Annotated in this window: 55 protein-coding genes (1 of these 55 cut by a window edge); 26 read left to right on the top strand and 29 right to left on the bottom strand. The window is 66.0% G+C overall.

Going from position 1 to position 55,927, the window contains the following annotated elements; genetic code table 11:
- From NA2_RS18565 to NA2_RS18550, 4 genes are all read right to left on the bottom strand, one after another.
- Positions 1–1,168, bottom strand: the start of a protein-coding gene (locus NA2_RS18565; protein WP_008598698.1) for a hypothetical protein. 1,796 nt of this gene lie to the left of the window's left edge; the window shows 1,168 of its 2,964 coding nt (coding positions 1–1,168); the start codon lies at positions 1,166–1,168; its stop codon lies beyond the left edge, outside the window.
- A gap of 51 nt (positions 1,169–1,219) precedes the next feature.
- Positions 1,220–2,083 carry a glycosyltransferase family 2 protein gene (locus NA2_RS18560; protein WP_008598697.1) on the bottom strand — a complete coding sequence of 288 codons (864 nt, stop codon included), beginning with the start codon at positions 2,081–2,083 and terminating at the stop codon, positions 1,220–1,222.
- Positions 2,084–2,145: 62 nt separating this feature from the next.
- Entirely contained in the window at positions 2,146–2,934 is a 789-nt protein-coding gene (locus tag NA2_RS18555; RefSeq protein ID WP_008598696.1) for an ABC transporter ATP-binding protein, read from the bottom strand.
- A gap of 2 nt (positions 2,935–2,936) precedes the next feature.
- The gene (locus tag NA2_RS18550; RefSeq protein WP_008598695.1) at positions 2,937–3,722 is read right to left on the bottom strand and encodes an ABC transporter permease; all 786 of its coding nucleotides are present in this window, start codon (positions 3,720–3,722) and stop codon (positions 2,937–2,939) included.
- Between the two features lie 259 nt (positions 3,723–3,981).
- Here NA2_RS18550 and NA2_RS18545 point away from each other — a divergent pair, with 259 nt between their 5' ends.
- From NA2_RS18545 to NA2_RS18510, 8 genes are all read left to right on the top strand, one after another.
- A complete protein-coding gene (locus NA2_RS18545; protein WP_008598694.1) occupies positions 3,982–5,211 on the top strand; it encodes a glycosyltransferase in 1,230 nt (409 codons plus the stop codon).
- A 365-nt stretch (positions 5,212–5,576) separates the two neighbouring features.
- Positions 5,577–6,593 carry an ABC transporter substrate-binding protein gene (locus NA2_RS18540; protein ID WP_157188308.1) on the top strand — a complete coding sequence of 339 codons (1,017 nt, stop codon included), beginning with the start codon at positions 5,577–5,579 and terminating at the stop codon, positions 6,591–6,593.
- On the top strand, positions 6,590–7,396 hold the full coding sequence (locus NA2_RS18535; protein ID WP_008598692.1) for an ABC transporter ATP-binding protein: 807 nt from the start codon (positions 6,590–6,592) through the stop codon (positions 7,394–7,396). Before NA2_RS18540 ends, NA2_RS18535 begins: the two co-directional genes overlap by 4 nt.
- A gap of 1 nt (position 7,397) precedes the next feature.
- Positions 7,398–8,213 (top strand): ABC transporter permease, encoded by an 816-nt coding sequence (locus NA2_RS18530; protein WP_008598691.1) that lies wholly within the window; start codon positions 7,398–7,400, stop codon positions 8,211–8,213.
- A gap of 17 nt (positions 8,214–8,230) precedes the next feature.
- On the top strand, positions 8,231–8,950 hold the full coding sequence (locus NA2_RS18525; RefSeq protein ID WP_008598689.1) for a GntR family transcriptional regulator: 720 nt from the start codon (positions 8,231–8,233) through the stop codon (positions 8,948–8,950).
- On the top strand, positions 8,947–9,861 hold the full coding sequence (locus tag NA2_RS18520) for an Ldh family oxidoreductase (protein WP_008598687.1): 915 nt from the start codon (positions 8,947–8,949) through the stop codon (positions 9,859–9,861). The genes NA2_RS18525 and NA2_RS18520 overlap by 4 nt, the downstream gene beginning before the upstream one ends.
- A 129-nt stretch (positions 9,862–9,990) precedes the next feature.
- Positions 9,991–11,301, top strand: a complete 1,311-nt coding sequence (locus tag NA2_RS18515; RefSeq protein WP_244423677.1) for an acyl-CoA thioesterase/BAAT N-terminal domain-containing protein — start codon at positions 9,991–9,993, stop codon at positions 11,299–11,301.
- Between the two features lie 34 nt (positions 11,302–11,335).
- Positions 11,336–12,226, top strand: coding sequence for a DUF1684 domain-containing protein (locus tag NA2_RS18510; RefSeq protein WP_040678577.1), 891 nt, complete (start codon positions 11,336–11,338; stop codon positions 12,224–12,226).
- A 60-nt stretch (positions 12,227–12,286) separates the two neighbouring features.
- On the opposite strand, the gene NA2_RS18505 is transcribed toward NA2_RS18510, so the two are convergent.
- Positions 12,287–13,024, bottom strand: a complete 738-nt coding sequence (locus NA2_RS18505; protein WP_008598682.1) for a response regulator — start codon at positions 13,022–13,024, stop codon at positions 12,287–12,289.
- Between the two features lie 360 nt (positions 13,025–13,384).
- On the opposite strand from NA2_RS18505, the gene fmdA reads away from it, so the two are divergent.
- From fmdA to NA2_RS18490, 3 genes are all read left to right on the top strand, one after another.
- Positions 13,385–14,611, top strand: a complete 1,227-nt coding sequence (gene fmdA, locus NA2_RS18500; RefSeq protein WP_008598681.1) for a formamidase — start codon at positions 13,385–13,387, stop codon at positions 14,609–14,611.
- An 83-nt stretch (positions 14,612–14,694) separates the two neighbouring features.
- Entirely contained in the window at positions 14,695–15,207 is a 513-nt protein-coding gene (locus NA2_RS18495) for an AmiS/UreI family transporter (RefSeq protein WP_008598679.1), read from the top strand.
- Positions 15,208–15,265: 58 nt separating this feature from the next.
- Positions 15,266–15,565 (top strand): FmdB family zinc ribbon protein, encoded by a 300-nt coding sequence (locus tag NA2_RS18490; RefSeq protein WP_008598677.1) that lies wholly within the window; start codon positions 15,266–15,268, stop codon positions 15,563–15,565.
- A 115-nt stretch (positions 15,566–15,680) separates the two neighbouring features.
- On the opposite strand, the gene NA2_RS18485 is transcribed toward NA2_RS18490, so the two are convergent.
- From NA2_RS18485 to NA2_RS18460, 6 genes are all read right to left on the bottom strand, one after another.
- Complete coding sequence (locus NA2_RS18485; protein ID WP_008598676.1) at positions 15,681–16,919, bottom strand: Gfo/Idh/MocA family protein; 1,239 nt, start codon at positions 16,917–16,919, stop codon at positions 15,681–15,683.
- Between the two features lie 21 nt (positions 16,920–16,940).
- Positions 16,941–17,957, bottom strand: coding sequence for a LacI family DNA-binding transcriptional regulator (locus NA2_RS18480; RefSeq protein WP_008598675.1), 1,017 nt, complete (start codon positions 17,955–17,957; stop codon positions 16,941–16,943).
- Positions 17,954–18,910: an ABC transporter permease gene (locus tag NA2_RS18475; protein ID WP_008598673.1), complete on the bottom strand. Its 957-nt coding sequence runs from the start codon at positions 18,908–18,910 to the stop codon at positions 17,954–17,956. The genes NA2_RS18480 and NA2_RS18475 overlap by 4 nt, the downstream gene beginning before the upstream one ends.
- Entirely contained in the window at positions 18,907–19,896 is a 990-nt protein-coding gene (locus tag NA2_RS18470) for an ABC transporter permease (RefSeq protein ID WP_008598671.1), read from the bottom strand. Before NA2_RS18470 ends, NA2_RS18475 begins: the two co-directional genes overlap by 4 nt.
- Complete coding sequence (locus tag NA2_RS18465; RefSeq protein WP_008598670.1) at positions 19,896–21,398, bottom strand: sugar ABC transporter ATP-binding protein; 1,503 nt, start codon at positions 21,396–21,398, stop codon at positions 19,896–19,898. Before NA2_RS18465 ends, NA2_RS18470 begins: the two co-directional genes overlap by 1 nt.
- A gap of 161 nt (positions 21,399–21,559) precedes the next feature.
- On the bottom strand, positions 21,560–22,582 hold the full coding sequence (locus tag NA2_RS18460; protein ID WP_040678564.1) for an ABC transporter substrate-binding protein: 1,023 nt from the start codon (positions 22,580–22,582) through the stop codon (positions 21,560–21,562).
- Between the two features lie 391 nt (positions 22,583–22,973).
- On the opposite strand from NA2_RS18460, the gene NA2_RS18455 reads away from it, so the two are divergent.
- Positions 22,974–24,068, top strand: coding sequence for a YeeE/YedE thiosulfate transporter family protein (locus NA2_RS18455; protein WP_008598667.1), 1,095 nt, complete (start codon positions 22,974–22,976; stop codon positions 24,066–24,068).
- A gap of 4 nt (positions 24,069–24,072) precedes the next feature.
- Here NA2_RS18455 and NA2_RS18450 read toward each other — a convergent pair whose 3' ends face one another.
- From NA2_RS18450 to NA2_RS18410, 9 genes are all read right to left on the bottom strand, one after another.
- Positions 24,073–25,197 (bottom strand): c-type cytochrome, encoded by a 1,125-nt coding sequence (locus tag NA2_RS18450; RefSeq protein WP_040678562.1) that lies wholly within the window; start codon positions 25,195–25,197, stop codon positions 24,073–24,075.
- Positions 25,181–26,443 (bottom strand): sulfite dehydrogenase, encoded by a 1,263-nt coding sequence (soxC, locus tag NA2_RS18445; protein ID WP_008598665.1) that lies wholly within the window; start codon positions 26,441–26,443, stop codon positions 25,181–25,183. The genes NA2_RS18450 and soxC overlap by 17 nt, the downstream gene beginning before the upstream one ends.
- 258 nt (positions 26,444–26,701) lie before the next feature.
- A complete protein-coding gene (gene soxB, locus NA2_RS18440; RefSeq protein WP_008598664.1) occupies positions 26,702–28,393 on the bottom strand; it encodes a thiosulfohydrolase SoxB in 1,692 nt (563 codons plus the stop codon).
- Between the two features lie 96 nt (positions 28,394–28,489).
- Positions 28,490–29,311, bottom strand: a complete 822-nt coding sequence (gene soxA, locus NA2_RS18435) for a sulfur oxidation c-type cytochrome SoxA (protein WP_008598663.1) — start codon at positions 29,309–29,311, stop codon at positions 28,490–28,492.
- A 108-nt stretch (positions 29,312–29,419) separates the two neighbouring features.
- On the bottom strand, positions 29,420–29,746 hold the full coding sequence (gene soxZ, locus NA2_RS18430) for a thiosulfate oxidation carrier complex protein SoxZ (protein WP_008598662.1): 327 nt from the start codon (positions 29,744–29,746) through the stop codon (positions 29,420–29,422).
- Between the two features lie 18 nt (positions 29,747–29,764).
- On the bottom strand, positions 29,765–30,220 hold the full coding sequence (gene soxY / locus NA2_RS18425) for a thiosulfate oxidation carrier protein SoxY (RefSeq protein ID WP_008598660.1): 456 nt from the start codon (positions 30,218–30,220) through the stop codon (positions 29,765–29,767).
- Between the two features lie 15 nt (positions 30,221–30,235).
- Positions 30,236–30,694: a sulfur oxidation c-type cytochrome SoxX gene (gene soxX, locus NA2_RS18420; RefSeq protein ID WP_008598659.1), complete on the bottom strand. Its 459-nt coding sequence runs from the start codon at positions 30,692–30,694 to the stop codon at positions 30,236–30,238.
- A 137-nt stretch (positions 30,695–30,831) separates the two neighbouring features.
- Positions 30,832–31,419 (bottom strand): thioredoxin family protein, encoded by a 588-nt coding sequence (locus NA2_RS18415; protein ID WP_008598658.1) that lies wholly within the window; start codon positions 31,417–31,419, stop codon positions 30,832–30,834.
- Between the two features lie 11 nt (positions 31,420–31,430).
- Positions 31,431–32,165, bottom strand: coding sequence for a cytochrome c biogenesis CcdA family protein (locus NA2_RS18410; protein WP_008598657.1), 735 nt, complete (start codon positions 32,163–32,165; stop codon positions 31,431–31,433).
- Positions 32,166–32,263: 98 nt separating this feature from the next.
- On the opposite strand from NA2_RS18410, the gene NA2_RS18405 reads away from it, so the two are divergent.
- The 3 genes from NA2_RS18405 (at position 32,264) to NA2_RS18395 (ending at position 34,201) form a co-directional block, all read left to right on the top strand.
- Positions 32,264–32,626 (top strand): thioredoxin domain-containing protein, encoded by a 363-nt coding sequence (locus NA2_RS18405; protein WP_008598655.1) that lies wholly within the window; start codon positions 32,264–32,266, stop codon positions 32,624–32,626.
- Positions 32,623–32,988, top strand: coding sequence for an ArsR/SmtB family transcription factor (locus tag NA2_RS18400; protein ID WP_008598653.1), 366 nt, complete (start codon positions 32,623–32,625; stop codon positions 32,986–32,988). The genes NA2_RS18405 and NA2_RS18400 overlap by 4 nt, the downstream gene beginning before the upstream one ends.
- Before the next feature lie 118 nt (positions 32,989–33,106).
- Positions 33,107–34,201, top strand: a complete 1,095-nt coding sequence (locus tag NA2_RS18395) for a YeeE/YedE family protein (protein ID WP_008598651.1) — start codon at positions 33,107–33,109, stop codon at positions 34,199–34,201.
- 2 nt (positions 34,202–34,203) lie between these two features.
- Here the strand turns inward: NA2_RS18395 and NA2_RS18390 are convergent, their stop codons facing one another.
- The gene (locus tag NA2_RS18390; protein WP_008598650.1) at positions 34,204–35,112 is read right to left on the bottom strand and encodes an MBL fold metallo-hydrolase; all 909 of its coding nucleotides are present in this window, start codon (positions 35,110–35,112) and stop codon (positions 34,204–34,206) included.
- 222 nt (positions 35,113–35,334) lie between these two features.
- On the opposite strand from NA2_RS18390, the gene NA2_RS18385 reads away from it, so the two are divergent.
- Entirely contained in the window at positions 35,335–35,787 is a 453-nt protein-coding gene (locus tag NA2_RS18385) for a DUF302 domain-containing protein (protein WP_008598649.1), read from the top strand.
- Between the two features lie 157 nt (positions 35,788–35,944).
- Entirely contained in the window at positions 35,945–36,268 is a 324-nt protein-coding gene (locus tag NA2_RS18380) for a hypothetical protein (RefSeq protein WP_040678556.1), read from the top strand.
- A gap of 37 nt (positions 36,269–36,305) precedes the next feature.
- Here the strand turns inward: NA2_RS18380 and NA2_RS18375 are convergent, their stop codons facing one another.
- The 7 genes from NA2_RS18375 to NA2_RS18345 form a co-directional block, all read right to left on the bottom strand.
- Positions 36,306–36,524: a hypothetical protein gene (locus NA2_RS18375; RefSeq protein ID WP_008598646.1), complete on the bottom strand. Its 219-nt coding sequence runs from the start codon at positions 36,522–36,524 to the stop codon at positions 36,306–36,308.
- A 117-nt stretch (positions 36,525–36,641) separates the two neighbouring features.
- Positions 36,642–38,360 (bottom strand): ABC transporter ATP-binding protein, encoded by a 1,719-nt coding sequence (locus NA2_RS18370; protein ID WP_008598645.1) that lies wholly within the window; start codon positions 38,358–38,360, stop codon positions 36,642–36,644.
- The gene (locus tag NA2_RS18365) at positions 38,357–39,229 is read right to left on the bottom strand and encodes a metallophosphoesterase family protein (RefSeq protein ID WP_008598642.1); all 873 of its coding nucleotides are present in this window, start codon (positions 39,227–39,229) and stop codon (positions 38,357–38,359) included. Before NA2_RS18365 ends, NA2_RS18370 begins: the two co-directional genes overlap by 4 nt.
- A 75-nt stretch (positions 39,230–39,304) precedes the next feature.
- Positions 39,305–40,858: an ABC transporter substrate-binding protein gene (locus tag NA2_RS18360; RefSeq protein WP_008598640.1), complete on the bottom strand. Its 1,554-nt coding sequence runs from the start codon at positions 40,856–40,858 to the stop codon at positions 39,305–39,307.
- A 69-nt stretch (positions 40,859–40,927) separates the two neighbouring features.
- Positions 40,928–41,827: an ABC transporter permease gene (locus NA2_RS18355; RefSeq protein ID WP_008598639.1), complete on the bottom strand. Its 900-nt coding sequence runs from the start codon at positions 41,825–41,827 to the stop codon at positions 40,928–40,930.
- A gap of 3 nt (positions 41,828–41,830) precedes the next feature.
- A complete protein-coding gene (locus NA2_RS18350) occupies positions 41,831–42,757 on the bottom strand; it encodes an ABC transporter permease (protein WP_008598637.1) in 927 nt (308 codons plus the stop codon).
- Positions 42,751–43,512 carry an HAD-IIA family hydrolase gene (locus NA2_RS18345; RefSeq protein WP_008598635.1) on the bottom strand — a complete coding sequence of 254 codons (762 nt, stop codon included), beginning with the start codon at positions 43,510–43,512 and terminating at the stop codon, positions 42,751–42,753. The genes NA2_RS18350 and NA2_RS18345 overlap by 7 nt, the downstream gene beginning before the upstream one ends.
- A 197-nt stretch (positions 43,513–43,709) precedes the next feature.
- On the opposite strand from NA2_RS18345, the gene NA2_RS18340 reads away from it, so the two are divergent.
- The 8 genes from NA2_RS18340 (at position 43,710) to NA2_RS18305 (ending at position 52,836) form a co-directional block, all read left to right on the top strand.
- Positions 43,710–44,597 (top strand): LysR substrate-binding domain-containing protein, encoded by an 888-nt coding sequence (locus NA2_RS18340; RefSeq protein ID WP_008598633.1) that lies wholly within the window; start codon positions 43,710–43,712, stop codon positions 44,595–44,597.
- A 147-nt stretch (positions 44,598–44,744) separates the two neighbouring features.
- Positions 44,745–45,533 carry a GGDEF domain-containing protein gene (locus tag NA2_RS18335; protein ID WP_040678552.1) on the top strand — a complete coding sequence of 263 codons (789 nt, stop codon included), beginning with the start codon at positions 44,745–44,747 and terminating at the stop codon, positions 45,531–45,533.
- Positions 45,534–45,721: 188 nt separating this feature from the next.
- Complete coding sequence (locus tag NA2_RS18330; RefSeq protein ID WP_157188306.1) at positions 45,722–46,216, top strand: hypothetical protein; 495 nt, start codon at positions 45,722–45,724, stop codon at positions 46,214–46,216.
- A 9-nt stretch (positions 46,217–46,225) separates the two neighbouring features.
- Positions 46,226–46,852: a L,D-transpeptidase gene (locus tag NA2_RS18325; RefSeq protein ID WP_008598630.1), complete on the top strand. Its 627-nt coding sequence runs from the start codon at positions 46,226–46,228 to the stop codon at positions 46,850–46,852.
- 371 nt (positions 46,853–47,223) lie between these two features.
- Positions 47,224–48,675: a TolC family outer membrane protein gene (locus NA2_RS18320; RefSeq protein WP_008598629.1), complete on the top strand. Its 1,452-nt coding sequence runs from the start codon at positions 47,224–47,226 to the stop codon at positions 48,673–48,675.
- A gap of 32 nt (positions 48,676–48,707) precedes the next feature.
- Positions 48,708–50,882 carry a type I secretion system permease/ATPase gene (locus NA2_RS18315; RefSeq protein WP_008598628.1) on the top strand — a complete coding sequence of 725 codons (2,175 nt, stop codon included), beginning with the start codon at positions 48,708–48,710 and terminating at the stop codon, positions 50,880–50,882.
- A gap of 63 nt (positions 50,883–50,945) precedes the next feature.
- The gene (locus NA2_RS18310; RefSeq protein ID WP_008598627.1) at positions 50,946–52,223 is read left to right on the top strand and encodes an HlyD family type I secretion periplasmic adaptor subunit; all 1,278 of its coding nucleotides are present in this window, start codon (positions 50,946–50,948) and stop codon (positions 52,221–52,223) included.
- A 1-nt stretch (position 52,224) separates the two neighbouring features.
- Positions 52,225–52,836, top strand: coding sequence for a ribbon-helix-helix domain-containing protein (locus NA2_RS18305; protein ID WP_008598626.1), 612 nt, complete (start codon positions 52,225–52,227; stop codon positions 52,834–52,836).
- Positions 52,837–52,862: 26 nt separating this feature from the next.
- On the opposite strand, the gene NA2_RS18300 is transcribed toward NA2_RS18305, so the two are convergent.
- Positions 52,863–53,807: a transglutaminase-like cysteine peptidase gene (locus NA2_RS18300; RefSeq protein ID WP_081582728.1), complete on the bottom strand. Its 945-nt coding sequence runs from the start codon at positions 53,805–53,807 to the stop codon at positions 52,863–52,865.
- Positions 53,808–54,180: 373 nt separating this feature from the next.
- On the opposite strand from NA2_RS18300, the gene NA2_RS18295 reads away from it, so the two are divergent.
- A partial coding sequence (locus NA2_RS18295; protein ID WP_008598621.1) for an Ig-like domain-containing protein occupies positions 54,181–55,927 on the top strand: 1,747 nt, incomplete at its 3' end.

Here is a 55,927-nt window from a genome sequence, read left to right as displayed (position 1 = left end):
ACGGACGCCAGAACGCCTCGGCCAGCATCCGCCGGTCAACCTCGATCGTGACACCATCCTTCACGAACCCGTAATAGTCCCGGTCGACCGGGTCGAAGTCGAAATTCTGGTAGACCGGGATGCCACGATGCAAAAGCTCCATGGCCACGGAAGAATTGCCCACGAGCGCCACATGATCCCAATCGGGGATCGTATCGATCAGGGTGGTGTAGGCCGTGTCGATCTGGTCCTTGAGCGGTCGTCGCGCGCCGGGATGCTGCTTGATCAGGATTCTCTCGATCGCCGGGTTGGCATGCAGGATGTCGATCGTTTGCCGCAACTCGTCGGCGCGCACCGTCGATGTGGGATAGATGACGACAGATGCTCGATCGCCGCGGGATCGCGCAAGCCGCTGCCGGGCGAATGCGTCGCCATGACGAGAGATGACATATGTTTCACCCTCCACCGGACCGATCTGCCGGTAGACGTCAAGCGATTGCGCGTTGCGCAGCACGCTATGGTCGAAATCCAGCGGCGGAAAATGCTGCGAGACTTCCGCGTGCTGCAGGTAGATGCGTGGAACGTCCATCCCCTTCATGATCATCGAAAGGGCGACGCGAACAGGCGAGTGATCGTTCGCCTGCACGAGAGCCGCCGGCGCGACTGCCTTCTTGTCGGTGAAAGCGATCAGGAAGCCGAGAAAGGAGCGGCTGTAGAGGATTTGCTGGCGAACGAGACTTGCCGTGATCGCAGTATGGGATCTGTAGAACGAACGGATATCGTCGATCACGGCATCGAGCGCCGCCTGCTGCGGAGCTGAAAGGGACGTGCAGGAATAGCGGTGGCAGAACGAATAGTTCTGGCTTGCGAGCTTGGGAACGATACCACCGAGCAGGGTGTCGAAGAAGGCGAATTCCTGTAGGTTGTTTCTCGATCGGCCTTCGCACACGAAGCCCTCGAAGCGCGGCCGTATGATGTTGATTGGCAGCGTTCCTACCCGCGAACCGGCCATCTGGATCGCGTGCCGGCGCCGTTCCGCAATGCCGAGTGTGTCGTCGAAGAGCGCGAGCTCGCTGTCCGACAGCTTTTCGCCCATGAGGGCGTCGTAGTTCGGATTGCCGTCGATGATCCTGGCGACCCGCTGTAGCCCTTCGCGGTGAAACCGGAGCATACGTGCATTATCGATCATTACTCGGTTTTCCTGCACATTCGGTGGCTCTCCGGTCGCGGCGTCATGCGATCAACGCCTCTCGGGCGCGCCGCCGAACAGCAGGCGGCAAAGCTCGTGCACCTCGACGAGCCATATCCGCAGCAGCACGCCGATTGCGATGAACCTGTACTTCAACGAGTGTCGGTCGGCGCGCAGAAAATGCCAGGCGCCGCGGACGGGTGGCAGAAGGGTGGCGAGCATCCACTGACGCTTGCGTGCGGGCGCGCCGGCCATCACCTGCCCTCCCTTGACGCGTCGGGCCTTGGTCGTGATTTCCGCCCAGCTCGCCCGTGCCGGATGGTCGACTCGAGCCTCCGGTACATAGAGGATCGGGTGGCCCTTGCTACCCGCCCGCCGGCAGAAGTCCGCATCGCCACCCGAGAAGCGGCTCTCGTCGAAGCCGTTCAGCTCGTCGAACACCGCCCTGGACACCGCGAGATTTGCGGTTGCCGCATAGCCGCGTCCGACATAGCGGGACTGCGGAATGCCTTTGACGATGTCGTATATCTCGCAGGGGCCGGGACGCTGCGATACCGGAACGATCTCGACCGATCCCGCCAGAAGGGTCTCGCCGGCGGTTCCTTGTTCCGCCGCGTCGGCCAGCGCCCGCAGCCATTGGGGCGAGGGCATGCAGTCGGCGTCCGTGAAGGCCAAAAAGGCGCCTTTTGCCTCGCGGACGCCATGATTGCGCGCCGCATAGGAGCCGGGCTTCGGGCAGTGCAGAATGTGCGTTCGAGGAGGCATGTCCTTCGGCACGATCACATCGCTCGACCCGTTGTCGACGAGGAGCGTCTCGAACCGATCCTGCGGGAACTCCTGGCGTTCCAGGCATGCAAGCAGCTTCGGCACGAGAAGCCAATGCTGATAGACCGGAACGATCACGGAGAAACGCATGGATCTTCAACTCTTTCCGGTGTGTGGCCAGCGGCGTGCGGAGGCGGACGCCGTTTCGCCGTTCAGTTCGGTTTCGCCGCCGCATCGTTCGATGGTTTGACAGTCTTTCGCTGCTTCATCCATTCCTGATACTCGGGGTAAACGTCGCCCACCTTCCCTTGAACGCGAATCTCACCTTGGTCGAGCCAGACGATCGTTTCCACCCATTCTTCGAGAACGCGTCGCGAATGGCTGGCGAGCAATAGGATCTTCGCCCTTTCTATAAGCTGGGCCTGAAGGCCACCGATCGCCGCACTGAGCGAAGGGTCCGCGGCATTCACCCACTCGTCCATGACAAGAATCTCGCCGCGCACAAGCCGCAGCAAACTCATCACCAGCCGCGAGCGCATGCCTGCGGAATAGGCTTGAATCGGCAGCTCGAAATATCCGCCGAGGCCGGAGAGTTGCTTCACGTCTTCCACATGGCGGGCGATCGACCGCTGCGGTATCCTCATATAGAGGCATTTCAGCTCGGTGTTCTGACGCCCCGTGAGGCTGGCCTTCATTCCCGAGCCCAGGGCGAACTGCGGGCTCACGCGCCCTTCGATCGTTATCCGGCCCGCATGCGCCGCGAGGGCGCCGGCGCAGAGCTTGAGGAGGGTTGATTTGCCCGAACCGTTGATGCCGATCAGTCCGACGCGGTCGCCGTCTTTGAGCGACAGCGAGATGTTGCGCAGCGCTGCGATCTCCAGATAGCGCTGGCCGATGAGGATCTGGGCGCCGACGGCGCCGCGCTCAATGCTTTTCGACACATCGCCCTGCTTGCGCAGAAAATAGCTGACGCTGACGTTCTCGATCTCGATCTTTGCCATTGCTATTTCAGGTTCCTTACGAAGCCTTGCGAATGGTGGTAGGCCAGATAGCCCGCCAGGCACACGACGATCGAGACCGCCGCGACCACCAGCCATGTCGTCGGGTTGAACGCTTCGATGCCGAAGACCTGGCGCGGAAGCGAGAGATAGTAGGCGGCCGGATTATACTTCATCAGGAAAGCACGTGGTCCGCTGGTGACATCGGCCGCACTCCAGAAAACGGGTGATGCGAAGAACATGAAGCGCGTTCCGACCGTGAACGTCATTTTGAAATCCGGGAAGAAAATCGTCACCATGTTGACGAGATAAGCGGTGCCCAGGGAGGTGATGATACTCACGATCATGAAGGGTGCGAACAGGGCGAGGCTGAGTCCGAGGTAAGCCGGCCGCAGGATGAGGATTAACAGAACGAGCGGAGCGAGGTTGATGAAATAGATGAACAGCCTGTCCACGAGAAGCTTGCCAAACAGGCCGGCCATGGAAAGGTTGTTGTGAACCGCGAATTCGAGCCGCCCCTGAATGACGTCCGTGCTTCCGGTGATCGAGGAGGCGATGAAGCCCCAGAAGACGTAACCCGCCAGAACGTAGAGGAAGAAGTCAGCCAGCGGCACGGTTTCGGAATGTCTGAAGATCAGGGCCAGCATGGACGTGAAGATGAGGCTGGACAGCGGCACCCACAGGATCCCCAGATAGGTGCCCTTGTGGTCGGATTTCGCCTCGAGATAGCTGATGTGGAAGAGGCGGACGACGCCGGAAAGAAAGGGCCGGATGCGTTTCCAGATTGCCATGGGGTCCGTTAGCTTGCTCTATGCTTCTTCATCGAGAGGCTTACCGGTTACAGGATGCCACCGCAACCTCTCTCGGGGGTCGCCGAACCAGGCAATCCCTGTCCCCAGGCACCGCATATCAGCGCCTGTCCGGGGCAGAAAGAACACGGCAACGGATGGCATCGACAAAGCGGATGATGGAACCAGAATATCGACCTTCAAGGAGGAATGGGTCATCGGCGAGGGGTGAGGGCCCGCGCCGCCGATGAGGATATGGATCGTGCGGGATCTGGAGCCGCTGCCGACGGACCCGGGAAGCCCGCGCCTCCTGCGGGCCGGCATGCTGTCGGCGACGCTGGCTGCGGCGGGTCACGAAACCACCTGGTTTACCTCGACCTTCAACCATTACTCGCGGCGCCAGCGCAGTGCCGGCCGTCTCGAGCCGGGCGATCATCTGGCGATCGAGGTTCTCCCCGCGCCGGGCTACAGGCGCAACATCGGCCTGCGCCGCCTGCTGCACAACCGCAGATTCGCGCGGGAATTCCTGCGCGCCGCGGAAAGAGCCGCGCGCCTGCCGGATGTCATCGTCGCCGACCTGCCGACCACGGACGCGGCCAGCGCCGCCATCGGTTTTGGGCGAAGGGCAGAAATTCCGACGATCCTGTCGATCCGCGACCTCTGGCCGGATTTCTTCGCCGACTTCATGCCGCCGCTTCTCCGGCCTTTCGTCCGCCTCGGCGTGATGCCTCTCGACCGGCAGGCGAGGTTTGCCTGCGGACATGCGGATTCGCTGATCGGCATCTCGGAAGAGTATCTGAACTGGGGGCAGGCGAAGGGTGCGCGCAGGCGGACGGAGCTGGACCGCGTGTTTCCGCTGGGCTTCCTGCGTCCGCCGGATGCGTCCGCGGCGGAGACGGCCGGCGTACTCGAAAGGTTGGGCGTCGGGCAGGGGCAGCGTATCGTCTCCTTCGTCGGTTCCTGGGGCGCCACCTACGATCTGGAACTCGTGCTTGAGACGGCGCGCCGCCTGACCGACCGCCGGGACATTGTCTTCGTGCTCGCCGGAAACGCCTCCGAGCGCCCCGAACTGAAGCGCGCCTTCGAAGCGCTGCCCAATACCGTTTTGCCCGGCTGGCTCGGCCCGGACGAGGTCGCAGCACTCCTCGGCGCATCCGATGTCGGCCTTTTGCCCTATGCGAAGAACGCGCCGCAGGGCCTGCCCAACAAGGTCTATGAATACATGGCCTACGGCACCTATCAGGTGGCGACGCTGACCGGCGAGGCCGAAAACCTCTATGCCGAAACGGCGGCGGGACGCAGCATCGCCGACGCCACGCCCGCCTCGCTCGCCGCCGCGATCGGCGATGTGCTGGCCGCCCCGGAGATCGCCGCGGCGCGGACGCGGCGGCGGGAAATCTTCGACACGCGTTTCGACGCCAGGAAGGTCTATGCAGGGATGACCGACCACATTGTCGAGGTCGCTGCCACGCGCGCTGCGCGTCGCGGTTAGAGCGTTCTGCAGTCAGGTGGCATCACCTGACGCCCGCATGATCGCGAAAAAACAATGAAGCAGATCTCATTTTCCGGGACCCGTCCTCTGTGACCGGGCGGAACGAACCTGCTGCGAAACATGCTGCCACTGGCGGAGCATTCCGGAATGCATCGTCTGCGGGGAATGCATCGCGCGCCGGAAGGCTGCCGCGCAGGAACGTATTCCTTTAGAAGTATCAGATTGCATCACTGATACATCAGTTGTAAGCTCGCTGTCGCTTAGGCAATCGGCTTGCCCCCGGCGCGGTGATCGCTTCCGGGCAATGACAGGATCGTCCGATACCGGCCCGGGGAGGCCGAACGGGCACAGGAGGAGTCTCGTGCATGTCTTCAATCAGTCGTCGTGATCTCCTGGCAGCCGCTGCTGCCGCCGCTATGACGCTCTCCGCCGCCGTGCCGGTCTGGGCACAGGAAAAGCCGCAGATCGAGTTTCTGTACTCGCCGTTTGCCGACTATGCGCCGTTCTTCCTCGCCGAGGAACTGGGCTATTTCGAGGAGTTCGGCCTGGATGTGACGCTTTCGCCGAAGAGCGGTACGGCCGAGACGATCCAGATGCTGGCCTCCGGCAATGTCGTTTCGGGCGCGGCCACATGGGGCGCCGGCCTGTTCAATTCCATCAACAGCGGCGCGACCGTGACCATCGTCGCCACGCTGGCCAAGATGCCGGACAGCGTGCCCTCGCCGTCGCCGTTCATGGTGTCGGAACAGGCCTGGCAGGATGGCATTCGCGAGGTCAAGGACCTCAAGGGCAAGCGTGTCGGCATTCCCGGCCCGGGCGGCTTCGGCCTCTACTCCGTCGCCAAGGCGCTGGAAAAGGGCGGCCTGACGGTCGATGATGTCGAGGCGATCTACCTGCCGCCGCCGGCCACCGCCGCAGCCTTCGCCAATGGCGGGCTCGAGGCGGGCTGGAGCATCGAGCCCTTCGCGCTGCAGCTCGAGAAGCAGGGGCTGGGCCGTCGTCTGGTCGAAGATCATACCTTCGGCACAGAACTGGGCTTCATCGCCTTCAACAACGAGTTTGTGACGGAGAACGAGGACGCCGTCGTCAACTTCATGGCGGCCTTCCTGAAGGCGGCGCGCCAGCTCGACAATGGCGGCTGGGAGGATGACAGCATCCTGGAGATCGTGTCGAAATACACGGGCACGGAGAAGGAGACGCTGAAGGGCATCGCCTACACGATCCGTTCGGAGGACGGCTCCATCGATCTGGCTTCGGTCCGCGAGCAGGAGGAGTTCTTCCGGGCGCGCGGCGCGCTCGAATATGACGGACCGGTCGACATCGATTCCGTCTATCGGACGGACCTCCTGGAAAAGGCCAACGCACTCCTCGCGAAGCAATGAACATGGCCGTCTCGCAGACCGGCCGCAATCCGGTTGCGGCTAACGCCGCAGCCGCGATCGAGGTCCGGCATCTCGTCAAGGCGTTCTACGACGCTTCCGGCGACCGCATCACGCTCGCGGCGACCGATGTCAACTTCACCGTCAAGCGGGGCGAGTTCGTCTGCATCGTCGGGCCTTCGGGCTGCGGCAAGACGACGGTGCTGCGCATCCTGGCCGGCCTGGAGCAGAAGCTGAGCGGCGAGGTGCGCATCGACAGCACCACGCCGCCGGCCATGGTCTTTCAGGAGGCATCGGTCCTTCCCTGGCTGACGGTGGCGCAGAACGTCGCCTTTCCGCTGAGCCTCAGGGGCGTTTCCGCTGAGAAGCAGCGCGGCCGCGTGAACGAGCTCCTCGAGCTGACCGGCCTGACCGAGTTCGCGAGCGCCTATCCGCACCAGCTGTCCGGCGGCATGAAGCAGCGCGTTTCCGTCGCGCGGTCGCTGGTCGACGACCGCGACGTGCTTCTGATGGACGAACCCTTCGGGGCGCTGGACGAGCAGACACGGCTGACGCTGCAGCAGGAACTGCTCGGCATCTGGGAGCGCACCGGCAAGACCGTCGTGTTCATCACCCACAGCGTCGATGAGGCGCTGACGCTGGCGGACCGGGTTCTGGTGATGTCGCCGCGTCCCGGCACCATCGTCGCCGATCTGGCGGTTCCCTTCGAGCGTCCGCGCGACGTGGTGGAAATGCGCCGCGACAAGCGCTTCTGGGACCTGACCTACGAGGTTTGGCGCCTGCTGGCCGCGTCACCGGAGCATTGAGATGACCAACGCCCATCCATCCCTCTCGCCGGAAGATATCGAGCGCCTGAAAGCGCCGGCGCGCCGCGCCAGCATCTACCGCATCTTCTCCTATTTCAGTCCGCTGCTGCTGCTTCTCCTGTGGGAACTGTCGGCGCAGGCGGCGCTGATCGACCGCCGCTTCTTCCCCCCGCCGAGCGCCATCGCCGGCACGGCCTGGGACATGATCGTCAGCCTGGAGCTTTTCGACCACATCGGGGCGACGCTGCGCCGCGTTGGCGTCGGCTACGCGATGGGCGCGATCCCCGGCGTTCTGCTTGGCCTTCTCCTTGGGCTTTCCGCGCCGCTCAGGCGCGTGCTGGGGCCGATCTTCGCCGCGCTCTACCCGGTGCCGAAAATCGCCATCCTGCCGCTCATCCTTCTGATTTTCGGCGTCGGCGACGCATCGAAATTCGTGGTCATCGCGATCGGCGTCTTCTTCCTGATGTTCTACAACACGCTTGGCGGCGTGATGCAGATCCCGCAGATCTATCTCGACGTCGCGCGCAATGCCGGGGCGACGCGGTTCCAGACCTTCCGCCGCATCGCGCTGCCGTCGGCGCTGCCGAGCATCTTCACCGGGCTGAAGCTCGCCGCCGGCTCGTCCTTCATCATCATCGCCGCGGCCGAGTTCCTTGGCGCGCGCAGCGGCGTCGGCTTCTTCATCTGGGCGTCGTGGCAGACCTTCGCGGTCTCGCGCATGTTCGTCGGCATCGTGGTGATCTCGGCCATGGGCTATCTCACCATTCTGGCGATCGAGGCGCTGGAGCGGCGTTTCGTGCCCTGGTCGAAGCACTGAGGTGCCGGGAAGAGCTCATGACAGCCGAGACCGAGCCGAACGCTACAGCCCCTGGATCCGTGTCCGAGCGCATCTACCACGCGCTCCGGCAGGAGATCATGCGCTGCGAGATCGCGCCGGGCGCGACGCTCGACGCCGCGTCCATCGCGCGCCAGCATGCGGTCTCGAAGACCCCGGTGCGCGACGCCATGCAGAAGCTCGCCGCTGATGGCCTCGTGACGATATTGCCGCGCAGCGGCTACCGCGTCGCCGACATCACCTTCCAGGCGGTGCATGAGATCCTCGACCTGCGGGCCGCCATCGGGCCGCATGCCGCCCGGCAGGCGGCGCGCTACGCCACGCCGGCCGATATCGCCGCGCTGCGCGAGATCGTGACGGAGTATTCTCGGCCGCTCGATGTCGGCGCCATGCAGCAGGTCGCGCGCCGCTTTCACCTGGCGATCGCCCATTGCAGCCGCAACAAGCGCGTCGTCGCCCTTTCGGAAAACCTGTTCGACGAACTGGAGCGCCTTCTGCGTTTCGCGATCGATTTCTCGGTCAAGACCGGCGAGCACTCCGCCGAGCACACGGCCCTCGTCGATGCGATCGAGGCCGGCGACGGCGAGCGGGCCGCGGCGATCGAGACCGCGCATATCAAGGGCAGCCGGGAATTCCTGATCGAGCGTCTGATGACGCTCGGCTATCTTTCGGAAAGCGGCATCCAGTTCGGCAATGCCATGCAGCGTGCAGGCGAATGATTGCGGTCTCCGATGCGACAGGCCGGCTGGCAGCGGCCCTCGGTGACGGTCCGGCGGCAAGGCTCGCTGCGGCGGCGCTGATCGAGGCCGATGCGCTCGGCCAGCCGCGCTTCGGCATCGCCATGCTTGACGAATGGACCGCCGATGCGGCCCCGGCGCTGGCCACCGGAGGCGGGCAGGCCATGAGCTGGCTCGACTGCTCGTCGCGTTTCGCGCCGCTGGCCGTCGCCGGCGCGACACTCGACCTGACCGCTGCCGCGCGGCGGTTCGGCATCGCGGCGGTCTTCCTGCGCGGGATCAGGGGTTTCGGGCGGCTCGCGCCCTTCGTCCGCCACATCGCCGATGCGGGCCTGATCGGCATTGCCGGCGCCGAGGGGCCGCCCTTCGTGGCGGCGCATGGCGGGAGAGGCCCGGTGATCGGAACCAACCCGCTCGCGCTCGCGATGGGGGAGGGGCCGGCGCGTGTGGTCATCGACGTGGCCAGCAGCGCGGCCACCATGGCCGATATCCGCAACGCCCGCGCCGCCGGGACGGCACTGCCGGAAGGCATCGCCCTCGACGCGGCGGGCCGGCCGACGACCGTCGCCGCCGAGGTGGCGGCGCTCCTGCCGCGCGGCGGCCAGGTCGGGTCGCTGCTCGGGCTGATGGTGGAACTGATGGCCGGCGTCGCCGGCGGCGGGCGAGGCGATCCGCGGGGGCGGGGCGTCTTCATGCTGGCGCTCGACCCGGCAGGAGCCGGGGCGGAGATCGACTGGAAGGCGCGGCTCGCCGGCCTGAAGAACGACTGGACGGAAGGCGGCGGTCACTGGCCGAAGGGCGGCGGCGTGTCGCCGGAGACCGTTCTCGACGACGCCTTCGGGCAACGGCTCGAGGCGGCGCTCGCCCGGATCAATGGCCGGGACGCACGATGATGCGGCCTCTCGCGCAGGCCGACGCCCCATGAACATGTTTGACGACGCAGGACGACGCCGCAGCGACCCGGCCGACCGCCTGCCCGAATGGTGACAGAAATGATGACACAGCCCGCTTTCCCCTTTGCCTTGACGGTCGAACCGGCCGACGGCCTGATCGACGAACCGCGCCGGATCGCCATTTCCGGCCTGTCGCCCGACCAGCTTGTCGCGATCTCCGCCCACACGCTGCGGGCGGGCGGCGTGACCTGGATGAGCCAGGCGACCTTCATGGCCGACGCGGACGGGGTGATCGACCTGACAAGGGATGCACCCGTCGGCGGCGACTATGCGGAAGTCTCGGCCATGGGTCTGCTGTGGAGCCAGCAGCCGGTGGACAGCACCAGCAACGATCTCTTCGCCGACACCGTCATGCAGCCCCTCGAGACGACGCTGACGGCCGAAACCGCCGATGGCGTCCGGTTCGAGGCGGAGCTGCGCCAGCATTTCGCCGGCCCGGGCGTTGAGCGGCGGGAGATTCGCGAGGAAGGCCTCGTCGGCACGCTGTTCACGCCGGCGGGCGCGGGGCCGCATCCCGTCGTCGTGGTGCTCAACGGCTCGGGCGGCGGCATCAACGAGCCGCGCGCGGCGCTTCTCGCCTCGCGCGGCTACCAGGCCTTCGCCCTCGCCTACTTCAAGGCGCCCGGCCTCTCGCCGTTCATCACCGAGACCCCGCTTGAATATCTGGAAACCGGTCTGCGCTGGGCGCATCGCGAACTCGCGCCGAGAGACGGTTTCGTCGCGGTCAGCGGCCAGTCGCGCGGCGGCGAGCTTGCATTGCTCCTCGGCGCCACATTCCCCGATCTCGTCTCCGCCGTCATCGCATTCGTGCCGGGCGCCATGGTCCACGGCGCGCAGGGTGCGGGCGATCCGGCGCGCGGCGGATGGAAGGGCACCACCTGGACGCGCGGCGGCGTTCCGCTGCCGCATCTGTGGCAGGACAACAACGCGGTGCACTGGCATCCATGGGCCGGCGAGGCGCCGCCCACGCGGCACCACTCCGTGTTTTTCGAGGGGCTTAAGGACACCGTGCTGGTGGAGCGCGCCCGCATTCCCGTGGAGACCATCGCCGGGCCTGTCCTGCTGATCTCCGGCCGCGACGACCGGGCGTGGCCGTCCAGCCTTTACTCGCGCATGGTGGTCTCGACGCTGCGCGAGCACGGGCACCCGCATCTCGTCCGCCATCTCGATTTCGACGATGCCGGCCACGCCATCAACCTGCCGATCGTGCCGTCGACGCAACTGAGCCGCCTGCACCCGGTTTCCAGGGTTCCCTACACCAATGGCGGCACGCCGTCCGGCAATGCGCGGGGCAATGACGGCTCCTGGGCCGGGATGCTCGCCTTCCTCGACGAGATCACCGGGACCGCAGGCGCCGCGCGTCCCGGCTTCAACCCGTAGACAGATGTTCCAGTCGTTCGAAAGGAAAAGAAACATGCCCACAAGAGAACATAACGAAGGTGCGTGGCGCGAATGGCGCTACGCTCATGTCGCAAAAATGTTCCGCCCGTATGGCTGGACCGCGCTGGTTGCCCAGTACTGGCTCGAGGCGAGCGACCGGGATGTCCGTTTCGACCTGCTTCCGGGCACCTGGTCGGTCGAGGACGGGAAGGTGATGTACACGCCGCCGGCCTCGGGACCGAACCTTTCGGTGAACGGGGAATATCCCGCCGGGCCGGTGGAGATCGTCCCGGGCCGCAACCAGACCTATGGCCATGGCGACAGCGAGCCGGTCTATTTCGGCGTGATGGAGGTCGAGACGCTGCTGCGCACGACCCATGAGGGCAAGCCGATCTACGGCGTTCGCGTGCGCGACCCGCGCGAGGCGACGCGCGCCGAGGACGCCGGTGTCACCGCTTTCAACTACGATCCGGCATGGCGCATCCCCGGCTTCTACACGCCGAGCGAACTGACCGCGTTCGAAGCGGATACGGTCGAGGTGGGCGTGCGCGAATCGACGCCGCGCATCGGCACCTTCACCTTCGAGCACGCCGGCAAGAGCTACAGCCTCGTGCTGATCGGCAAGGAAACGCCGAACGGCATCCAGCCCGTGGCGCATATCCGCGACCGCACCAGCGGGCCCGTCACCTATGGCGCCGGACGCGTCGTCGAGCTGCACTTCACCGACGACACGATGAGCCGCATCGACTGGATCGATTTCAACTACGCGGTGGCGCTGCCCTGCGCCTTCACCAATTTCGTCACCTGCCCGGTGGCGCCGGCCGAGAACCAGCTCGATTTCGAGGTGCTGGCGGGTGAGAAGCGCCCCGTGCAGGACATCGCGCGGACGATGACCTACCAGGCCGAGGCGCGCCGCGCTTCCTGAGCGGCGATCCGGCGCTGTGGCGGCATGGCCATGCCATCGGCCATGCCGGCGGGTGCGGCCTCAGTCGCCGCGCTGCGGCGCGAACATGTAGCCGACGCCGCGGATCGTCTTGATGAACTGCGCGTCGCGCACATCGTCGCGCAGCTTGCGGCGGATCTTGCCGATCAGCACGTCGATGCTCCGGTCATAGGGCGTCCAGTTGCGGTTGGCGACGATGTCGAGGATCTGCTCGCGTGACAGGATCCGCCCGCGCCGCTCCACCAGCGCCGCGAGAAGCTGGAATTCCTGGCTGGTCAGCCTGACCCGGTCTCCCTTCGGCGAGGAGAGCTGGTAGCGCGTCGGGTCGAGTTCCCAGCCGGCGAAGCAGATCACCGGCGACGGCGCCGTCGCTGCCTGCTCGGGCAGGGTGATCCGTTTGGCGAAGCGCCGCAGCACCGTGCGGATGCGGGCGAGCAGTTCGCGCGGCTCGAAAGGCTTGGTGACGTAGTCGTCCGCCCCCATTTCGAGGCACACCACCTTGTCGATGGTCGTGTTCTTGCCGGAAAGCATGATCAGCGGCAGGTCGTATTGCGCCCGCAGGCCGCGCGCCAGCGAGACGCCGTCCTCGCCCGCCGGGAACGTCAGGTCGAGGATGACCATGTCGAAGCTGTCGTCGGCCAGCGCGCGGCGCATGGCGCGGCCATCATGCGCCGCGACGATCCCGTATCCTTCGCTCTCGAGGAATTTCTCCAGAAAGCGACAAAGCCGCCGATCATCGTCGACGACAAGAATCCGGGATTTTGCATCGGGCAGCGACATGAATGCTACGATAGTCGCAAATCGGCCTGCCGGTCGAGCCGGGAAGGCGGTGAAACGTCGCAGACCGCCACGCTTGCGGCCGGCGCGGCGACGGCTGGAAACAGGCGCTCTGCCCTGTCTTTTTTCAAACAGTTGAAATTTAAAGGAAATTGTAGCGGATGCCGCGCGCCCGGGTGGCGGCGGGCGGCTACGCTCGCTTACAAAAAATTACAAAACGCGCCCGTTTCGGATTCATTCGGGTTACAGGCCCCTCCTAACGTCTTCCTGCACGGCTCCATCTGCCGCATCGCGCGGCCGATGGTGAACAGGAGGGGCTCGTCATGCAGGACCTCCGATTGCCGGCCAATGAGGAGGAGACCCATGCCGAAAACCGTATTTTCCGTCGATCTCAAAAAGGCCCCGGAAGACCAGGCGATCAAGACGCACAATCGCTGGCACCCGGACATCCCGATGGTCGAAACCTTCAAGCGCGGGGAAGTGATCCGCGTCGAATGCTACGACTGGACCGGCGGGCAGATCGGCAACAATGACAGCGCCAACGACGTGCGCGACGTCGACCTGACCCGCGTGCACTATCTGAGCGGCCCGTTCGGCTTCGAGGGCGCCGAACCGGGCGACCTGCTGGTGGTCGACATTCTCGACCTCGGCGCCCTGCCCGATTCCGAATGGGGCTTCAACGGCCTATTCGCCAAGGAGAACGGCGGCGGCTTCCTCACCGAGCATTATCCCAACGCCACGAAATCCTGCTGGGATTTCCAGGGCATCTACACCACGTCGCGGCATATTCCGGGCGTCCGCTATCCGGGCATCATCCACCCGGGCCTGATCGGCTGCCTGCCGGACCACAAGCTGCTCGCCGAGGCCAATCGCCGCGAGGCAGAACTGGTCTCGACCGATCCCGACCGCGTTCCGCCCCTGGCGGCGCTGCCCTATTCGGACACGGCGCTGATGGGCCAGATGAAGGGCGACGCCGCACGCAAGGCGGCCGAGGAAGCCTGGCGCACCGTGCCGCCGCGCGAGCATGGCGGCAATTGCGACATCAAGAACCTGTCGCGCGGCTCGAAGGTTTATTTCCCCGTCTACGTGAAGGGCGGCGGGCTTTCGATGGGCGACATCCACTTCTCGCAGGGCGACGGCGAGATCACCTTCTGCGGCGCCATCGAGATGGCCGGCTGGATCGACATCAGCGTCGATGTCATCAAGGGCGGCATGGCGAAATACGGGGTCATCAACCCGATCTTCAAGCCGAGCCCGATCGACCCGCATTTCGACGACTACCTGATCTTCGAGGGCATCTCGGTCGACGAGCACAGCGGCGAGCAGTATTACCTCGACGCCCATGTGGCCTACCGCCGGGCCTGCCTCAACGCCATCGAGTACCTGAAGAAGTTCGGTTACACCGGCGAGCAGGCCTACAGCATCCTGGGCACGGCGCCGGTGGAGGGGCGCATCGCCGGCATTGTCGACATTCCCAATGTCTGCGCCACGCTCGCCATCCCGACGGGCATTTTCGACTTCGACATCAATCCCAACTCCACCGGGCCGACCAAGCAGGTCTCCGGGGTGGACGTCGCCCGAACGACCTGAACGGGAAGGAACGACAGTCCATAAACAAGCGGGACGGCCGGGGAGGGGTTTCCGGCCAGTCCCGCCCTTCGGGAGGAAATTTCATGCTGCTCGGAATGTCTTTGCTCTATGTCGGAGCGGTGCTGTTTCTCAACGGCCTCTGGCTTCTGGGAAAGATCGACGACCGGGAGATCGTCGTCATCAACGTCGTATCCGGCTTCGTCACGCTGTGCGTGTCGCTCGCCTCGGCCTTCGGCGCCGGCGCCGATGCCGCCTCGATCAAGGCGGCCGCACTCACCCTGCTCTTCACGACGACCTATCTTTGGGTCGCCTACAACCGCGTCGTGGCGGTGGACGGGCGCGGGCTTGGCTGGTTCAGCCTGTTCGTCGCCATCACGGCGACCCCCATCGCCCTGCAGGGTCTGGCCGGCGCGCAAACGCCGATCGACATGTGGATGGGCATCAACTGGGCGATCTGGGCGGTCCTCTGGTTCATGTACTTCCTGCTGCTCGCCCTGAAGCGCGACCTGCTGCGCCCGACCGGCATCGTCACCCTGCTCACGGGTGTCTTCACCGGCTGGCTGCCGGGCTTCCTGCTGCTCGACGGCAGGCTTTGAACAGCGGCGGCGCGCCCGCCGCGCCGCCCCTTCCAGATCCTGATTTTCGGAGACCAGAATGCCGCTCTACAACTATGTCTGCGACGATTGCGGCCCATTCGACGAATGGGTGTCGATGGCGGAAGCGACCAATGCCTGCGCCTGTCCGGGGTGCCGGGCGCCGAGCGGGCGCGATATCGCTGCGCCGCATCTCAGCCTGATGAACGGGACGCTGCGCAAGGCGCACGCCCGTTCGGAGAAGAGCGGCAGCGAGCCGCGCGTCGTCAAGCGGGAGCATCTGGCGGGCTGCGGCTGCAGCATGTGCAATCTCAGGAAGAAGCCGCCCTCGACACGCCGCAAGTGGATGATCGGTCACTGAAGGCGATCCAGGCTGGCGCATTAGGCGCCGGCCTTTGCGATAGCCCTCGACATCCGACCCTTCGTCATGCCCGGCCTCCAAGCCGGGCATCCATGCCTGAACGCCTCTTCTCGCTTCAGCGCCGCGCCACGACCGGCACGTAGTTTTCCAGCGCCGGATTGGGGAAGCGCACCGTCTCGCCGGTCTCGGCCGACAGATAGAGCCCCATCAGGATCTCCATCACGGCGACGCCATCGACGAAGGTTTCCAGCGGTTCCTCGCCCTTGCGGAAGCACTCCACCATGTGGCGGTTCTCGTCCGTGTAGCCATAGACGCCGGCCTCGTCCTCGAGCACCGGCATCAGGCCCTGCTCGGCGTTCTGCTTCTCGACCAGGTCCTCGCCCTCGGCGCCGGTCACCGCGCGCGACATGAACACCTTCAGCCCCGTGCCGAGCGAGTTGAACTCCATCGCGTATTCGGGGCCGAGCAGCTCGAGCTGGATGCGCAGGCCGGCGCCGACATAGGCCCAGGAGGTGGTCGCCTCGATGATCAGCTCGTTGCCGTCCTCGTCCTCCAGCATGACGTTGCCGCGCGCGAAATCCTCGGAGGGACGGTTGCGGTAGTCGACCTCGGCGCCGAAGCGCTTCTTCAGGTCGTCGGCATAGTGCGGACGCGTCCATTTCAGGTTGGCGACCGTGCCGCTGACGCCCTTGACCGTCAGCGAGTCCCGCTTCTTGCCCGGCTCGGTCAGCAGATGCCGCGCCACCTCGACGCTATGGCACATCATGTCGAGCAGCACGCCGCCGCCCTGCTTGTCGCCCTGCCAGAACCACGGCTCGTGCGGGCCGGAATGCTCTTCCGCCGCGCGCGCCAGATAGGGACGGCCGGTGGAGGAGGCGGCGCGGCGCCAGATGATCTCCTTGCCGCGGATGACCGGCGTCGCGAAGACCTGGTTCTCCAGATAGCCGTGGTTCAGCTTGGCGGCCTCCGCCAGTCGCAGCATCTCGCGCGCATCGGCCACGGTGCGCGCCAGCGGCTTCTCGCAGGCGACGGCGAAGACCTTGCTGCGGCCGGAAACCACCTCGTCGTGGATGGTGCGCATGGTCTCGATGCGCGTGTCGTTGGGCGACAGGATCCAGATCGCGTCGACATCGTCGGCCTGCAGCATGGCGGCCAGGCTGTCATGGCTGGTGCAGTCGCCGAGGCCCAGATCGGCAACGAGCTTGACGATCCGCGCGCGGTTTTCCGCCTTGCGGCTGTAGACGCCGGTCACATCGACATGGCGCACGCCGACCATCGACCGCAGATGAAACTCGGCGATGAAGCCCGTGCCGACGACGCCGATGCGCAGGCGCTTTCTTGGTTGTGTGGTCATACTCTGTTCCCCTTCTCGAATTCAGGATTTCGGCGGCGCGGTGGTGCCGCGGATGCGCAGCGTGGCGGGCAGCACCACGGGTTCCAGCGGCACCTGTCCGCCGGACAGCATCTTCAGCAGGATCGACATGGCCTGCCGGCCGATGTCGAAGCGCGGCTGGTGGACCGTGGTCAGCGGCGGATAGAAGGCTTCGCTGAGATAGAGATCGTCGAAGCCGACGACCGAGACATCGCCGGGCACGTCGCGGCCAATGCCGCGCAGGTGATGGATGGCGCCGAACGCCATCTCGTCATTGGCGACGAAGATCGCCGTCGGCGGCTCGGCGAGCGCGAACAGCGCCTCGCAGGCGGCGGCTCCGCTGTGCAGCAGATAGTTGCCGTTCGGCTCGTAGCCCTCAGGGATGGCGAGACCGGCCTCCTGCATCGCCTGCCGGTAGCCGTCGCGGCGGTCCGCGCTCATGATCTCGGGCAGCGGGCCGGTGATGTGCGCGATGCGCCGATGGCCGAGCGCGATGAGATGCTCCACCGCGGCGCGGGAAGCGGCGACATTGTCGATCTGCACATGCGGGAAGCCGGAGCCGGCGATCGTCTCCAGGGCGATGACGACGGGCGCGCCGGGCGGCAGCTTGTGATGCGCGCCGTCGGCGCGCGGCAGCTTGCCGGTCATCAGGATCATGCCGTCGGCGTGACCGTCGCGCAGCATGTCGAAATATTCGACCTCGCGCTCCGGGTCGTTCTCCGTATTGCCCATCAGCACCGAATAGCCGGCGGCGCGGGCCGTCGCCTCGACGCTCTTCAGGATGTCGAGATAGAACGGGTTGCCCACATCGCGCACCACCATCAGCACCGCCATGGAGCGCGCGGTCCTCAGGTTGCGCGCGCTGACATTGGGGCGGTAGTTCAGCGCCTCGGCCGTCTGCCGGACGCGCGCCCGCGTCTCGGCGGTGACGAGCGCGCTGTCGCTCAGCGCCCGCGACACCGTGGCCGGCGAAACGCCGAGTGCGGCGGCGATGTCCTTGATCTTCGGCCGTCCGGTCATGCCCTCAGTCCCCGGCCGCGGCCATAGAACAGCATCAGCAGGAGGAGGGTGGCGCCGAACACCATCTGGCGGCCCGATTCCTCGATGTTGATGGTGGTGAGGATGCTTTGCAGGATGACCAGCAGCACCGCGCCGGCCATGGTGCCCGTATAGCCGCCCTTGCCTCCGGAGAGCGGCGTGCCCCCCAGCACGACGGCGATGATCGATGCCAGCATGTACTGTTCCCCGACATTGGCGAATGACGAGCCGGAGTAGCCGAGCAGGCAGAAACCGGCAATCGCCGAAAAGACGCCCGAGAGAACGAACAGAAGCACGCGCATGCGGCGCACGGGAACCCCCGCCATGAAGGCGGCGTGCTCGTTGGAGCCGATGGCGTAGATGCGGTGGCCGAGCACCGTGCGGTTGAGGATGAAGGCCATCAGCAGGCCGATGGCGATCCACAGCCAGATGATGCCGGGCAGGCCGAGCAGGAACGGCCTGGTGACGAACTCGGAGAGCGCCGGCGCGGCCCGGCCGGAAGGGACGCCCTGCCGGATGACCACCAGCAGCCCCTGCAGCACGCCGAGCATGCCGAGCGTCATCACCAGCGGCGGGATGCGCAGGAGCGTGACGCCCAGCCCGTTCAACAGGCCAAAGAAGGCGCCGGTGGCGACGCAGGCCAGGATTGCCGCCGGAATGCCGGCATCCAGGCCGTTCATCGCATTGCCGGCGACGATGGCCGACAGCGACACCACGCCGCCGACCGAGAGGTCGATGCCCTCGCGCCCGCCGAGGATGACGAGGTTCTGCCCGGCGGCGACGATGCCGAGCAGCGCCGCGACGATCAGGAGCCGCAGGATCTGCTGGCCGGAGGCGAAGCCCGGCGACAGCGCGTTGCCGAGAACGAGAAGCGCGACGATCAGCGCCAGCGCCACCACCAGCGGGTTCCTGAGGAAGGAAAGGGCCTGGCTCATGCGCGCCCCCGGCGGCTGACCAGTATGCCGACCATCAGCGCCGCGAGGATCGCCAGCCCCTGCACGAAGTTCTGCCAGTGCGAAGGCGTTCCGGCAAAGAACACCAGCGCGTTGATCAGCCCGATGATCAGGGCGGCGATCACCGAGCCGACCACCGTGCCGAACCCGCCCGACAGCGCGCTGCCGCCGAGCACCACGGCGGCGACGCTGAACAGCGTCATCTTGGCGCCCACCAGCGGATCGCCGCTGGCCGTGTCGCCGGTGATGCAGAAGGCGGCCAGCGCCGCGAAGACGCCGCACAGCGCATAGCCGCCGATGCGGATCGCCGTCACGGGCAGGCCGCTCTGGAACGCCGCCTGCTGCCCGTCCCCGACCGCGAGAAGCTGTGTCGCCAGCCGCGAGCGCGCCAGAAGGTAGAGGAGAACGGCCAGAACCGCGACGCAGTAGAAGACGAAGGGAATGCCGAAGAAGCTGCCGCCATAGGTGCGCCAGAAAGCCGTGGGCGCGGGCATGCCCGCCACCGGCAGGATCGTCAGCGCAAGCCCGGTGAAGAAGATGCTGGTGGCGAAGGTGGCGACGATCGCCTGCAGGCGCAGGGCCGCCACGACGAACCCGTTGACGAGGCCACAGGCGAGCCCGACGAGAACGCCGACGCCGAGCGCCGCCACGACCGATAGCCCGCCGCCGCCCAGATGCTGCATCAGCACGATGATGGTCACGTTGACCAGCGAGGCGATGGCGCCCACCGAGAGGTCGATGTCGGCGGCATAGACCACGTAGGTCTGCGCGACCGCCAACAGCATCAGCGCCATATAGGTGCGCACCAGCCCGGTCAGCGAGCGGAAGCTAAGGCTGTTCGGCTCGAAAAGGCCGTTCAGCACCAGAAGCACGATCAGGATGACGATGGCCGGGAGGAAGGGAAAGCGGTCGAGCAGCGCGCCGAAGCCGCCTCGACCCTCTCTGGCGATGGACGGGGTCGCGGTCATCAGGCGGCCTCGTAGGCTGCGTGATAGAGATTGTAGCGCGTGCGCTCGGCGCCGGCGAGCTCGCGGCGCACCGACCCGCCGTTGAAGACCAGGATGCGGTCGGCATTGTTCAGCAACTCGGCGTCCTCCGACGAGTAAAGGATGATCGCCAGCCCGTCTTCCGCGAGCTTGCGGATCAGCGCGAAGAGGTCGGCCTTGGCGGACAGGTCGATGCCCTTGGTGGGGTCGTCGAGCAGAAGCACGTCCGGCCTGTCGATCAGCCAGCGGGCGATGACGATCTTCTGCTGGTTGCCGCCCGACAGGGAGCTGATCGGATGCGACAGCCCGGCGAACTTGGTGTTGAGCGCCTTCAAGGCCGGCAGGGCACCGGCGGCAAGCCTGCCCGGGCTGGCGAGCATCAGCCGGTTGCGCAGCGCGTGGACCGGCGTGACGTTCTCCAGGATCGGCCGCCCGGTGATGACGCCGTCGCGCCCGCGGTCGCCCGACACATAGGCAAGCCCGCTGGTGATGGCGCTGCGGGGGTTCTCGGTCCTGAGCGCCGCGCCGGCGAGCGTCACCGCGCCCGAATGGGCAGGCGGCGCGCCGAACAGCGCGCGCAGCAGCGCGGACTGTCCCTGGCCGTGCAGCCCGCCGAGACCGAGGATCTCGCCGCGCGCCACCGTGAAGCTGACATCGGAAAAACCCTGTCCCGAAAGATGCGCGACGGAAAGGGCGGTTCCCCCGCCCGTGGCGGAGGCCGGCGGCGCGTCTTGCGGGACCGCCAGCCCTTCCTGCTCGCCGACCATCATGCGGATCACCGCTGCCGGGGACGTGTCGGCGATCGTCGTCGTGCCGATGGTCTCGCCGTCGCGGATGACCGTCACCCGGTCGCCGATCGCGAAGATCTCGTCCATGCGGTGCGAGATGAAGACGATGCTGCGGCCTTCGTTTCTGAGGCCGCGCAGGATCTCGAAGAAACGGTCCACCTGTGCCCGGTCGAGGGCAGAGGTGGGTTCGTCGAAGATCAGCACCGGCGCTTTCGAGGCGAGCGCCTTCATGATCTCCACCAGTTGCCGCTGGTCGGCGCGCAGCCGGCCGACCGGCGTGTCGGCGGTCAGGTCCTCGCCCGCCACCTGGGCGAACAGCGCAATGTAGCGCCCGGCCGTTTCGGCAAGCGCCTCTCGGTTGACGAAGAGGCGGCCCTTGCGCGGCAGGTCGGGCATCAGGATGTTCTCGGCCACGCTGCGGTGCTCGGCCAGGCTCAGCTCCTGATAGAAGATGCCGATGCCGAGCGCCTTTGCGGCGCGCGGGCCGCTGACGGTCACCGGGCGGTCGTCGATCAGCACCGTGCCACGGTCGGGCCGGACGCTGCCGGCGACGATCTTGCACAGCGTGCTCTTGCCGGAGCCGTTGGCGCCGATCAGCACATGCACCTCGCCGGCCTCGATCTCCAGATCGCCGTGGCGGAGCGCCATGGTCGCGCCGTAAGCCTTGCTCACGCCGCTGAGCTTGAGTTTGGTCATGGCCTGTACATCATTGCTTCAAGGTTGGCGCCGGCCCCTCTTCCGCCTGCCGGCACCTTCTCCCCGCATACGGGGAGAAGAGGGATGGCCGCGACGTTGATGCCTCCCTCTCCCCGCAGGCGGGGAGAGGGTAAGGGTGAGGGGCGAGCGCCGACGCAAGCCTACTTGAACAGCGCTTCCGCGTCGTCGATCGACAGGGCGCTGGTGTAGGAGTAGTGGCCGGGCTTGCCCTCCATCGAGGCGGCCGCCTCGGCGAGGTTGTCCGAGCTGATGAACGGGATCGGCAGGTACATGGCGTTGCCGTACTGGCCGGCGGTTGCCGGCTCCTTCAGCTCGCGTCCCTGCAGCATCAGCACCGCGACATTGAGGGCGCTGGCCATCACGCCGGGCGGGTTCACCGAGGCGCCGGAGTTCAGCTTGTTCTCGGTCCAGATGTCGATGAAGTCCTTGCGGATCTCGCCCGTGGCGGCAATGTCGCCGGCCTTGTCGGCGTCCATGATCGAGCGCCATGCACCGGCGGCCATGCCGTCCTGCACCCAGACGCCGTCGATGTCGGGATAGGTGGCGAGCAGGTTCTGCATGGCCTGCTGGCCCTGCGCCTGATCCCAGTTGGCATTCACCTCGTTGACGATCTCGATGCCGTCATGCTGGCCGAAGACCTCGCGATAGCCGGCGACGCGCATCTCGTTCGCCGGATGACCGGCCACGCCGTTGATCGCGACCACCTTGCCCTTGCCGTCCAGCGTCTCGGCAAGCCATTTGGCGCTTTCCATCGCCCATCCCTTCTGGTCGATGCCCACATAGGTGGCATCCGGGGAGGAGACTTCGGCGTCGGTGGCGATCACCAGGATGCCGGCTTCCTTGGCCTGCGCGAAGACCGGGTCGAACGCCGTCGGGCTGTTCGGATTGATGATGATGGCGTTGACACCCTGGCTGATGAAGTTGCGCACATGGGCGATCTGGCCGGGCACGTCGACATTGGCGCTCTGCGCGACCACCTCGACATTGACGCCGCGCTCCTTCCAGAGGGCGGCTGCCGCTTCGGCTTCCTCGATCATCTGGGTGCGCCATTCGCTGCCGACCCAGCCGTTCGACAGGCCGATCTTGAAATCTTCCGCATAGGCCGAAAGCGCCGTGCCGGCGAGTGCTGCGGCGGCCACCGCGATTGTTGCCAATCGTTTCATGCAATTCCTCCCTGACAAGATGCGCAGCCGATCCGGATGGTTCTCCTCCACCGGGTGCAGCGCCGATTCCTCCCTTGACGTTTCCTCGGCGCAAAACGGCACGCCGCGTCAATGAAATCGATTGTATTATGGATGAAATCGATTTCAACAGGATTCTTGTACGTCTTTCTCCCGATGCTCGGCGCGCCGCGCGGCCATCCCGGAAAAGCCGCTTCTGGACGGCCGCGAACACGCTGAAGGGGAGACATGCCACCAGCTGGAAAAGGGAACTGCCCGAAGGCAATATCGCGCGATTCCATTCCATTATCGGCGACTTGTCGGCAATTTCATGCCCTCAACGCGGTCGGTGTTCCGGCTATCTTGGAATATCTGTCTACCGGAGGCGAAAGCCATGGATTTTGTGCCCCTGATCGACCGCTTCGGCGAAAACGGCGCGCTGCTGGCCGGCGGAGCCGTGGTCGGCGCGGCGTTCGGCATCCTTGCCCAGCGCAGCCGGTTCTGCACGCGCTCGGCCGTGCTCGACCTGACGCGCGGACGCGACCTGCAGGCTCTGGCCGTCTGGGCCGCGGGCTTCGCGGTGGCGGTGCTCGGCGTTCAGCTTCTGCTGCTTGAGGGCCGGCTCAACGTCACAGAAACGCGCTTCTTCTCGACGGCGCAGAGCCTGTCCGGCGCGCTGATCGGCGGCGGCCTGTTCGGCATCGGCATGGTTCTGGCGCGGGGCTGCGTGTCGCGCCTTCTGGTGCTGACCGCCTCCGGCAATCTGCGCGCGCTCTATTCGACGCTGGTCATCGGGCTGGTCGGCCTCGCCACGTATAGCGGCTTCCTCGTGCCTGCCCGCGATGCGGTGTCCGGCCTCTGGAGCACGGCCGATGTCGGCGGCAACGACCTCCTTGCCCATGCGGGCCTCGGTCGCTGGGCCGGCGTCGCGCTCGGCGCGGTTCTGGCGGCCGCCGCCGTCGGACTGGCCGTCAGGGCGCGGCCCTCGCTGTGGCGGCTCGTCGGCGGGATCGGCGTCGGTCTCGCCGTGGTTGCCGGCTGGTGGTTCACCTACGCGATCTCGCAGCAGCTCTTCGAGCCGATCCAGGCCGAAAGCCTCTCCTATATCCGGCCTCTGGCGACGACCGGCGAAATTCTCGGCGCCGCCGGTGCGGCGGGTCTGGATCAGGGCGTCCTCATCGGCACGCTGCTGGGCGCCCTGTTTGCCGCTCTGGCCTTCCGCGACTTCCGCATCGCCACCTTCTCCGAACCGGGCACGCCGTCGATCCTGCGCTATACGGCAGGCGCGGTGCTGATGGGCTTCGGCGGCATTCTCGCGGTGGGCTGCACCATCGGCGCCGGCTTTACCGGCGGCTCGGTTCTGGCGCTGTCGTCGATTGCGGGCCTTGCGGCGATGATCGCCGGCGCGGCCGTCGCCGACCGTTTCGTGGACCGTCCGGCCCGGCAGGGGAGCGAAGTGCCCCAGCCTGCCGTGGTTCCCGCCGAGTGAAATCCTATTCGATGGAGGGCGCGCCGTCTGCGCCGTCCTCGCCTTCGGGCGTCACGTCCAGAACGGCCGCATGCATGGTGATCTCAGCCTTGCCCGGCTTGCAATCCTTCATGCAAGGGTCCGCCTTGTTGGCGTAGTGGGGTTCGGACATGCGGTCGTCGTCGATGAAGCCGCCCGCATTGGGCATGTCGACGGACAGGAACGTCTCGCGGCTCAGCTCGAAGTCCTCGTCGGTGACGACGTCGTTCAGGTAGAGCACGTAGGCGGTCAGCGCGTAGACATCGTCATCCGACAGGGAGCGCGCATTGCCGAACGGCATGGTGCGCCGGATATAGTCGTAGACAGTCGACAGATAGGGCCAGTAGGAGCCGATGGTCTTCACCGGGCGGTCGTTGGTCAGCGTATCCTGTCCACCGGCCAGAACCGGCCAGCGGCCGATCGCCTCGCCGAAATCGCCATGGCAGGCCGCGCACTGTTCCGAGTAAAGCGCCTCACCGTCCGTGACGGTGCCGCGTCCCTCGGGCAATCCCAGCCCGTCCGGCCGCACGTCGATGTCCCATGCGGCGACCTCAGCTTCGGTCGCAGGGCGGCCGAGGTGGAGCACGCCATGCGTTCCCTGCGCCGTCGTTTCCGGCGCGGGAGCGGCGGCAGCCGTCTCGGCCTTCTTCTCGGGTTCAGAGGCAGGCGCCGGAGCCTCGCTCTTCTGCTCGGGCTTCGCCTCTTCCACCTGCGGTGCGGCGGCTTCGCTGGAGTAATTCCTCAGATAGGCGAGGAGATTGTCGATCTCGTCCTGCTTCTTCAGGCCCGCGAAGGCCATCTTGGTGCCCTTCATGAAGCTGCGCGGGGCAGCCAGAAAGGCATGCAGGCTTTCGTCGTCCCAGACCAGGCCGTCCGCACCGGCCTTCGTCATAACGGGCGAGTACTTGTACCCCTCGGCGGTTCCCGCGACGCGGCCGAAAAGCGCGTTCAACTCCGGTCCGACCCGGTGCTTCGCTCCCTCGCCGACCGTGTGGCAGGCCTTGCACTTGTTGAACACCTTGGCGCCGGCGTCGGCATCCTGCGCCGCCGCGCCGCCGGCGGCGACCATGAGGGGTGCGAGCACCGCAACGAACTTAAGAAATCTCGACATTCTCAACCACTCCGTCCGTCGCCACATGCCATGTCTGGATGCCGTTGTTGTGATAGATGGAATTCGCCCCGCGCACGGCGCGCAACTCCGGCTTGGTCGGCTGCACGAAGCCGGCCTCGTCGATCGCCCTCGATTGCAGGAAGAGCTCCGAGCCGTCCCAGTCGAACTCGTGGTAGAAGCGGTGCAGCGCCTTCGGCAGGCTTGGGCCGTCGAGCCGCGCCGTCACCCAGTTGCGTCCGCCGTCGAGCGACACATCGACACGCGCGATCCTGCCCGTTCCCGACCAGGCAAGCCCGGTCAGCACGGTCCGGCCCTTGCCATGGGTGATCGGCATTTGCGGGCTGGGGCTGGTGATGACCGACTTGACGTCCATCACCCAGGTGAAGCGCCGCGCCTTTCCGTCGGCGAGCAGGTCGGTGTATTTCGAGGTTTCCTCGCGGGCGTGCCAGGGTTCGTCGCCGACTTCCAGGCGGCGCAGCCACTTCACCCACATATTGCCTTCCCAGCCCGGCACGACCAGCCTGAGCGGGTAGCCCTGTTCCGGCCGCAGCGCCTCGCCGTTCATCTTGAAGGCGACGAGGCAGTCGTCCAGCGCCTTTTCCAGCGGGATCGAGCGCGTCATGGCCGAGGCGTCGGCGCCTTCCGGCATCACCCACTTGCCGGCCGTCTTGACGCCCGCTTCCTCGAGCAGGTGCTTGAGCTTGACCCCGGTATACATGACGCAATGCACCATGCCGTGCGTGTACTGGCAGCCGTTGAGTTGCGCGCCGCGCCATTCCATGCCCGAGTTCGCCGCGCATTCGAGGAAATAGACGTGGTTCTCGCGCGGAAAGCGCATCAGGTCCGCCATGGTGAAGACCAGCGGCGTGTCCACCAGGCCGTTGATCATCAGGCGGTGCTTCTGCGGATCGACCTCGGCCACGCCGGCGTGATGGCGCTCGAAGCACAGGCCGTTCGGCGTGATGATGCCGTCAAGCTCGTGCAGCGGTGTGAAGTTGACGGAGGAAACAGGGTCCGCCGTCAGCCAGGCGACGTTGCGCCGGACCACATGGGCCTCGAAATCCGATGGCTTGCCATAGGGACTGGCATCGACGCCGGGCCCGGAATAGCGGTTCCAATCCTGGATTTCGGTGATCGCCGGGTCGCCTTCGGCGCGCGCCGGCGCGGTCAGGCCCGCCGTGGCAAGCGCCGCGCCCGCCGTCAGCCCGCCCTTCATGAAGCCGCGTCTTGTGGAGGTTTTCGTCATGAGTGCAATCCGGCTCCTCTACCGAAAGGGACGACATCATAAAACATATGAATTTTTCTATATATCAGCATGTGGCTGGCCTGTCCAACGCCGGCGGCTAATTCGTCTGAGGGCATGGAGATTGCCTATGGCGGCGCAGTACCCCCACCCCTTACCCGACCGGGGGCGAGCCACGGGTGGGGGGCGCAGGCGGAGCCTGCAACAAAAACCATATGCGATATTCCGGCTTCGAGGGGTGGGGCATCCCGCCGTCACATGTTACCCGGCGACCTTCACCGAACGGTTTTCCTCCAGCTGCACCAGCGGATTGCGGTCGAGATACTCCTCCACCACGTCCCAGATCGGCGGGCCTTCGGTCGCCTCGTTGACGGACGCCCAGCCGGCCACGGTGTAGTCGCGCGACGCCTCGATGGCCTCGCCCGTCTTCAGAAGCGTCATGCCGGAGATGCGGTTGCCGATGGTCTGGCCCGGGTCGATGGCGTAGCCCATGCCACCGACGCGCACCATGTCGCCGCCCTGCTGGTAGTAGGGATCCTCGTTGAAGAGGTTGTCGGCGACGTCCTCGAGGATGGTCTTGATCGTCTCGCCGCTCATCGTCGAGCGATAGGCCGCGGGATAGGTCATGGCGCAGGCATTGTGCAGGTCCTCGACCGTGATCGCCTGGCCGGGCAGCACGGAGGTCCCCCAGCGGAAGCCGGGCGAAAGCGCGATGTCCGCCTCGCGCACGTCGAGCAGCGCCTGGCAGATCAGGTCGTCGAACGTGCCGTTGAAATTGCCGCGCCGGTAGAGCAGGGAATCGGTGCGCCCCAGCTCGCGCTTCAGTTCGTCCGCATAGGGCGCGCGCAGCTCCTCGATCAGCGCCGTCATGTCCGCGTCCGGCGCGATCACGTCGGAGAACACCGGGATCAGGCGGTGGCGGAAACCCTTCAGCGCGCCGCCCTGCACGTCGAGGTCGAGGCGGGTGACGAACTTGCCGTGCGAGCCGCTGGCGATCAGCAGGGTCTTGCCGACCAGAACCGGCTCGGGCAGCGCGTCATGGGTGTGGCCGGTGAGGATGACGTCGATGCCCTCGACGCGGGCGGCGAGCGCCCGGTCCACGTCGAAGCCGTTATGCGACAGGAGCACCACCAGCTCGGCGCCTTCCTCGCGCGCCGCCGCGACATTCGCCGCCACGTCCTCCTCGCGGATGCCGAACGACCAGTTCGGGAACATCCAGCGCGGATTGGCGATCGGCGTATAGGGAAATGCCTGGCCGAGCACTGCCACCTTCACGCCGCCGCGCTCGAACATCTTGTAGGCCTCGAAGGCCGGTTCGTTCCACTCCGCGTCGTAGATGTTGCCGCCGAGGAAGGCGAAGGGCAGTTCGTCGATGATCTCGCTCACCCGGTCGGCGCCGTAGGTGAACTCCCAGTGTCCCGTCATCGCGTCCGGTTCCAGCGCGTTCATCGCCGTCACCATGTCCTGGCCGTTGGTCTTCAGCGAGGTATAGCTGCCCTGCCAGGTGTCCCCGCCGTCCAGCAGTAGCGTGTTCTCGCCGCGCTCGGCGCGGATGCGCTTGACGATCGCCGCGATCCTGTCGAGCCCGCCCATCTTGCCGTAGCTCCTGGCAAGCGCCGCGAAATCCTCGGAGGTCAGGGCATAGGCATGCGGGCTGTGCGGCTCGATGCCGTAGAGTTTTAGAAAATCGGCTCCCGTCACATGCGGCGGCAGTCCGGCGACCGCTCCGACGCCCAGATTGACCGAGGGTTCGCGGAAGAACACCGGCATCAGCTGGGCGTGGATGTCGGTGACATGCACCAGCGTGACGTTGCCGAAGGCGTCGAAGTCGAGCAGGTCGTTCTCGCTCAGCTTCTGCTGCGCCGCCGCGCGCGACCACTGGCCGACCAGCGCCGGCCCGGCAACGGCCGAAAGGGCCGCGCCCGCCATCAGAAATTCGCGTCGTGAGAACATTCAAAACTCCATAGCCAAGCCGTCCCCGGAACGGCTCCCGGGGAAGGGCATCACAAAACGGGAAAAATGGGCGGCGAGGCCGCCCATCGCTTCAGCTCATTGCCTGACGGACGGGGTCTCGACCGAAAGACCGGTGCCGCGCCAGGTGACGTAGACTTCCAGCGCCATCAGCTCGTCCGAGAACGCCTTCGGGAACTCGGCCCGCGTGTCGCGGATGCAGCCGCGGAAGCGGTTGTGCAGCGACACCATGTCGGCCTGCTTCAGGCGGTAGGTGGGAAAGCCGTTGGCCTGTCCCTGGCTCAGATGGTCGGCGCGGATATACTGGCCGGAATTGGCCTCGTGGCATGAGGCGCAGGCGAAGTTCAGCTGGCCCGTGCGGGTGTAGTACAGCTCCTTGCCGCGGTCCCACCAGCTCTGCAATTCGCCCTGGCTGAGATCGAGCTTGACCGGTTCGCCGAGCGCCTGGTTCTTGATGTAAGTGGTCAGCGCCTTCTGCTCGGCATGGTCGAACTTGTAGGCCTCGAGGCCCATGTTCTCGACCCGGCACTTGTCGATCTGCAGCTCGACATTGATCGGCCGCTTCGCGTCGGCGTCCCATTTCGGATAGTTCGCGCCGACGCCCTTCATCGTCACGGCCGCATCATTGTGGCAGGACGCGCAGGACTTGCCCTCCGGGCCTTCGATCCGGTTCCAGATGTCCGCGCCCTGCTCGACATAGAGCATGCCCGGATTCTGGAAGGAATCGGCTTCCAGCTCGCGCGTCTCGGCCTCGCGGTAAAGCCAGCCCGAGCGAACCTCGTCGAAGGGATGGCCTTCCGGCGCCTTGGTGCGGGTGACCATCTCCAGATCGTCGATGACCAGCGCGTCGTCCACGGGATCGGCCTGAGCCGTCAGCGGCATCTGCAACGCCGCCATCATCATTCCCAGCCCGACGATGGCTAATGAGTGTCTCACGGCTCTCCTCCCAAGCTGCCTGTTGTCCGCGCCTTCGCGCCGTTGCTTCACTTCGCCGGCGCTTTCGCGCCCTTATTTCACTTCGATCGTCTGCTCGTCTTCGTAGACTGAGCCGTCATCGTCCACCCAGGTGAATTTGAACGTGCCGCTCTCCTTCACCCTGGCGCTGAACTCGAAATAGGGATTGGCCGAGATCGCCGGCTCGATGTCGCAGGAGAACACCGTGGCGCCGTTGAATTCGCAGCTGAACTTGTTGATGATCTGACGCGGGATGACCTTGCCTTCGCTGTCCTTGCGCTGGCCCGATTCCATCGTGTGGCTGATCAGCGTCTTGATGGTGATGACCTCGCCCGCCGAGGCGGATTTGGGTAACTTGACGCGCGGTTTTGGGGTAGCCATTTCGATATTCCTTCCTGATCAGCCGCCGCAGCCGCCGATGGTGACTTTCACTTCTTTCTTGTCGACATAGGTCGTGCCGTCCTTCATGCGGGCGACCGCGATGACGTTCTGCGTCTTGGCAAGGCGCATGCGGGTCGTCGCAGCGGCCGCGCCGCTCGCCTCGCTGAAATGGAACGTGGCCACGTCCGGGTTCGGATTGCCGTCGGCGAGGATCATCACCTCTTCGACCACGTCGTCGCCTTCCATGGCGCTGTCGACCGTGACCGATATCGGCACCGTGTTGCCGTTCTCGGCGATCTCCGGCGCAGTCAGCGTCAGCTTGCCGGTCTCGGGCGTCTTGCCGCCGGCGAAATCGGCGATGCGCTTGTCGGCGTCTTCCGCCGAGGCGAGCGCCGGCAGGGCGGAGAAGCCCGTCGCGGCGAAGGCGACGGCGCCGGCAGAAAGGCCGAGCGCCTGGCGTCTGTTGATGTTCATTCGCATTCTCCTCGTCTATTCCTTGAGCGTGGCGAGATACGCCACGACGTCTTCAACCTGTTGCGCCGAAAGGATGGTCTTGCCGGCCTTGTCCTTCGCCACGTCCTTTCCGACCTTGAGCGAATAGAAGCCGGGCATCACCGTTTCCTCGCCGAACACCTGCTTGGCGTCCGAGACGATGGCGCGCAGCTGCGCCGGCTCCCAGCGGTCCGCGACCCCATCGACGGCCGGACCGACCGTGCCGTGGAAGAGATCGCCCGACATGTCGGCGTTCTGGTGGCAGGCGAGGCAATTGCCGAGGCCGCGGTCCTTGAACACCTTGGCGCCCTCGACAGGATCGCCGGCCTTGCCCGTCAGCGATGCCTGCACGGAGAAATCCTCGTACATCACCTTGTCGGGGGCGGTGTCGTCGGCAAATGCCGCGCCGGCGTGCATCACGAATGCCGCGCACAAAAATCGTGTCACCTTGATCATAGGCTTGTCTCCTCCGCTCCCTTTTCCGCGTTTGCGCGCGGATAACCGTTTTCGGCCACGCTACCCGCGCCTTTCGCGATCTTCAATGGAAAAATATAAAATCTTGCATATGTCATGGCATCGAAGCGCCGCGCGGCTCATTCCTCCTGGAGTTTCCCGGCTGCCCGCGCCTCGTCGAGCTTGCGCGCATGATATTTCTGGAAGTGCTCGTCTCCTTCGTAGCCCTTCTCCGCGACCCACTGGAACATGTGCAGGAAAGTCCACTTGCCGAAGGCGCCGGGCATGGTGGCGACGGCCGCTTCGGCGACGGTCCCGCCTTCCGGCGCTTCCTCGGGAAGGAAGACGATGGTCGGGGTGAAGACATAGCCCCATTTGCGGGCGGCGGTCTTCTCGGTGAGCACCGAGCCGTCGAGGTCGGTCACCTCCTCGTCGCCGAACATGTTGTACTGCACGACCTTGAAATGCGCCTCGATGTAGTCGCGCACTTCCGGATCGCTCAGGAGATCCTCGTGCATCTTGGCGCAGTAGATGCAGCCGCGCTGCTCGAACACGATGGCGAGCCGCTTGCCTTCCTCGCGCGCCGCCGCGATGTCCTCGGCCATGTCGCGGAAGGTGAGCGAGAACCACGCCTCCTTGTGCAGCCCGTCCTCGCCGATCTCGACGGCGGCGGTGGGCAGGGCGGAAGCGGCGAGAAGGACGATTGCGGCGAATAGCGTTCTGAACATGATGCGCACTCCTATCCGATGTTCTGGAAGACCGGAAACGTTTCGAGAAGCCAGTAGGAAATGACCGACATCTGTCCCGTCACGAACAGGATGCCGGTGAGCACCAGCAGCCCGCCCATGGCCATTTCGATCTTGTGCATGTGCTTGCGGAAGCGGGCCGCCCAGCCGAGGAAGCGGCTGGCGAAGACGGCCGCCAGAATGAACGGGATGCCGATGCCGAGCGAATAGACGGCAAGCAGCATGGCGCCCCGGGCGGCGGAACCTTCCGACCCGGCAACGAACAGGATCGCCGCGAGCACCGGGCCGACACAGGGCGTCCAGCCGAAGGCGAAGGCGAGACCCATGACGAAGGAGCCCGCAAGGCCGGCCGGCTTCCGCGTCACCTGCACCCGCGCCTCGCGGTAGAGCAGGGCGATGCGGAAGACGCCGAGGAAATGGAGGCCCATGATGATGATGATCACGCCGGCGATCACCGACAGGACATCGAAATACTGGGCGATGGTGCGGCCGATGAGGCTCGCGGTCGCGCCGAGCGCCACAAAAACAGTGGTGAAGCCGAGAACGAATGCGATCGCCGCGAGGATGATGCGCCGCCTGCGCCCCGCTTGAAGCGTATCGGCGTTCAGCTCCTCGAAGCTGAGGCCGGCAAGCCAGGCGAGATAGGGCGGTACGATGGGCAGCACGCAGGGAGACACGAAGGACAACAGTCCCGCCAACAGCGCGCCGCCTAAACTGACATCCAGCATTCATTCCCCTCCGCCGCGCATCGACCGCCGGAACAGCCCGTTAAATCAGTGATGCGCTCCCGCTGGAAGATATGCGGAAATTACTATATGTTGCAAACATGAAAAACGGTTCTCCCATCCTGCGTCTTGCCGCGGTGCTTTTTGCGCTGCTTTCGACGCCGCTCGCGGCGGCCGAGCTGATCATGCTCGAACAGCCGGGCTGCGTCTGGTGCGCCCGCTTCAACGCCGAGATCGCGCCGGCCTATGCCAAGACGGAAGAAGGCCGCCGCGCGCCGCTGCGCCGGGTCGACATCACCGGCGAATGGCCGGCCGACCTCGAGGGAATTCCCTCCGAGCGCTTCACGCCGACCTTCATACTTGTTGAGGATGGCCGCGAGATCGGCCGCATGCGCGGCTATCCGGGCGATGAATTTTTCTGGTATCTTCTCGGCGATTTGATTGGGAAGACGGAGAGCCAATGAGCCTGCCGAAACTCAAGCCCGACCAGTCGCCGGAGGATTTCGAGGCGCTGCTCGAGCAGGCGCGCAAGGCGAGCGACCTGCTGAAGGCGCTGTCGCATGAGAGCCGGCTCCTGATTCTGTGCCTTCTCGCCGAGGGGGAGAAGTCGGTCTCCGAACTGGAAGACATCATGAAGATGCCGCAGGCCGCCGTTTCGCAGCAGCTCGCGCGGCTGCGCTTCGACCGGCTGGTCAACACCAGGCGCGAGGGGCGGGCCATCTATTATTCCATCGCCAGTGCTGAGGTCGGCTCGGTGATCGAGGCGTTGTACGACCTGTTCTGCGCGCCGGTGCGGAAGGGGGAACCGAAGATCCGCGAGCCCTGACGGGCTGCTGCGGCAAGGCTGCCGCGGGATAAAGACGCAGCACGTCTGCTGCGGTAGAGAGTGCGCGGCGTGATCGCCGTGGGAGGAGCATGCGGCGTGATCGCCGCGGGAGGACGTGATGGAGTTTCTGCAAGCGCCCGGCTTCCTGCTGGCGGCTGGCCTGCTGGCGGGCGGCGTCATCGGCTACGTGGCGCGCCGCCGCCATTTCTGCACCATGGCCGCGCTCGAGCGCCAATGGTATGCGGGCGACAGCCGCGGCGTGCGGACCTGGGCGCTTGCCGCCGGCGTCGCGATGGTCCTGACGCAGACGCTGATGCTGACCGGCATCGTCGATCTCCGCGAGAGCTTCTACCTGCAGCCATTCTTCGGCCTCACCGGCGCGGTCATCGGCGGCATCGCCTTCGGCTTCGGTATGGCGCTCGCCGGCACCTGCGGCTTCGGCGCGCTGGTGCGGCTCGGCGGCGGCAGCCTGCGCGCCCTGATCGTCCTTCTGGTGCTCGGGCTTTCGGCGCTGGCCGCGCAACGCGGCATCGTCGGCAATCTGCGCATCGCCGTGGTCGACAATCTCGCCATCGATCTTTCCTTCGCCGGCGACCAGTCGCTCGGCGGCCTGGCGAGCGCCGTTTCCGGCGTCGATCTGCGCATCGCCGTGGCGCTGCTGGCGTCGGTGCTCCTGTTCTGGTGGGTCCTGCGCGACGGCAGGTTTCGCAGGGAACGCGACCTGATCGTCGCTGGATCCGTCATTGGTGCCGCCATCGCCTTCGGCTGGCTGGCGACGGCGCTGGCCGCGCGCCATTCCTTCGAGCCGGTCCAGCTTGAAGCCGGTTCCTTCGTCGTGCCGGTCGGCGACACGATCCTGCAGGCCATCGCCTTCACCGGCACCTGGCCGGACTACGGGATCGGGCTGGTGCTCGGCGTCGTCGTCGGTGCGGCCCTGTGCGCCTGGCGGCGCGCGGACATCCGCTGGGAAGCCTGCGACGATGCGCGCGAACTGAGCCGGCATCTGGCGGGCGGCTTCCTGATGGGCACCGGCGGCGTGTTCGCCCTCGGCTGCACCATCGGACAGGGAATCTCGGCGGTCTCCGTGCTCGCGCTGTCTGCGCCGGTCGCCATCGTCTCGATCATGTTCGGCGCCCGCCTGGGCCTCGCCTATCTGATCGAGGGATCGCTGCTCGCCGCCTTCCGCCGCAACGCCGCCGCTCCGGCGGAATAGAGTTACACGGCGACGAAGCGATAGGCGCTGCCGTCCCGTTCCGCCATCCCGAAGCCGGGATGCGCCAGATGGAAGCCGACCAGCCGCGCCCTGTCGCCCGCCAGACGGTCGAGCAGGCGCACGCGGGCGGCCGCGCCCATCGCCCGGTCCTGGTCGCTGCCCGTCTCCAGATCGGGCCGGACGAAGGACACGGGGTTGGTAATGGCGTCGCCGGCGATCAGCGTCGCGCCGCCGCTTCCGTCATGCACCATGAAGGAGACATGCCCGGGCGTGTGGCCGGCCGTGTCGACGGCCTCGACCCGCGGCAGGATCTCCGCGCCCGGCTTGAACAGGTTGATGCGGTCCTCCAGCGCTGCGAACCGGTTCTGCGCGCCGACGACGAAGCTCTTGCGGTCCTCCGGCATCTTCGACAGCGTGTCGTCCGCCCGCCAGAAATCCCACTCCGCTTCCGCCATGTGATGCGCGGCGTTGGGGAAGATCAGCTCGTCGAAATCGTCGAGCAGGCCCCACAGATGGTCGGGATGCGCGTGGGTGAAGATCACGTCGGTGACGTCGGCCGGGTCGATGCCCGCTTCCGGCAGGTTGGCCGCCAGCTTGCCGGTCGTCGGCAGGAAGTTCGGGCCCGCGCCGACATCGAACACCGCCAGCCGGTCGCCGCTGCGCAGGAACGTCACGTTGCAGTCGGGCCGGTAGCCATCGGTCGGCATCCCGCTTTGCGTCAGGAGCGCATCGCGCTCCGTCTCGGACAGGCCGGGATAGACGGAGCCGAGCGGCAGGTTCATCGCCCCGTCACTGACGACGATGATCTCCGCGTCACCGGCCGCGAAACGGCCGAGCGCGCCGGCGGGCCGGGGCAGCCCGGCGCCAAGCAGGGCGAGGCCGCCAATCAGGATGTCGCGGCGTGTCATCATGGATGTCTCTCCCATATATTCATATTTTTGAATGATTTCACGGGCGCCCGCCGGCGTCAACGCGCCGCGCGGCGGGTCTGGCGAAAATATGCGTGTTTTGATATGTATGGAGCCGGACGTGAAAAAACACCGTCTCCCCGCGGGTGGCGCCGCTGCGCGGAGTATGGTGCAAGCGCTCGATGCGTGGAAGTATTCCGGAGTCCCTGCCATGGAGAACGCGTCATGAAGACGATGCTGAAGGCGATCATCCTTACCCTGGGCGTGTCCGTTGCGCCGGCGCTCGCCGATGACGACGTGACGCTGTACCAGACGGCGGAGCCGTTCGAGGATATTGCGCTCAACATCAGTGACGCCATCATCAACCGTGGCTATGTGGTCGACTATCACGGCATGATCGGCGAGATGCTCCAGCGCACCGCCGCCGATGTCGGCGCGACGAAGGCCCTCTATCGCAATGCCGAATTCTTCCAGTTCTGTTCGGCGGTGATGTCGCGCGCCGTGATGGAGGAGGATCCGGGCAACATTGCCTATTGTCCCTACATCGTCTTCGCCTACGAGATGGAGGACACGCCCGGCACGGTCCATGTCGGGTTCCGCCAGTTGCCGGAGGGCAAGGGACGCGACCAGGTCAACGACCTGCTCGACGCGATCGCCCGCGAAGCGGCCGGGCAATAGACGCGGGCGCATCCGCCTCCTGCTCCAGCGCGATTCCGACCCCGCCGGCAGGAGCGGGAAATTATCATTTCATAACGAAACAAACTGTTTCCGAGACCGCGTTGCCCGGCAATTGTTTGCCCGGCAAATTATCTTTGTGAGTAATGATTCGAATTCCATGACTGCCCATTGTGAACCCTCGCTGGAAGTCGTCCAGCTTGAGCTGATGCTCGACATGTCTGATCTGGTTGCACTGGGTTTCGAGACCGCCCTGCTGAACACGCTGGAACAGCTCGACGGCCGCGTCCTGTTCAATCGCCGTCTGGACAGCGACGACGATTTCCAGCGCGTTGCCGCGGTGGCCGTCGGCCCCGAGCGGGACGTGGCGCTGGTTTTTCTCGATCATTCGGGAACATCGACCAGCACCGAGGCTGCCGCCGGGAACCAAAGGGCGATGGCGCAGGAAGCCATTGAGGAAGCACGCAAAATTACGGACGTCTAGCCTGGTGGATGGCGCCGGCGCGCCTGCTCCCGGGGGCTTACCCGTGGCGCGAGTTCGGTCTGGACGCCGCTCTTTGCGGACCCGGGAAAGGCACGACCTCGCCTCCCTGCGCCTGCGGCGAGTACTGCGCCCGGAGTGCTGCATCCATCAGCGTGCCGATCGCTTCGCGGAGGTGCAGCGTGATGGGATCGGAACCGTGCAGCTCCGCCTGGGCGCTTTCGAGATGGGCGTGCACGGACGCAAAATCAGTCGGCATGATGTCCCTTTCAAATGCCCCCGCGATTAGCCGACCATGCACTTGAAACCGTAACCGGCGGCCAAAGGAAGCCGCCGGCATTTGATGCAAATTTTTACGATCAACCCGTTTGGCGCCTCACGCGGTCTCCGCGCGCGCGAGACGGCCATGCGCCCGCTCCGGCACGGGCGGCGCCAACGGCCCGGGAGAAAACGCGTCCATGTCCACGGGGCGGCTTCTCCTGCGGCGCGTCGGATCCGGGCGCGGCACGGCGGAAAGCAGGCGCTGCGTGTAGCCGTGCTGCGGATTGGCGAGCACGCTGTCGGTCGGCCCGGTCTCGACGATCTGGCCGGCATACATCACGGCGATGCGATGGCTGACCCGCTCGACCACGGCGATGTCGTGGCTGATGAACAGGAAGGCCACGTCGTCGCTCTGCTGCAGCGCCAGCATCAGGTCTGTGACCTGGCGGGCGATGGACACGTCGAGCGCCGATACCGCCTCGTCCGCAACGATCAGGCGCGGCCGGACTGACAGCGCGCGGGCGATGCAGAGCCGCTGGCGCTGGCCGCCGGAAAACTGGTGTGGGAAGCGGTCCACCGCGTCGGCCTCTAGCCCGACCTTCTCGACGAGGCTGACCGCCAGGTCGCGGCATTCGGCGGGGCGCGCGAGCCCGTGGATGCGGGCCGGCTCGGTGATCAGCTCATGCACCGGCAGGCGTGGATTGAGGCTGGCATAGGGATCCTGGAAGATCATCTGCGCGTCGCGGCGCGCGGCGCGCAGCTCCCGCCGGCCGAGCCGCATCATGTCGTGGCCAGCAAGCCTGACCGATCCCTCATCAGGCTCCACCAGGCGCAGGATCGAGCGCGCCAGCGTCGACTTCCCGCAGCCCGATTCGCCGACCAGACCAAGTGTTTCGCCGGCGCCGAGTGTCAGCGAGGCATTGTTGACCGCCGTGAAGGCGGATCCTTTCTGCCCGATCAGGCCGCGCCGCGTGACGAAGCGCGTCGTGAGGCCGTTGACCTCCAGCACCGTTGCGGGCGTCCTGTCGAGCACCGGTGCACCGGAACCGAGCTTGGGCGTCGCCTCCATCAGGTGGCGCGAATAGGTGGCGCGGGGGCGGGCGAACAGCACCTCCACCGGCGCCTCCTCCTCCTTGATGCCGTGGCGCATGACGACGACGCGGTCGGCGATCTCGGCCACCACGCCCATGTCGTGGGTGATGAACAGGACGGCCATGCCGATCTCGTCCTGGAGCTGGCCGATCAGCTCGAGAATTTCCGCCTGGGTCGTCACGTCCAGCGCCGTGGTCGGCTCGTCGGCGATCAGCAGGCGCGGTCGGCAGGCCAGCGCCATGGCGATCATCACCCGCTGGCGCAGGCCGCCGGAGAGTTCGTGCGGATACTGCCCGAGCCGCCGCTCCGGCTCGGGAATGCGCACCCTGGCAAGCCCCTCGCATGCCGCCTGAAGGGCAGCCTGGCGCGACATGCGGCGGTGTCTGACGAACACCTCGCACAATTGCTCGCCGATGGTCAGCACCGGGTTGAGCGACGTCATGGGTTCCTGGAAGACCATCGAGATGTCGCGCCCGCGCAGGGCGCACATGGCGTTGTCGGAGAGCGCGGTGATGTCCGTCGCCTCGTCGCCATCGAGCATAATGCGTCCGGAGACGATGCGCCCGCCCTCCCGCTCGATCAGCCGCATGATCGCCAGCGCCGTCGCCGACTTGCCGGAACCGGACTCGCCGACGAGCGCCACGGTTTCGCGGGCGCCGATCTCGAAGGAGAGATCCTTCACGGCGGTGTGCCCCCCGAAGGCGATCTGCAGGTTTTCGACCGAGAGGACGGGCTGGCTCATGCCTTTTCTCCGCGCATGCGGGCGGCGACTTCCGGGATTTCGTGGAACGGAGGTACGGGCGGGGTCCAGCGGCGCGCATGCGGCATGAACGTGTAGTCCATCGGATCGCGCCCCTCGACACGCCAGCGCACGCTCGGCCCGTCGAGTTCGAGCAGGCCCATGGCGCCGGCCGGCTCGCCCTGCGTGGTGAAACTCTCCGTCAGCGATTGCTGCGTCAGGTGCGTGATGCCGTCCACCTGGGTGATCGTGTTCCAGTGCACATGCCCGGCGATGCACACCACAGGCACGCGCGCCTGGGCGAGTGCTGCGCGGGCGCGGGCCGCCTGCGGATAGGTCGAGGCGGCGGGGTTGGCCTCGAAATAGTAGTTGCCCACCTGCGCGTGGCCGGAGACCGGCACATGGCTGAACACCAGCAGGGGCCGGTCCGCGTTCTGCGCGGTCCGCGACAGCCAGAGAATATCCTGCTCGCCGAGCTGGAAGCCGCCGTTCGGCCCGCGCCGGATCAGCGTGTCGGCGCGCCACAGCGCGATGCGCCAGTCGCCGATGTCCAGCGTCTGGTGGCCCAGCGCCTGGCCGAGGATCTCCTCGTTGTCGGCAACTGCGAGATGGTCCCGGTCGTGATTGCCGTTGATGTGGCAGATCGGCGCCTCGACCGTCTTGAACGCCTCGGCGACTTCGGCCTCGAGCGCCAGGTCGGTATCGCGGTCGATGTCCGAGATGCGGTCGCCCAGGTCGATCATGAGATCGGCGCGAGCTTCGTTGGAAAAGCGGGCGAGATCGCCCATCAGGTCGAGCGCGGCGTCGCCGCGTTTGGTCAGGGAAGGCTTGCCGTGATGAATGTCGGCGACGAGACAGAGACGGGTGGACATGGAGTGGTTCCCGAAAGCGCTTGAAGGGGAACCCGCGCCGTCCCGTGAAGCCTGGACGGCGCGGGCGGGGCGGTGTCAGTTGCTGGCGAAGCTGATCGAGCCGGCGCGGAAATCGAGCACATAGGGAATGTTGCCCGGCTTCGGCGCCCAGTTGATGTCCTTGCGCATCGCCCAGGACTCATAGGGTCGGTAGAGCGGCAGGACGGGCGGATCGGCCTTGATGCGGTCCATCAGCTCGCCATAGGCCGCCTTGCGCTCGGCGACGTCGCTGGAATAGCGGAAGCGCTCCCAGATCTTCGCGTAGGCCTCGTCCGTGTTGAAGCGGCCTTCCGATTCCGAAGGTCCGTTCGGCGCCCACATCACGCCGAAGGAGCCGAACGGGTCGGCGAAATACATCGGGTTCGACCAGTTGCGCGCCATCAGTTCCGGCGCATTGCCGGTCCATTTCTCGCCCACCTGGACCTTGCCCTTGATGCCGACCTCGGCCCACATCTCCATGATCGCCTGGGCGGCGAGAAGGCCGTTCGTGTAGTAGACGGCGTCGGTGTCGAAGGTGACCTCGAAGCCGTCATAACCGGCTTCCTCGAGCAGTTCCTTCGCCTTCTCCGGATTGTATTCGAAAGTCTCCAGCTCCGGCATGTAGAGTTCGCCGAATTCCTGCATCGTGTGCGAGGCGGGCACCACCGCCTTGCCGAGCCAGAGCGCCTCGTTCAGCGTATCCCGGTCGATGGCCAGGCTCATGGCCTGCCGGATGCGCGGGTCGGTGAGCTTCGGGTGGTTGACGTTCATGATCATGACGTGGAACAGCGCCGTCGCGGCACCGACCGTCTTCAGGTTCGGGTCGCCGTCGATCAGCGAAAGCTGGTCCGGCGCCACATTGGTGATGATGTCGGCTTCGCCGGTCTTCAGGGCGGTGATGCGCGAGGCGGTCTCGGGCATGCGCTTGACCGTGACACGGTCGAGCGGCGCCTTGTCGCCCCAGAAGCCGTCGAAGCGCTCATAGACCACCTGCTCGCCGGGCGTGAAGGTCGCGATCTTGTAGGGGCCGGTGCCGACCGGCTTCAGGGAAAACGCCTCGTAATCGTCGTTCTCGGCCACCTTCGGATCGCCGGCCAGCGCCTTCGTGTAGTCTTCCGGGATGATCATCACCTGCTGCAGGTTGAGCAGCGTTTCCCACAGAGGCTCGGCGCGCTTTGCATGGATGCGGACCGTGTGGTCGTCGACCTTCTCCGCCTTCTCGAAGTTCGCCAGCCGGTCGCGGGCGCGCACCTGATAGGGCGGGAAAGTCGCCTGATACATGCGGTTGAGCGAGAAGACGACGTCGTCGGCGGTCATGTCCTCGCCATTGTGGAAGGTCACGCCTTCGCGAAGCTTCAGCTCCATCACCGTCGGCTCGACCAGCTCCCAGGAGACGGCGAGGCCCGGCAGCCATTCGGTCTTGTCGCTGTCGAGGTTCTTGGCGATCAGCGTGTCGAACGTGTTGTGGTAGAACTGCGAGCCGACATTGGAATGGTCGCGGCCCGGATCGAGATAGGGCGCGATGTTCGAAGCGCCGACGGTGAGTTCCACGGCGAGCGCCGGCACGGCGACCAGGGTCGCGATGGCGGTAGTGGCGAGAAGTCGTTTCATGTCTGCCTCCAGGGCGTTGGTTTTGGGTGGGTTGTCTCGGGCCTTGCCGGCCTCTTCTGGAAAACGGGTTCAGCGGGCGCGCAGGCGGACATCCGTCCGGTCGCGCAGCCAGTCGCCGAGAATCTGCACCGCGAAGGTGATGAGCAGGATCATCAGCGCCGGGGCGACGACGATCCACGGCGCGGTCGGCATGTAGTCGCGGCCGATGCCGACCATCGCGCCGAGCGTCGCCGTCGGCGGCTGGACGCCCAGTCCGAGGAAGGACAGGGTCGATTCCAGCAGCACGATGTTGGACAGCGACAGGGTGAACTGCACCACGAGCGGCGAGACCACATTCGGCAGGATGTGCTTGAAGGCGATGCGCGGGCCGGAGGCGCCGGCCGAGCGTGCGGCCTCGATGAACGGCATCTGCGTCAGCTTGCGCACCTCGCCGCGGACGATGCGGGCCGACTGTTCCCAGCCATGGACGCCGAGCACCAGCACCATCACCTCCATGCTCGACCCGAAGATGGAGAGGATCAGCAGCGCGATCAGCGTGAAGGGTATGGCGATCTGCGTGTCGACCGCGCCCATCACGATGTCTTCGAAGATGCCGCCGATCAGGCCGGCGAGAATGCCAAGAAACCCGCCGACGACGAGGCCGATGGACGCGCCGATCACCGCCAGGGCGAGCGTCAGGCGCAATCCATAGAGCGTGCGCGACAGCACATCGCGGCCGAGTTCGTCCGTGCCCAGCAGATAGCCGTCCCGGTAGCGATCGAAGCCGAGCGGCGGCCGCAGCCTCGCGATCAGGCTCTGCTGCTCGGGGCTGAAGGGGGCGACCAGCGGTGCGAGGATCGCGGCGGCGACGAGGATGAGAGCCAGCACCATCGCCATGCGCTGGATCATGTCTGCCTCGCGCCAGATCGCGGCCACGCCCTTCAGGCGGCTGCCGGCGGTGAGCGAGGGGGAGAAGGCGGCGTCGGCCATGGTTCAGGCCCTTCCGAGACGGATGCGCGGATCGGCATAGGCATAGGCGATGTCGACCACGGCGTTGATGAGGAGGACGGCCACCGAGACGGCGATGACGCCGAACTGCAGAACCGGGTAGTCGCGCACGATGGCTGACCGGACGAGCAGGTCGCCGATGCCGGGCCAGGCAAAGATCGCCTCCACCACGACGCTGCCGGCGGCAGCGAGCCCCGCGATCTGCAGGCCGATGACCGAGAGGATGGTGATCGAGGCGTTGCGCAGCCCGTGCTTGAAGATGACGGTCTGCTCCGACAGGCCCTTGGCGCGGGCGGTGCGCATATAGTCCTGGCCGAGCACGTCGAGCATGGCGTTGCGGGTGAACCGCGTCAGCCCGGCGATCAGGATTCCCGACATGGTGATGGTCGGCATGATGAAATGCCAGGCCGAGCCGTTGCCCACCACCGGAAGCCAGTTCAGCCAGTAGGAGAAGACCAGGATCATGAAGGTGGCGAGGACGAAATTCGGCACGGCGTAGCCGAGGAAGGCCACGACCATGACGGCGCTGCCGACCCACGACTTGCAGTAGACGGCACCGAGAATGCCGAGCGGCAGGGACAGCGCCAGTGTCAGCGCCACGCTGCTCAGAAGCAGTTGCAGCGAGGGCCAGATGCGCTCGCCGACGATCTCGGCGACGGGCCGGCGCTCGACGAAGGAGAGGCCGAACTGCCCGTCGGCGAAGGACGCGAGGAAGGCGCGGTACTGCACCCAGGTCGACTGGTCGAGGCCGTAATAGCTGGTCAGCAGCGCCCGGTCTTCCTGCGTGATGCCTTCGCCGATGACGAAATCGATCGGGCTGCCGGAAAGGCGGGTGGCGAAGAAGACCAGCGTCACGATGGCGAAGAAGGTGACGAGCATTTTCAGGACGATGCGCGCCAGATAGGTCAGCATGTCGCTCTCCCGTCGCTTGCCGGCAATGCGCCGGGCGCTTCGATGTGGATGAAGGCGACCCCCGCGGCGCGCGCGGCGAGCCCGTCCGTCTCCGGATTGTCGCCGATGAAGAGCGCGTCGCCGCGTGTGGCGCCCGCCCGCTCCAGGGCGATGTCGATCAGGTCCGGCGCCGGTTTGCCGATGGAGCGGAACGCAACATCCGGCCGGCAGGCCCGCAGGGCGGCAAGCAGGGCGCCGGTCTCCGGCACGGGATATCCGTCGGGGCCGGGATGCGTGCGGTCGAGATTGGCCACATGGAGCGGCGCGCCGCTTTCGAGCTGCGCCACGAGCCGGCCGAGGCTGTTGAGGTCGAAACGCGTTTGGCGCGCCAGGAGAATGCAGGCCGGCGCGCTTTCGCCGACGACGAGACCGAGGTCATGGGCGAGCGCGACAAGCGGCGCTTCCGCATGCATGGCGATCGCGGCGCCCGGATGGGCGAGGGCGAGCCGCCGTAGCGTCTGCTCGCCGGCAAGCACGATGCGCTCCGGCGCGATGGGAAGCGCCAGCCTGTGTAGCCGCGCGCTGAGCGTTTCGGCGGTATCGGCGGAATTGTTGGAGACGATCCACAGTCGGTCTTCGTTGCGCGCCGCGAACGCCCGCGCGCCGTCATAGACGCGGTCGCCGGAGATCAGGCAGCCGTCCAGGTCGCACAGGATCGCCGCGTGGCGGTCGAGCGGCTGGCGCGACAGGCTGGCCATGGAAGAAACGGGATGCATGTGGAAGCGGCGTCCTTGTTGTCAGATTCCGCGCGACAGACGATGCCCGGCGTTGAGCCGGATCATGCAGTCCTGCCTGGCGATGAAGCTGGTTTGCAGTTCTGTTCTGCCGTCACCCTGCGCGGCGTCTGTGACACGGCTGTTACAAACCAAGGCTATTCCTTGGGGGAGGCGAAGATTTTCCTTGGGTGTGGACAATGCCGATCACGCTGCCGCGCATTCGCGCGATCAACGCCGTGGCGAATGGCGGCTCCTATGCCGCCGCCGCGCGGCAGCTGGGGCTGTCCCAACCGGCCGTCTCCCAGCACGTGCGCGACACGGAGGCGGAGTACGGGGTGCGGCTCTTCCTGCGCAGGAACGGGGCGCTCCATCCGACGCCGCTCTGCGCGCAGCTCTGCGATATCGCCGAGCGCATGGCGGGGGAGGAGCGCGAGGCCGAGCGCATCCTGACGCGGCACACGACGCTGCTCGACGGACGTCTGTCGATCGGCCTCGGCAATTCCATGCCGGGCATGGCAGTCATCGCCCTGTTCCGGAAGCGCCATCCGAGCGTCTCGGTGTCGGTCGAGACGGGGTCTTTCGAGAAGATCGTCAAGGCGGTGCTGGCACGCGAGGTGGATGTCGGCGTTCTGCCCGATCTGCCCGCCGACGGGCGCTTCCGCACCGAGCTTCTGGTACGCCAGGACGTGGTGGCCGTGGTCCATGCGCAGAACTCGCTGGCCGAGCGGCAGAGCTTCACCTGTGCCCAGCTGATGGAGGCGCCGCTGATCTTCCGCACGCGCGGCTCCTCGACGCAGCGCGTCGTCGATCGCGCCTTCAGGGCCGCGCGCTTCGAGCCGGCGCCGATCCTGATGCTCGATACGCGCGACGCTGCCTATGAGGCGGTGGCCAATGGTCTGGGCGTCGGCTTCATGTGGCGGCACGGCACGGGCCGAACCGATGCCGTCCGCCGCATCCCCGTCCGGGAAATGAACCGCATGTACGACGAGGCGGCGTTCACACTTGCCGACGAACAGGCGGTCATGGTGGATGCCTTCATGGCCGCGGTGCGCGCCTTCAGGGCGGAAAACGCGCAGCAGGAGTGACGGAAACCGTCACGATTACAGCATGTTGAAAGATAAGCTGCTTGGCGCGAAACGGATGAATCGTTAAAACGCGATCTATAGCGTCAACTTTTAATAGAAGTTTGCCGGTTATCAACGAGTCAGACAGACTGGGGATATTCGAGGCTCATGGACAAGACGCTCTTGCACAACTCCCGGCAATGGATAGGCCCCGCCGCATTGGTGGTTTTCGGCGTTCTGGCCGCCGTGGGCATTTCGTTCCTCGTTCACTACCTTCTGTTCTTCGGCGACGACATCAATCCCTACCAGCGCGCCCTCGCGGCGGCGCTTGTCCTGCCCGTCGTCATCGCCGCGCCGCTGCTGGCCTATATCGGCTACAGCGCGGAGACGCTTCGCCGCCTGAAGCGCGAGCGCAATTTCGCCGCCGCCCACGATCCCTCGACAGAGGTCCTGAACGGCAACGCCTTCACGACGCTTGTCGAGCGGCGCCGGTCCGTGTCGATCTCCGAGGCCGGCCGCACCTTCGGCGCGCTGCTGATCCTCGAGGCCGAGAACGCCCGGGCGATCAACCTCAACTACGGCTTCCGCTGGGGAGAGGAATCGATGCGGCAGATCGCGGCGCTGATCCGCGCCAACGTTCGCCGCAGCGACGTGGTCGGTCGTCTGAGCGACCGCGAGTTTGGCATCTTCCTGCCGGGCGCGACGGTCGAACAGGCCCGCGATGTGGGCGAGCGGATCCGTTCTGCCGCAGCTTCCGCAGCATTCCTGGCCGAGGGCGAGCCTGTCGAACTGACGCTTGATATCGGCGGGGTGATCTTCGACGACCAGATCGAGTTCCAGGGGCTGATGCGCATCGCTTCGGAGCAGCTGGACATGGCGAAGGCCAAGGGCGCCGACGGTTTCCGCCTGAGCGCGCTTCAGCCGGGAGAAGCCGGCAACGAACGCTCCGGACGCTGAAGCGGGCCGCCGCGCAGGCGCGATCATGATCCTGTCGGGGCAACCGGCGGCCGGCCGGCGCTCTGGACTCTTGCGGGAGATCACCACAAGATAGTGAACCGGCAATTTGGAAGCCGGCTTTGTACGCTGGCTGTCTGATGTCAGGCACGCCGCGATGCGCGTTTCGCTCTTTTCCAGGAGGAGCGGTGATGGGTTGGAAGTGTCTCTCTGTGCAGGCTGTGGCGCTGGCGGCGGCGTTCCAGGCGGTTGCCGACGAGCGCCAGGGACGTCTGGTGACCCCGCTCCGGATCATCGCGCAGGATCCCGCCATCGATGTCCGGTCGCTGTACCGGAACCGGGTCGCCGTCCTGTCCAGCTACGCGGACGCCATGGCGGTCCATCGACGCTACGCGCTGGGGTTTGCTGATGGTCAGTCCTACGGCCCCGGCTTTCTCGATGCGACCCTGCCCGGCGCCTGGACGTTTCTCAGCCCGAGCGGAGACGAGGTCGAGCGGCGCCGCGACGGCACGCTGACGATCTCCCGCAACAATTACCTGGCGAACTGGTACGCCGAGGTGGACTGTCGCGTCATCGACTGGCCCCAGCTCGCATGCCGAGACGGCCGGCAGCGTTCGATCTCGGCGCCGGATGCAAGCAGTGTCCGTATCGACGGCCAGACCTTTCACCTGTCCGGCGGCGAATAGGGAGCGACCATGCGTTTGACCGAGGTCTTTTCGAGAATGGCGCTGTTGGCGCTGCTGGCCGCAGTGCCGGGAACGGCGGCGCTGGCGGAGGAAACCAGGGCCACCGTGCGCCAGTTCGACCCTGCCACGGGAAGCTGGGTCCGCAAGGAGCGCAGCCTGACCTTCAAGTCGCCCTGGAGCGATTCGGCGATCCGGCCGCAGGTCGTGCCGTTCGCTGAAAAACTGCCTGCCGGAACGATCGTCGTCGACACGGCCCAACGCCGGCTTTTCCATCTGCGCGGCGACGGCACGGCGATGCGCTACGGTATCGGCGTGGGGCGCGAGGGCTTCGACTGGCGTGGCCGCGAGCGCATCTCCCGCAAGGCCGAATGGCCCGACTGGCGGCCACCGGCCGACATGGTGCGCCGCGAGGCCGCCGAAGGCCGCATCCTGCCTGCGGTCATGGAGGGCGGTCCAGAGAACCCGCTCGGCGCCCGCGCGCTGTATCTGGGATCGACCCTGTTCCGGATTCACGGCACGAACCAGCCCTGGACCATCGGCAAGGCCGTGTCGTCCGGCTGCATCCGCATGATGAACGACGACGTCATCGCGCTCTACAACCAGGTCAAGATCGGCACGCTGGTCGTGGTCAGATGACTCCGGTTGAGGCAGTAGAAGTCGCAGAAGCCGCTTGATTATCTTATTTCAAGATTGAAATGCTTAACAAAAGCCGGTTTTCGTTGCGATTTTGCAACAACATGGTGAAATGAGTCCGTGAAACTACGCCTTAAGGGGTAGTCGGCTTATGGATGACGTAGCGTCGCCAGCGGTGTTAGCCTACCATCGACAGGGTGCCCGGCATGGATTCGGGCTGGGCTTCAAGGTGGCTTCCGCGGGAACGCGGGCGCCTGGCGGGTGAGGAAAGCGAAGCGGTTTCGGTCCGTATCCCGCACAGATGGATGGAGAACGATCGTGGCGATGATCGCGGGTTGAGGCAATCCGGGTCTGCCGCGGTCCAAGGGGGAGCAATGACTTTCAAACCGCGTATCACGCGTATCCTGGCGGCAGCGCTTCTGAGCAGCGCCGTCTCGTTTGCCGGCGCGACCGGCGCCAGCGCCCTGTCGCTCAAGGAAGCGATGGCCGTCGCGCTGGAATCCAATCCCGAAATCGGGCAGGCGGTCGAGAACCGCGAGGCGATCGAGTTCGAACTGCGGCAGGCACGGGGACTTTACCTGCCGAGCGTCGATCTCGAGGCATCCGCCGGCGTGCGCCGCCTGGACAATCCCTCGCGGCGCGGTGTCGGCATCGAGGACGACCCGCTCTATCCTGCGGAAATCGGCTTGTCGGTAACCCAGACGCTGTTCGACGGCGGCGGCCGCCGCGCGGAGCTGGAGCGTCAGGCCGCGCGCGTCGATTCCGCGTCGTTCCGCGTGCTTGAGCGCTCGGAAGGCATCGCCCTTCAGGTGGTGCGTGAGTATCTCGAATATCTGCTGCAGATTCAGATCGTCAATGAAGCCCGCGCCAATGTCGGCTTCCACCAGTCCATGCTGGGCGATATCGGTTCGCTGATTTCGGGCGGCGCACTGACGGAGGCCGACCGCCAGCAGGCCCAGGAACGCGCCCTTTCAGCCAAGGCACGCATGAAGGAAGCCGAGGAGGAGCTGGAGGCGGCCAAGATCCGCTTCTACAAGCTCGTCGGCAAACCGCTGACCAACCCGACCATGCCGGGTTCGGTCGCGTCCTCTTTGCCGGCATCCCTCGAGGCGGCCATCGGCATCGCCCGGCAGAACAATCCGCGCATCAAGGTCGCCAACGCCGATATCGATGCGGCCGACGCCCAGGTCGATGCCGCGCGTTCCAACATGTTCCCGAAGATCAGCGCCGAGGGCCGCGCCCGCACCGGCTATGACATCGACGGTTCCGACGGCCGGACGCATGACCTGCAGGCCCGTGTCGTGGCCAAGTGGAATCTCTACCGCGGCGGCATCGACGTCGCCAACGAGCAGGAACAGATCCGCCGCGCCAGCGAGCAGCGCCTTGTGCTGCACCAGGCCTATCGGGAAGTCGAGGAAGCGGTCCGCATCTCCTGGGACCGGCGCCTGCGGCAGCAGGATCTGGCGGGCACCTTCAGGGCGCAGGCTTCAGCCAATGCGCAGCTCGTCAATTCCTATCGCGAGCAGCTTGTCGTCGGCCAGCGCTCGCTGCTCGACGTGCTGGGCGCGCAGAACACCCGCTTCAGCGTCAATGTGCTGTCGAAGACCGCGCAATATGCCGCCCTGTTTGCCGAGTACCGCATCCTGGCGGCTACGGGCACGCTGCTCGACACGATGCATCTGCAGAGCGCCAAGCAGTCGGAGGCCTATGCCCGCACGGAATTCAATGTGCCGGAAACTGCGCCCACCGAAACCTACAAGAGGCTGCCCACGCGGCAGGTGAACGATCTGCCGCTCGATCTTCTCGCACCGATCCGGAGACAATAGCCGGGTCGGTCAACATGGTTTGATGACTGCCCTTGGAACAGGTTCGCAATCCCACCGTCGACACGCCGCTGAACGCGGATGGCTTTCGGCCTGCCTTTCAAGAAATCGCGCAGTTCCTGGCCCGTCCCGCGTCCGACACCGTTCTCTTCTCGGACACGCCCTTCGATGAGCTGAGACCGAGCGTCGAGGACATCGAACGGCTTGCCGCCCGGATCGGACTCGACGTGACGCAGCACAGCCGGCGCGAGCTTGCAGGCGGCGGCGTCGATCTGCCCGCCCTCGTGATCTTCGAGGACGGCTCGGCGATGGCGTTGCTCGAGACCATGCCGGATGACCGCATCTCCACCGCGCTGATGCCCGCGCCGGGCGCCGAGGAGGGCGTTGCGCTGTCCGAGGTGCTTGCCAGACGCATCCGCCTCATCCTGTCCTTCAGCGTCATCTACCTGAACAGCACGGAGAATGCCGAGGGCGGATCGGCCGGCGCGATCGAGAAGCGGCACTGGCTGGCCACGACGCTGATGCCGTTCTGGCGCTCCTATGCGCAGGTGGCCGTGGCCGCGCTGTTCGTCAACCTCCTGGCGCTGGCCTCGCCCCTGTTTGTGATGAACGTCTACGACCGGGTCCTGCCGAACCAGGCCACCGCGACGCTCTGGGTTCTGGCGCTCGGCGTCGCCGGCGCGGTCCTGTTCGACCTTCTGCTGAAGAGCGTGCGCGCGGCCCTGATCGACCATGCCGGCCGCAAGGCCGACTTGAAGCTCTCCTATCTGCTGTTCGAGAAGGTGCTGCACGCCACGCTTGCCTCGCGGCCCATGTCGACCGGCGAGTATGCCAACCGTGTCACCCAGTATGAATTCGTCCGCGAGTTCTTCACCTCCAACACGCTGAGCACGATCATCGACAGCATCTTCGTGTTCGTGTTCATCGCCGTGATCTACAGCGTCGCGGGCTGGCTGGCGCTGATCCCGGCGACCGCCTTTGCCATCGCCCTGCTCATCGGTTTCGTCACCCAGTCGCGCATCGGGCGGCGGGTTGCCGCGGCCAACAACGAGGCCGCCCAGCGGCAATCCCTCCTGGTCGAGACCATCTCGACCATCGAAACCGTCAAGTCGCTGCGCGCGGAGCGGGTCCTGCTGCGCCGCTGGAGCGAGCTGGCGAAGAACGCCTCCCGCACCGCCGAGGGCATCAAGCAGCTCTCCTCCTGGGCCGCCAACGCGACACAGTTCGTGCAGCAGCTGGTCACGGTGGCGCTTGTCGTCGCCGGCGCCTACGAGTTCTCGCAGGGCAACATCTCGTCCGGCGCGATCATCGCGACGGTCATGCTTTCGGGGCGCGCGGTGGCGCCGCTCGGCCAGATCGCCATGACGCTGTCGCGCATGCGCCAGGCGCTGCTGTCGCTGCGCATCCTCGACGCCATCATGCAGCAGCCGGAGGACCGGCCCGAGAGCAGCGGCTTCGTCAACCGCGAGATCCAGTCGGGCAGCGTCGTCTTCCGCTCCGTCGCCTTCAACTATCCCGGCGCCGACGGCGCGGCGCTCAACGGTTTCGACCTGTCGATCAAGGCGGGCGAGCGGGTGGGCATCATCGGCCGGATCGGTTCGGGCAAGACCACGGTCGGTCGTCTTCTGGCCGGCCTCTACCCGCCGACCGAGGGGAGCTTGCTGCTCGATGGCGTCGATGTGCGTCAGTATCATCCCTCCGTCGTCCGTTCGGCGGTGGTTTTCGCCTCGCAGGGCGCCGACCTGTTTTCCGGTTCCATCAAGGAAAACCTTCTGATGGCAAGGCCGGGCGCCACCGACGATGAGATCGTCGCCGCCGCGAAAACGGCGGGGGTCGATGATTTCGTCGCCCGGCATCCGCGCGGCTACGACATGCCGGTCGGCGAACGGGGCAGCCAGCTTTCCGGTGGGCAGAGGCAGGCGGTTTCCATCGCCCGGCTTCTCCTGTCCGAGCCGCGCATCGTGTTCCTGGACGAGCCGTCCGGCGCCATGGACCTCGCCAGCGAGCGCGACCTGATCGTGAAGCTCAACACCGCGTTCAGGAAGGACGTGACGCTCATCATCTCGACGCACCGGCACAGCATGCTGCAACTCGTCGACCGGCTGGTGGTCATCGACCAGGGGCGCGTCATCGCGGACGGCCCGAAGGAGGCCGTGATCGCCGAACTGCAGAAGAATGCCCAGGCCAACAGGCCTGGACAGGCGCGATAGGACAGCTTCTCGCGCACGCACCGGGGCGAGGGCGGCGCGTGAGGAGGGAAAGGGGCAGGAAAAATGGATCGTCCCCCACTGGCTGCACGGCTCGGCCTTGTCGTGATCGCCGCTCTCCTGATGTCGTTCATCGGCTGGGCGTCCATCGCCGAGGTGCAGGAGATCGCGCGCGGCGAAGGCCGGATCATACCGGTGTCGAAGACCCAGATCGTCCAGTCGAGCGAACCGGGGGTCGTGCTGGAGATCGCGGTGAAGGTTGGCCAGGTGGTGCGCAAGGGCGACCTGATCCTGCGGCTCGACGATACGGTGACGGCCTCCTCGCTGGGCGAATCCGAGGCGCGCGCCCGCGCCCTGCGCGCCCAGATCGCGCGGCTGCAGCTCGAGGAGAACGGCCGCTTCGACGCCGACTACATCTGCCCCGACGCGCTGAAGGAGATTGCGCCGCAGATCTGCGCCAACGAGGCGCGGCTCCTGCAGGCCCGCTCGGAGAACATCCGCAACAAGCGTTCCGTTCTGGTCGAGCGGCGCCAGCAGCGCCTGAAGGAACTGGACGAGGCGCGCGCCAACATCGCCCGGCTCGAGGAGAACATGAAGATCTCGCAGCGTGAGGCGGATCTGCTTGAGCCGATGGTCCGGCGCAAGCTGGTGGCGCAGACCGAACTTCTGCGCGTGCAGAAGGAGCTTACCGAAACCCGGGGTCAGCTCGACCTTTCCCGCGAGGCGATCCCCCGGCTCGACGCGGCGATCAAGGAGGCCGCTCTCCAGATCGACGAGCTGACGCTGCAGGTCCAGCAGGAGGCGCTGGCCGAGAAGACCCAGGCGCTGGCCGAACTCTCGGTGATCGAGGCGACCATTCGCGGCGCCAGCGACCGCGTGGCGCGAACGGACATCCGCTCGCCCGTCGACGGCATCATCAACACGCTGGAGGTGAACACGGTCGGCGCCTATGTGGAGCCGGGCACGGTGATCGCCGGGGTGGTGCCCACCTCGGAGACCCTGCTGGTCGAGGCGCGGATCTCGCCGCGCGACGTGGCCTTCGTCCGGCCGGGCCAGCCGGCGCTGGTCAAGATCACGGCCTATGATTTCTCGATCTATGGCGGCCTCGTCGGAGAGGTGCAGACCATCTCGGCCGACAGCCTCGTGGACCAGAACACGGGCGAGACCTTCTACCAGGTGCTGGTCAGGACCGACAATGCCGAGCTGGTCAAGGATGGCCGGCGTTACGCCATCATTCCGGGCATGGTGGCGAGCGCCGACATCATGACCGGCAAGAAGACGATCCTTGCCTATCTGATGAAACCCATCAACAAGGCGCGCGACGAAGCGCTGCGCGAGCGTTGAGATGGATACGGACGTCGCCCTGCCGCAAGATGACTGGGCCTTCGTGCCCCGGTTCCGCGTCATCCGCGTCGGCGAGGAGCGGCGCGGCATTCGCCTGGAGGAGATCTACTGGGCGACGCTGAAGGACATCGCGGATAGCCGCGGTGTCTCCGTTGGCGAGATCGTCGAGGCGTGCGAACGGCGCCTGGAACGTGGCGGGAACCTCTCGTCGGCCCTGCGCGTCGAGGCGGCCATGCACCTGCGGCGGGCGCACGAGGCGGCCCGCCTGCGCACCGGCCTGAAGATGGTCGCCAACCAGGTTCAGGCCTGTCCCGCTCCCTGCTTCGCGCTATCGGACGACAGGAAGCTGATCGCGCACAACCTGACATTCATGTCCTTCGTCCAGTCCCGTCTCCTGCGGCTGCCGCAGCGTTCGACGGTGCAGGGCGTGCGCCTGTCGCTCGATGTGCCCTTCGCGGATCTGGTGGAGAAGCTGAAGATGGAGGACAGCGGGCCGGCGACGATCGGTTTCGTGATCGGCGTTGACGAGCAGGTCATCCGCGGGCGGCTCAATGCCGTGCTGGCGCCCCTGGTCGACCGGGACGCCATCGTCGGTTTCATCCTGCCTGCGTGAGGGATGCCGGTTTCCGGTGGACAGTGCTATCCGGCCTCGCCCGGTGTGTTCGCGGCAGCATCCGCCGGCGCCGGAACGATGCCTTCGCCCGGCGCCAGGTCGGCCGGCAGCGCGCCGATCGCGGCCACCAGCGCATCGCCGCGCCTCTTGCCATGGATCCACGAGCGGTCGGCGCTCATCGAATAGAGCGGCAGATAGTCGCCGAGCGCGGTGTCCTTCATCACCTTGTCGTGCAGGTTGTCGAGGATGAAATGCCCCTGGCTGGTCGAGACCGCCAGCACGGCATGAAACAGAGCGCGGCGCTGGTCCTGCAGCACGACGATCGACATGCTGGTCATCGGGATCCCGGCGGCGTTCAGCGCCGCCATTTTCAGGATGGCGTAGTCCTCGCAGTCTCCCTTGCCAAGCCGCAGGATCTGTGACGGCTCCGCCCAGAAATCCAACCGCCCGTAATTGTCCCGGTCGGTGGTGTAGGCGACGGTGCGGTTGACCGCGACGTTGATCTCGGCAAGCTTCCGCAAAAAGCTCTTCGTCTTCACCCGCTTGACACTGTCGGCGAGGGCGACGGCCTTGGCGCTGCAATCGGCGGCCCGCCCGCATGTCGCGAACTCGGCCTTCGCGATCGCCGGGTGGACGGATTTCCAGTTGGCGCTCGACGGCAGGGAGCGGAAGGGGATCGCCACGGACTCGAAGACACCGGCGTCCTTGCCGCGGCGCTGGGTTGCGCGTGGTTTCAGGCGCTCGACGGGCAGACGCGCGGCGGCGTCCTGCCACCGCTTTCCGAGTTCGGCAGTCCAGGCCGCCGCCTGGGCCGGAACGGAAGAGATACTCAGATGGCTGAGGAGAGGGAGCGCCGGATACTGGAGAGAGTAATAGTATGTGGCCGAAGAGGCCTGGGATGAATATGCAGATACAAGAATAGATGATAAAATAAGAAATATCTTAGAGAAATGTCGATTCTTGTTATTCATGGTATCAGTCCCCGTGAGTTGGGATGACGATACAATTGAGAAATAAAACTCGAATGAAGTTTCTTGGATTATTTTATGCTTACATATTCGATCGGATTTTATCTATTCCCGAAAGGTGCCTGGAAGGCGTTCTCCGGCTTGCCGGGGCCGCTGCCGCTGTCCTGTCGGGAGGACCGCTTTCAGGGCGCGCCCGGGAGCGAGGAGCGGCATACCTCATTCCGCTGGATTGATATAATATAATATATAAAGCCGTTAACCAAAGACAAACTTATGCGCAAGTTAAATAACATGATATATATGTGGTCTTTCCAAAGTCTTGCGTCGTTGTCCTGTGCATGGCTCGCTTCCCGGAAATCTGTTCCTGGGGGTTGTCATGGCCAACGAAGAGTTTACGCGCGCCACCGATCAAAGCAGTCTCGCCTCGGGTGAGGCCACCTCGTCTCCGCTGAATGCTGCCAAGTCCGCGGCGCAGGCCGTGGCGCAGGCCGATACCGCGCAGGAACCGGTGCCCGTCGACCCGGCGACCGGCCAGCCGGTCGTTCAGCCCACCGTGGAAGCGGCGGGTGAAGCCGTGCCGGAAACGGTGACCGCCGACGCGAACAATGTCGTGCACCTGCCCGAGGGCGTTTCCATCGATCAGATCAGGGTCGATGGCGACAATCTGGTCCTCGTGCAGCCGGACGGCTCGACGATCACCATCCTGAACGCCGCGCTCAAGATCCCGACCTTCCTTCTTGGCGATGTGGAGATTCCGCAGCTGGCGCTGACGGCGGCCCTGCAGGCGAACGGCATCAACGTCGCCGCCGGCCCGGATGGTGCGCTGACGGTCGTGACCTCGGCGGCACAGAGCGGCGGCGGGAACTTTGCCCAGCCGGCACCCGGCATCGGGGATGCGGGGCCGCTGATCGACCTTCTGCCGCCGACCGCGCTGCAATTCGGCACGCTGGACCGGCGCGAGCTGTTTCCGGCGCTGCGCCGCGAGAACGATCTTCCGACGCTCGGGATCACGCCGCTGTCCGGCACCGTCGACGAGGCGGCCCTCAGCACCGAGATATCGCAGGGGTCCGGCGGCGGCACGACGAAGGCTGTCGGCGCGATCAACATCAATGCGGGCGGCGACGGCCTGGGCTCCCTGGTGGTGAAGAACGCCGATGGGGAAACGGTCGATGTCACCAATGGGGGCGCGATCGAGGGTGCCTACGGCACGCTCATCATCACGCGCGCGCCGGACGGATCCTACAGTTTCGAGTACGAGCTGACACGCAACAGCCTCGACCACGCGGGGGCGGGACAGGTTGGTTCCGGCGACGTGGTCGGCGAGCAGTTCGAGGTCATCGTCACCGACGGCAATGGCGATTCCGTTTCCAGCCAGATCGACATCGTCATCACGGACGACGGTCCGGTGGCGGTCGACGACGTGGTGGGACAGGCGTCGGAGAACGCGGCGGTCACGATCGACGCCTTCGCCAATGACGCGGCGGGCGCGGACGGCGTGAACCTCGTCAACGGGGTGGCACTGGTTCCGGACACGCTGAGCGGCGGCGGCGCGCTGGTCTACAACGCTGACGGCACGTTCACCTACACGCCCGCTTCCGGCGAGGAAGGGACTGTGACGTTCGACTACACGATCACGGATGGCGACGGGGATGTATCGACGGCGACGGTGACGCTGGAGCTGAAGCCGGATTCGGTTCCGGAAGTGACGGTGATCCGCGCCGAGGGCGATGACGGCGTGGTGTGGGAATCGGCGCTTCCGGACGGTTCGGGCGGTGGCGACCTGACGGCGTCGGGCGGGCTAACCATCGACACGGGCGACGACACGCTGGACTTCATCGAGGTCCAGGACAAGGACGGGACCTGGATCGAGATCACGGCTGACGGCACGTCGGTGCAGGGCGTCTACGGCACGCTTCTGGTCGATCTCGACGGCAGCTGGGTTTACACGCTTGCCGACAACACGCTGGATCACACCGGCGTCGGGCAGACGGGCAGCTCCGACCAGGTGCAGGATGCCTTCGCGGTGCGTGTGACCGACAGCGACGGCGACACGACGGACGGCACGGCGCAGATCGTCGTCGACATCAACGATGACGGCCCGGCGGCAACGGATGACGGCATCG

The organism is Nitratireductor pacificus pht-3B (assembly GCF_000300335.1).
Taxonomy (GTDB): Bacteria; Pseudomonadota; Alphaproteobacteria; order Rhizobiales; family Rhizobiaceae; genus Nitratireductor; species Nitratireductor pacificus.
This window is presented reverse-complemented; position numbering and strand designations above follow the sequence as displayed.

Coding starts and splice junctions, on each gene's coding strand:
- NA2_RS18360 (WP_008598640.1), bottom strand. CDS start 40,858: ATGAAACGACTTCTCGCCACTACCGCCATCGCGACCCTGGTCGCCGTG.
- NA2_RS18530 (WP_008598691.1), top strand. CDS start 7,398: ATGACCAACGCCCATCCATCCCTCTCGCCGGAAGATATCGAGCGCCTG.
- NA2_RS18305 (WP_008598626.1), top strand. CDS start 52,225: ATGGATACGGACGTCGCCCTGCCGCAAGATGACTGGGCCTTCGTGCCC.
- NA2_RS18365 (WP_008598642.1), bottom strand. CDS start 39,229: ATGTCCACCCGTCTCTGTCTCGTCGCCGACATTCATCACGGCAAGCCT.
- NA2_RS18410 (WP_008598657.1), bottom strand. CDS start 32,165: ATGCTGGATGTCAGTTTAGGCGGCGCGCTGTTGGCGGGACTGTTGTCC.
- NA2_RS18350 (WP_008598637.1), bottom strand. CDS start 42,757: ATGCTGACCTATCTGGCGCGCATCGTCCTGAAAATGCTCGTCACCTTC.
- soxB (WP_008598664.1), bottom strand. CDS start 28,393: ATGTTCTCACGACGCGAATTTCTGATGGCGGGCGCGGCCCTTTCGGCC.
- NA2_RS18355 (WP_008598639.1), bottom strand. CDS start 41,827: ATGGCCGACGCCGCCTTCTCCCCCTCGCTCACCGCCGGCAGCCGCCTG.
- NA2_RS18310 (WP_008598627.1), top strand. CDS start 50,946: ATGGATCGTCCCCCACTGGCTGCACGGCTCGGCCTTGTCGTGATCGCC.
- NA2_RS18390 (WP_008598650.1), bottom strand. CDS start 35,112: ATGATGACACGCCGCGACATCCTGATTGGCGGCCTCGCCCTGCTTGGC.
- NA2_RS18490 (WP_008598677.1), top strand. CDS start 15,266: ATGCCGCTCTACAACTATGTCTGCGACGATTGCGGCCCATTCGACGAA.
- NA2_RS18415 (WP_008598658.1), bottom strand. CDS start 31,419: ATGTTCAGAACGCTATTCGCCGCAATCGTCCTTCTCGCCGCTTCCGCC.
- NA2_RS18320 (WP_008598629.1), top strand. CDS start 47,224: ATGACTTTCAAACCGCGTATCACGCGTATCCTGGCGGCAGCGCTTCTG.
- NA2_RS18555 (WP_008598696.1), bottom strand. CDS start 2,934: ATGGCAAAGATCGAGATCGAGAACGTCAGCGTCAGCTATTTTCTGCGC.
- NA2_RS18475 (WP_008598673.1), bottom strand. CDS start 18,910: ATGAGCCAGGCCCTTTCCTTCCTCAGGAACCCGCTGGTGGTGGCGCTG.
- NA2_RS18510 (WP_040678577.1), top strand. CDS start 11,336: ATGCCCACAAGAGAACATAACGAAGGTGCGTGGCGCGAATGGCGCTAC.
- NA2_RS18380 (WP_040678556.1), top strand. CDS start 35,945: ATGACTGCCCATTGTGAACCCTCGCTGGAAGTCGTCCAGCTTGAGCTG.
- NA2_RS18300 (WP_081582728.1), bottom strand. CDS start 53,807: ATGAATAACAAGAATCGACATTTCTCTAAGATATTTCTTATTTTATCA.
- NA2_RS18535 (WP_008598692.1), top strand. CDS start 6,590: ATGAACATGGCCGTCTCGCAGACCGGCCGCAATCCGGTTGCGGCTAAC.
- NA2_RS18345 (WP_008598635.1), bottom strand. CDS start 43,512: ATGCATCCCGTTTCTTCCATGGCCAGCCTGTCGCGCCAGCCGCTCGAC.
- NA2_RS18540 (WP_157188308.1), top strand. CDS start 5,577: ATGTCTTCAATCAGTCGTCGTGATCTCCTGGCAGCCGCTGCTGCCGCC.
- soxZ (WP_008598662.1), bottom strand. CDS start 29,746: ATGGCTACCCCAAAACCGCGCGTCAAGTTACCCAAATCCGCCTCGGCG.
- NA2_RS18465 (WP_008598670.1), bottom strand. CDS start 21,398: ATGACCAAACTCAAGCTCAGCGGCGTGAGCAAGGCTTACGGCGCGACC.
- fmdA (WP_008598681.1), top strand. CDS start 13,385: ATGCCGAAAACCGTATTTTCCGTCGATCTCAAAAAGGCCCCGGAAGAC.
- NA2_RS18375 (WP_008598646.1), bottom strand. CDS start 36,524: ATGCCGACTGATTTTGCGTCCGTGCACGCCCATCTCGAAAGCGCCCAG.
- soxA (WP_008598663.1), bottom strand. CDS start 29,311: ATGATGGCGGCGTTGCAGATGCCGCTGACGGCTCAGGCCGATCCCGTG.
- NA2_RS18460 (WP_040678564.1), bottom strand. CDS start 22,582: ATGAAACGATTGGCAACAATCGCGGTGGCCGCCGCAGCACTCGCCGGC.
- NA2_RS18550 (WP_008598695.1), bottom strand. CDS start 3,722: ATGGCAATCTGGAAACGCATCCGGCCCTTTCTTTCCGGCGTCGTCCGC.
- soxY (WP_008598660.1), bottom strand. CDS start 30,220: ATGAACATCAACAGACGCCAGGCGCTCGGCCTTTCTGCCGGCGCCGTC.
- NA2_RS18335 (WP_040678552.1), top strand. CDS start 44,745: ATGGACAAGACGCTCTTGCACAACTCCCGGCAATGGATAGGCCCCGCC.
- NA2_RS18395 (WP_008598651.1), top strand. CDS start 33,107: ATGGAGTTTCTGCAAGCGCCCGGCTTCCTGCTGGCGGCTGGCCTGCTG.
- NA2_RS18505 (WP_008598682.1), bottom strand. CDS start 13,024: ATGTCGCTGCCCGATGCAAAATCCCGGATTCTTGTCGTCGACGATGAT.
- NA2_RS18325 (WP_008598630.1), top strand. CDS start 46,226: ATGCGTTTGACCGAGGTCTTTTCGAGAATGGCGCTGTTGGCGCTGCTG.
- NA2_RS18405 (WP_008598655.1), top strand. CDS start 32,264: ATGAAAAACGGTTCTCCCATCCTGCGTCTTGCCGCGGTGCTTTTTGCG.
- soxC (WP_008598665.1), bottom strand. CDS start 26,443: ATGACGAAAACCTCCACAAGACGCGGCTTCATGAAGGGCGGGCTGACG.
- NA2_RS18480 (WP_008598675.1), bottom strand. CDS start 17,957: ATGACCGGACGGCCGAAGATCAAGGACATCGCCGCCGCACTCGGCGTT.
- NA2_RS18370 (WP_008598645.1), bottom strand. CDS start 38,360: ATGAGCCAGCCCGTCCTCTCGGTCGAAAACCTGCAGATCGCCTTCGGG.
- soxX (WP_008598659.1), bottom strand. CDS start 30,694: ATGATCAAGGTGACACGATTTTTGTGCGCGGCATTCGTGATGCACGCC.
- NA2_RS18560 (WP_008598697.1), bottom strand. CDS start 2,083: ATGCGTTTCTCCGTGATCGTTCCGGTCTATCAGCATTGGCTTCTCGTG.
- NA2_RS18495 (WP_008598679.1), top strand. CDS start 14,695: ATGCTGCTCGGAATGTCTTTGCTCTATGTCGGAGCGGTGCTGTTTCTC.
- NA2_RS18400 (WP_008598653.1), top strand. CDS start 32,623: ATGAGCCTGCCGAAACTCAAGCCCGACCAGTCGCCGGAGGATTTCGAG.
- NA2_RS18340 (WP_008598633.1), top strand. CDS start 43,710: ATGCCGATCACGCTGCCGCGCATTCGCGCGATCAACGCCGTGGCGAAT.
- NA2_RS18450 (WP_040678562.1), bottom strand. CDS start 25,197: ATGTCGAGATTTCTTAAGTTCGTTGCGGTGCTCGCACCCCTCATGGTC.
- NA2_RS18525 (WP_008598689.1), top strand. CDS start 8,231: ATGACAGCCGAGACCGAGCCGAACGCTACAGCCCCTGGATCCGTGTCC.
- NA2_RS18455 (WP_008598667.1), top strand. CDS start 22,974: ATGGATTTTGTGCCCCTGATCGACCGCTTCGGCGAAAACGGCGCGCTG.
- NA2_RS18470 (WP_008598671.1), bottom strand. CDS start 19,896: ATGACCGCGACCCCGTCCATCGCCAGAGAGGGTCGAGGCGGCTTCGGC.
- NA2_RS18520 (WP_008598687.1), top strand. CDS start 8,947: ATGATTGCGGTCTCCGATGCGACAGGCCGGCTGGCAGCGGCCCTCGGT.
- NA2_RS18385 (WP_008598649.1), top strand. CDS start 35,335: ATGAAGACGATGCTGAAGGCGATCATCCTTACCCTGGGCGTGTCCGTT.
- NA2_RS18330 (WP_157188306.1), top strand. CDS start 45,722: ATGGGTTGGAAGTGTCTCTCTGTGCAGGCTGTGGCGCTGGCGGCGGCG.
- NA2_RS18485 (WP_008598676.1), bottom strand. CDS start 16,919: ATGACCACACAACCAAGAAAGCGCCTGCGCATCGGCGTCGTCGGCACG.